The organism is Variovorax sp. 10L421 (assembly GCF_056395365.1).
This window is the reverse complement of sequence record NZ_JBFTJJ010000018.1, coordinates 1-57,671: the sequence shown is the minus strand read 5'-3', so window position 1 is coordinate 57,671 and position 57,671 is coordinate 1. Positions and strand designations below refer to the sequence as shown.

At 68.1% G+C, this 57,671-nt stretch carries 48 protein-coding genes (1 of these 48 running past the window's edge); 36 read left to right on the top strand and 12 right to left on the bottom strand.

From position 1 onward, the window contains the following. On the bottom strand, window positions 1-524 hold the beginning of the coding sequence (locus AC1DFC_RS21315) for an ATP-binding response regulator (protein ID WP_007829956.1). 1,366 nt of this gene lie to the left of the window's left edge; the window shows 524 of its 1,890 coding nt (coding positions 1-524); the start codon lies at window positions 522-524; its stop codon lies off the left edge, out of view. A 161-nt stretch (window positions 525-685) separates the two neighbouring features. Between AC1DFC_RS21315 and phnD (AC1DFC_RS21310) the strand changes: the two genes are divergently transcribed. The 34 genes from phnD (AC1DFC_RS21310) (at window position 686) to AC1DFC_RS21145 (ending at window position 46,395) form a co-directional block, all read left to right on the top strand. After that, window positions 686-1,720: a phosphate/phosphite/phosphonate ABC transporter substrate-binding protein gene (gene phnD, locus AC1DFC_RS21310; RefSeq protein WP_478179946.1), complete on the top strand. Its 1,035-nt coding sequence runs from the start codon at window positions 686-688 to the stop codon at window positions 1,718-1,720. Beyond that, the gene (phnD, locus tag AC1DFC_RS21305) at window positions 1,720-2,796 is read left to right on the top strand and encodes a phosphate/phosphite/phosphonate ABC transporter substrate-binding protein (RefSeq protein WP_478179962.1); all 1,077 of its coding nucleotides are present in this window, start codon (window positions 1,720-1,722) and stop codon (window positions 2,794-2,796) included. Before phnD (AC1DFC_RS21310) ends, phnD (AC1DFC_RS21305) begins: the two co-directional genes overlap by 1 nt. A gap of 112 nt (window positions 2,797-2,908) precedes the next feature. After that, entirely contained in the window at window positions 2,909-3,373 is a 465-nt protein-coding gene (locus AC1DFC_RS21300) for a hypothetical protein (RefSeq protein WP_478179945.1), read from the top strand. Beyond that, a complete protein-coding gene (locus AC1DFC_RS21295; protein WP_413334891.1) occupies window positions 3,370-3,675 on the top strand; it encodes a hypothetical protein in 306 nt (101 codons plus the stop codon). The genes AC1DFC_RS21300 and AC1DFC_RS21295 overlap by 4 nt, the downstream gene beginning before the upstream one ends. Window positions 3,676-3,833: 158 nt before the next feature. Then, a complete protein-coding gene (gene tssK / locus AC1DFC_RS21290) occupies window positions 3,834-5,165 on the top strand; it encodes a type VI secretion system baseplate subunit TssK (protein ID WP_056594645.1) in 1,332 nt (443 codons plus the stop codon). Window positions 5,166-5,195: 30 nt separating this feature from the next. After that, window positions 5,196-6,527 (top strand): DotU family type VI secretion system protein, encoded by a 1,332-nt coding sequence (locus AC1DFC_RS21285; RefSeq protein ID WP_478179944.1) that lies wholly within the window; start codon window positions 5,196-5,198, stop codon window positions 6,525-6,527. Further along, window positions 6,524-10,126, top strand: a complete 3,603-nt coding sequence (gene tssM, locus AC1DFC_RS21280; protein WP_413334895.1) for a type VI secretion system membrane subunit TssM — start codon at window positions 6,524-6,526, stop codon at window positions 10,124-10,126. Before AC1DFC_RS21285 ends, tssM begins: the two co-directional genes overlap by 4 nt. Next, a complete protein-coding gene (gene tagF / locus AC1DFC_RS21275; RefSeq protein WP_413334897.1) occupies window positions 10,123-10,770 on the top strand; it encodes a type VI secretion system-associated protein TagF in 648 nt (215 codons plus the stop codon). Before tssM ends, tagF begins: the two co-directional genes overlap by 4 nt. Window positions 10,771-11,379: 609 nt before the next feature. Then, complete coding sequence (locus AC1DFC_RS21270) at window positions 11,380-13,263, top strand: protein kinase domain-containing protein (protein ID WP_478179943.1); 1,884 nt, start codon at window positions 11,380-11,382, stop codon at window positions 13,261-13,263. A gap of 55 nt (window positions 13,264-13,318) precedes the next feature. Beyond that, complete coding sequence (mltA, locus tag AC1DFC_RS21265; protein WP_478179942.1) at window positions 13,319-14,917, top strand: murein transglycosylase A; 1,599 nt, start codon at window positions 13,319-13,321, stop codon at window positions 14,915-14,917. 174 nt (window positions 14,918-15,091) lie between these two features. Beyond that, window positions 15,092-15,841, top strand: coding sequence for a hypothetical protein (locus AC1DFC_RS21260; RefSeq protein ID WP_007833342.1), 750 nt, complete (start codon window positions 15,092-15,094; stop codon window positions 15,839-15,841). Between the two features lie 27 nt (window positions 15,842-15,868). After that, window positions 15,869-17,032 (top strand): hypothetical protein, encoded by a 1,164-nt coding sequence (locus AC1DFC_RS21255; protein WP_413336303.1) that lies wholly within the window; start codon window positions 15,869-15,871, stop codon window positions 17,030-17,032. 146 nt (window positions 17,033-17,178) lie between these two features. Further along, entirely contained in the window at window positions 17,179-19,161 is a 1,983-nt protein-coding gene (locus AC1DFC_RS21250; protein WP_478179941.1) for a caspase family protein, read from the top strand. 55 nt (window positions 19,162-19,216) lie between these two features. After that, a complete protein-coding gene (locus AC1DFC_RS21245) occupies window positions 19,217-19,774 on the top strand; it encodes a type VI secretion system tube protein Hcp (RefSeq protein WP_007833348.1) in 558 nt (185 codons plus the stop codon). A gap of 28 nt (window positions 19,775-19,802) precedes the next feature. Next, window positions 19,803-20,621 carry a type VI secretion system accessory protein TagJ gene (locus AC1DFC_RS21240; protein WP_007833350.1) on the top strand — a complete coding sequence of 273 codons (819 nt, stop codon included), beginning with the start codon at window positions 19,803-19,805 and terminating at the stop codon, window positions 20,619-20,621. Beyond that, window positions 20,614-21,126: a type VI secretion system baseplate subunit TssE gene (gene tssE / locus AC1DFC_RS21235; RefSeq protein ID WP_007833351.1), complete on the top strand. Its 513-nt coding sequence runs from the start codon at window positions 20,614-20,616 to the stop codon at window positions 21,124-21,126. The genes AC1DFC_RS21240 and tssE overlap by 8 nt, the downstream gene beginning before the upstream one ends. A gap of 111 nt (window positions 21,127-21,237) precedes the next feature. Further along, window positions 21,238-23,130, top strand: coding sequence for a type VI secretion system baseplate subunit TssF (gene tssF / locus AC1DFC_RS21230; RefSeq protein WP_478179940.1), 1,893 nt, complete (start codon window positions 21,238-21,240; stop codon window positions 23,128-23,130). Then, window positions 23,127-24,191 carry a type VI secretion system baseplate subunit TssG gene (tssG, locus tag AC1DFC_RS21225; RefSeq protein ID WP_478179939.1) on the top strand — a complete coding sequence of 355 codons (1,065 nt, stop codon included), beginning with the start codon at window positions 23,127-23,129 and terminating at the stop codon, window positions 24,189-24,191. The genes tssF and tssG overlap by 4 nt, the downstream gene beginning before the upstream one ends. Next, window positions 24,188-26,965, top strand: a complete 2,778-nt coding sequence (gene tssH / locus AC1DFC_RS21220) for a type VI secretion system ATPase TssH (protein WP_478179938.1) — start codon at window positions 24,188-24,190, stop codon at window positions 26,963-26,965. Before tssG ends, tssH begins: the two co-directional genes overlap by 4 nt. Before the next feature lie 321 nt (window positions 26,966-27,286). Continuing rightward, window positions 27,287-30,175 (top strand): type VI secretion system Vgr family protein, encoded by a 2,889-nt coding sequence (locus AC1DFC_RS21215; RefSeq protein WP_478179937.1) that lies wholly within the window; start codon window positions 27,287-27,289, stop codon window positions 30,173-30,175. Between the two features lie 17 nt (window positions 30,176-30,192). Beyond that, window positions 30,193-32,796, top strand: coding sequence for a DUF2169 family type VI secretion system accessory protein (locus AC1DFC_RS21210; protein WP_478179936.1), 2,604 nt, complete (start codon window positions 30,193-30,195; stop codon window positions 32,794-32,796). Window positions 32,797-32,818: 22 nt separating this feature from the next. Beyond that, window positions 32,819-33,868 carry a pentapeptide repeat-containing protein gene (locus AC1DFC_RS21205; protein ID WP_478179935.1) on the top strand — a complete coding sequence of 350 codons (1,050 nt, stop codon included), beginning with the start codon at window positions 32,819-32,821 and terminating at the stop codon, window positions 33,866-33,868. Between the two features lie 16 nt (window positions 33,869-33,884). Beyond that, window positions 33,885-34,538, top strand: a complete 654-nt coding sequence (locus tag AC1DFC_RS21200) for a DUF3540 domain-containing protein (protein ID WP_007830900.1) — start codon at window positions 33,885-33,887, stop codon at window positions 34,536-34,538. 11 nt (window positions 34,539-34,549) lie between these two features. Beyond that, entirely contained in the window at window positions 34,550-34,945 is a 396-nt protein-coding gene (locus AC1DFC_RS21195) for a DUF4150 domain-containing protein (RefSeq protein ID WP_007830901.1), read from the top strand. 74 nt (window positions 34,946-35,019) lie between these two features. Then, a complete protein-coding gene (locus tag AC1DFC_RS21190; RefSeq protein WP_478179934.1) occupies window positions 35,020-37,365 on the top strand; it encodes a type VI secretion system Vgr family protein in 2,346 nt (781 codons plus the stop codon). Between the two features lie 3 nt (window positions 37,366-37,368). Further along, window positions 37,369-37,842 (top strand): DUF6484 domain-containing protein, encoded by a 474-nt coding sequence (locus tag AC1DFC_RS21185; protein ID WP_478179933.1) that lies wholly within the window; start codon window positions 37,369-37,371, stop codon window positions 37,840-37,842. Window positions 37,843-37,853: 11 nt separating this feature from the next. Beyond that, window positions 37,854-38,903 carry a DUF2169 family type VI secretion system accessory protein gene (locus AC1DFC_RS21180; RefSeq protein ID WP_478179932.1) on the top strand — a complete coding sequence of 350 codons (1,050 nt, stop codon included), beginning with the start codon at window positions 37,854-37,856 and terminating at the stop codon, window positions 38,901-38,903. Then, complete coding sequence (locus AC1DFC_RS21175) at window positions 38,900-39,964, top strand: beta-ketoacyl synthase N-terminal-like domain-containing protein (protein WP_007830907.1); 1,065 nt, start codon at window positions 38,900-38,902, stop codon at window positions 39,962-39,964. Before AC1DFC_RS21180 ends, AC1DFC_RS21175 begins: the two co-directional genes overlap by 4 nt. Window positions 39,965-39,967: 3 nt before the next feature. Then, window positions 39,968-40,900 (top strand): PAAR-like domain-containing protein, encoded by a 933-nt coding sequence (locus tag AC1DFC_RS21170; RefSeq protein WP_007830908.1) that lies wholly within the window; start codon window positions 39,968-39,970, stop codon window positions 40,898-40,900. A gap of 30 nt (window positions 40,901-40,930) precedes the next feature. Further along, window positions 40,931-41,872 carry a type VI immunity family protein gene (locus AC1DFC_RS21165; protein ID WP_007830914.1) on the top strand — a complete coding sequence of 314 codons (942 nt, stop codon included), beginning with the start codon at window positions 40,931-40,933 and terminating at the stop codon, window positions 41,870-41,872. A 5-nt stretch (window positions 41,873-41,877) separates the two neighbouring features. After that, a complete protein-coding gene (locus AC1DFC_RS21160; RefSeq protein WP_007830916.1) occupies window positions 41,878-42,558 on the top strand; it encodes a hypothetical protein in 681 nt (226 codons plus the stop codon). Further along, a complete protein-coding gene (locus AC1DFC_RS21155; protein WP_007830918.1) occupies window positions 42,555-43,823 on the top strand; it encodes a TIGR02270 family protein in 1,269 nt (422 codons plus the stop codon). Before AC1DFC_RS21160 ends, AC1DFC_RS21155 begins: the two co-directional genes overlap by 4 nt. A 79-nt stretch (window positions 43,824-43,902) precedes the next feature. Beyond that, complete coding sequence (gene tagH, locus AC1DFC_RS21150) at window positions 43,903-45,567, top strand: type VI secretion system-associated FHA domain protein TagH (protein WP_478179931.1); 1,665 nt, start codon at window positions 43,903-43,905, stop codon at window positions 45,565-45,567. A gap of 36 nt (window positions 45,568-45,603) precedes the next feature. Then, window positions 45,604-46,395 carry a PP2C family protein-serine/threonine phosphatase gene (locus AC1DFC_RS21145; RefSeq protein ID WP_007830922.1) on the top strand — a complete coding sequence of 264 codons (792 nt, stop codon included), beginning with the start codon at window positions 45,604-45,606 and terminating at the stop codon, window positions 46,393-46,395. A gap of 97 nt (window positions 46,396-46,492) precedes the next feature. On the opposite strand, the gene AC1DFC_RS21140 is transcribed toward AC1DFC_RS21145, so the two are convergent. The 5 genes from AC1DFC_RS21140 to tssA all read right to left on the bottom strand — a co-directional run bounded on the left by AC1DFC_RS21140 (window position 46,493) and on the right by tssA (window position 50,882). Beyond that, window positions 46,493-47,032, bottom strand: coding sequence for a peptidoglycan-binding domain-containing protein (locus AC1DFC_RS21140; RefSeq protein ID WP_007830924.1), 540 nt, complete (start codon window positions 47,030-47,032; stop codon window positions 46,493-46,495). A gap of 87 nt (window positions 47,033-47,119) precedes the next feature. Further along, entirely contained in the window at window positions 47,120-47,599 is a 480-nt protein-coding gene (locus AC1DFC_RS21135; RefSeq protein ID WP_007830926.1) for an Hcp family type VI secretion system effector, read from the bottom strand. Between the two features lie 152 nt (window positions 47,600-47,751). Then, on the bottom strand, window positions 47,752-49,245 hold the full coding sequence (tssC, locus tag AC1DFC_RS21130; RefSeq protein WP_007830928.1) for a type VI secretion system contractile sheath large subunit: 1,494 nt from the start codon (window positions 49,243-49,245) through the stop codon (window positions 47,752-47,754). 32 nt (window positions 49,246-49,277) lie between these two features. Then, window positions 49,278-49,793, bottom strand: coding sequence for a type VI secretion system contractile sheath small subunit (gene tssB, locus AC1DFC_RS21125; protein ID WP_007830930.1), 516 nt, complete (start codon window positions 49,791-49,793; stop codon window positions 49,278-49,280). A 51-nt stretch (window positions 49,794-49,844) separates the two neighbouring features. Next, window positions 49,845-50,882: a type VI secretion system protein TssA gene (tssA, locus tag AC1DFC_RS21120; RefSeq protein WP_007830932.1), complete on the bottom strand. Its 1,038-nt coding sequence runs from the start codon at window positions 50,880-50,882 to the stop codon at window positions 49,845-49,847. Window positions 50,883-50,953: 71 nt separating this feature from the next. On the opposite strand from tssA, the gene tssJ reads away from it, so the two are divergent. Beyond that, complete coding sequence (tssJ, locus tag AC1DFC_RS21115) at window positions 50,954-51,466, top strand: type VI secretion system lipoprotein TssJ (protein WP_007830934.1); 513 nt, start codon at window positions 50,954-50,956, stop codon at window positions 51,464-51,466. Window positions 51,467-51,525: 59 nt separating this feature from the next. Here the strand turns inward: tssJ and AC1DFC_RS21110 are convergent, their stop codons facing one another. Further along, window positions 51,526-52,872: a DotU family type IV/VI secretion system protein gene (locus tag AC1DFC_RS21110; protein ID WP_478179930.1), complete on the bottom strand. Its 1,347-nt coding sequence runs from the start codon at window positions 52,870-52,872 to the stop codon at window positions 51,526-51,528. Window positions 52,873-53,114: 242 nt separating this feature from the next. On the opposite strand from AC1DFC_RS21110, the gene AC1DFC_RS21105 reads away from it, so the two are divergent. Next, a complete protein-coding gene (locus AC1DFC_RS21105) occupies window positions 53,115-53,810 on the top strand; it encodes a response regulator transcription factor (protein WP_007830939.1) in 696 nt (231 codons plus the stop codon). Window positions 53,811-53,829: 19 nt separating this feature from the next. Here the strand turns inward: AC1DFC_RS21105 and AC1DFC_RS21100 are convergent, their stop codons facing one another. The 5 genes from AC1DFC_RS21100 to AC1DFC_RS21080 all read right to left on the bottom strand — a co-directional run. Then, a complete protein-coding gene (locus tag AC1DFC_RS21100; protein WP_007830942.1) occupies window positions 53,830-54,366 on the bottom strand; it encodes an Rrf2 family transcriptional regulator in 537 nt (178 codons plus the stop codon). 213 nt (window positions 54,367-54,579) lie between these two features. After that, window positions 54,580-55,041, bottom strand: a complete 462-nt coding sequence (locus tag AC1DFC_RS21095) for a methyltransferase family protein (protein ID WP_478179929.1) — start codon at window positions 55,039-55,041, stop codon at window positions 54,580-54,582. Window positions 55,042-55,087: 46 nt separating this feature from the next. After that, window positions 55,088-55,894 carry an oxidoreductase gene (locus AC1DFC_RS21090; protein ID WP_007830949.1) on the bottom strand — a complete coding sequence of 269 codons (807 nt, stop codon included), beginning with the start codon at window positions 55,892-55,894 and terminating at the stop codon, window positions 55,088-55,090. Window positions 55,895-55,932: 38 nt separating this feature from the next. Beyond that, a complete protein-coding gene (locus AC1DFC_RS21085; RefSeq protein ID WP_007830951.1) occupies window positions 55,933-56,814 on the bottom strand; it encodes a class I SAM-dependent methyltransferase in 882 nt (293 codons plus the stop codon). Window positions 56,815-56,879: 65 nt separating this feature from the next. Then, window positions 56,880-57,671: alpha/beta fold hydrolase (locus AC1DFC_RS21080; RefSeq protein WP_478179928.1), on the bottom strand; the 792-nt coding region annotated here is incomplete at its 5' end.

The window sequence follows — 57,671 nt, the reverse complement described above, 5'->3', positions numbered from 1 at the left end:
CGCGCCGCCCACCAGCCCGCCAGGGCCACGCCGACCAGGCTGATCGCCAGCACCAGCCCCACGTTGAACCAGACCGAGCGCCGTGCGCTCTGCACCGCGGCCAGGCTCATCTCGACCATCACCTGGCCGGTGTGCCGGCCGTCGTCGCCCACGATGGGCACCACCACCTGCAGGCCGTCGCCGCGGACGCGGTCGACGGTTTCGGAATTGGCCACGATCTCGCCGTCCTCCGTCCAGATCTGCACCTGCTGCACGTTGGGCTGGTAGGTGCCCGACTGGGCGGTGCGCGCCAGCGCGCGGCGGTCCATGCGTGCCAGCGGCGCCTGCGCCACCGTGGCCACCTGCAGGGCCACCGTCTGCGCATTGGCGCGCATCAGCTCGGTGAGATTGCCCAGGTGCTGCCGCGTCAGCACGGTGATTGCCGCGAGCGTGGCCAGCGTTGCCGGCACCAGCGCCAGCAGGATCAGCTGCTGGGCGAAGGTCAGGCGGGCCAGGCCGCGCAGGACGCGGAAGTTCCAGTTCATGAGGGCATTGCAAGCATGGGCGCCGAGCTTAGAGGGGCAACCCGGAACTGGGAAGGCAGGAAAAACATCACGAACTTTGCATGTATTTGATATTTAATGGCGTCCGCGCTGCCCATGTTAGACCCGCCGCTGCGCAACGGCCCTTTGTCCCAGGCCCACAAATGCAGGCTTCCTTGCGCCGATTTGCCGATTTGCCAGGCGCCCTCCGTGCGGCGGCGCTGGCATTGTTCGTGGGGCTGCCGCTGTGGGCCTCGGCCCAGGCCGGCGCGCTGGACGGGCCGGTTCGCTTCGGCATCCTGCCGCTCGGAGGCGCCTTCGAGTCGCGCAACGACTGGGACCCGCTGCTGGCCGAGCTGAGCCGCGCCATCGACCGCCCGGTGAGCGTGCTGTCGGTCAACTCGTACGAGGCGCTGGAGCAGGCCATCCAGCGCGACGAGGTCGACATGGCCTTCCTGTCGGGAAAGATGGCGCTCGACGCCGTGACCCAGCGCCGCATGAAGGTGGTGGCGCAGGTGGTGCGGCACGACGGCCTGCCCGGCTACCGGGCGCTGCTGCTGGCGCGCAAGGCGCCGCCCTTCAATTCGCTGAAGAACATGCTGGAGCAGCCGGAGCGCTGGCGGCTGGCGCGTGGAGAGAAGCAGTCGGTGTCGGGCTTCATCGTGCCGCAGCTGCAGCTCTTCCTGCCGAACCACATCGCGATGGAGACGCGCTTTCTCAGCGAGACCGTGGGCACCCACCAGACCAATGCGCTGGCCGTGGCCAACAGCGAGGCCGACGTGGCCACCAACAACTCGGCCGACTTCGAGCGCTTCAAGCTGCGCTTTCCGGCCGAGACGGAGCGCCTGCAGGTGCTGTGGGAGTCGGAGCTGATCCCGCATGCCCAGATCGTGGTGCGCCGCGAATACCCGCCCGAACTGCGCAAGCGCGTGCAGGCCTTCCTGGTCGGCTACGGCCGCGCCAAGGGGCCGCGCGGCGACGCCGAGCGCGCGGTGCTCAAGTCGCTGCACGACCTGGCCGGCTTCGTGGCCGCCGACAACAGCTCGCTGCAGCCCGCGGCCAAGCTGGCCTACCAGCTCGCCAGGCAGAACGCCATGACCGCGCAATGGGTGAACGACGCCGCGCGCCAGGCCCGCCTGCAGCGCATCGAGAGCGGCTATGCGGACCAGGTCACCGTGCTCAGGGACACGACACCGTGATGAAGCCCTTGCGCGCGTTGGCCCCGCCATGGTGGCTGCTGGCTTTTCTGGCCGCCGTGCTTGCCGGGCCCTTGATGGCCATGGCGCAGGGTGCGGGCGCCGCCGCATCGACCGAGAAGACCGACAAGGCCGCCCCTGTGCCGCCGGCCGTCAGGATGATCCGCTTCGGCGTGCTGCCGCTGGGCGGCGCTGTCGAATCGCGCGCGCTGTGGACGCCGCTCATGGCCGACATGAGCCGCAGCCTCGGCATTCCGGTGAGCGCCTATTCGGTGCCGACGTACGAGGAGCTGGACCGTGCCATCGGCCGCGACGAGATCGACATGGCCTTCCTCTCGGCCAAGATGGCGCTCGATGCCGTGATGCAGCGGCGCATGAAGGTGGTGGCGCAGATCGCGCGGCACGCCAGCGTGCCCGAGCACCGCGCCGTGCTGCTGGTGCGCAAGGACGGGCCGCTCAACACGCTCGAAGGCGTGCTCGCGCAGCCCGAGAAATGGCGGCTCGCGCGCGGCGACAGCCGTTCGGTCACTGGCTTCATCGTGCCGCAGAGCCAGCTCTTCCTGCCGCACAACATCGAGATGGAGACGCGCTTTCGCAGCGAGTTCGTCGGCACCCATCAGGCCACCGCGCTGGCCGTGGCGAACGGCGATGCCGACGTGGCCACCAACAACACCACCGACTTCGAGCGCTTTCGCCAGCAGTTCCCGGTGGAAGCCGAGCGGCTGCAGGTGGTTTGGCAATCGGAGCAGCCGCCCGGCGCGCCGATGGTGGTGCGGCGCGACTACCCGCCGGAGTTCCAGGCGCGGCTGCAGAGCTTTCTGACCGGCTATGGCAAGGCCAAGGGCGCGCGCGGCGACGCCGAGCGAGAAGTGCTGAAGACCCTGCGCGCGGCCTACGGCTATGTCGCGGCCGATGACAGTGCGCTGCTGCCCGAGGCCGCGCTCGAATACCAGCTCGGCAAGCAGAACGCCATGGCCGCCGCCTGGGTCAACGACGCGGCGCGCGAGAAGCGCCTGCAGCGCCTCGAGAAGAACTACAGGGAACAGGTCGAGGCATTGCGTGCGGCCGCCGCGCGCTGAGCATCTACGGATGGCCTTTCAAGGCTGATCCCTGCTGGCGTGCTCCAGGGCCCGGACCCTGGCCCCAAGTGGGGACCTTGGCCAACCGGCAGCACCTGTCCAAGCCGATATCATGGATCTGGCCTGCCAGGGCAACTGGCCAATCAAGGGAGAGAACAATGTCAACGAACATGAATTCGGCTGCGCGTGCGCAGCATTCGGAGCCCAACATCACTCTGTACGGGCGCATCGCTGCAGATCCTGTCGGCTATGTCAGCTGGCCCACGCCCGACCTGCATTTTTCGTCATCGACGACGCCTGCAGCGGCATCACTGTGATCGATGGTCAGCCATCCTTCTTTGAAGCAGGTAGGCGAAATTTTGGTTTGATCCGATCGAACCGATACACGAACTCGCTTCCTGGCGAGGTGCGCACCAAGATTCCTTTGAATCCCCCGCACAACAGCAGTTCCTATGTTGCAGGCTTGCTCAAGAGCGTGACGGGCTACGTGCCTTTGGTGTCCGTACCTGGATATCAGACGCCAGGTTGGGAGAGCCCCATGCCGGCGCATTGCTACAAGGGCGAGGCGATCCGATGAAAACGCGGTGGCGGCTGCCGCTGAACATGCTGGCCTGGACCTTGGCGATGCCCTTGCTCAGCGTCGGCCTGCGCTTCCTGGAGCAGCATCGAATCCTGGCAATGTCGGGGAGTGTGGTGGCGGCGGGAGCGCTTGCGCTCGTGCTGTGGGCCGCGTTGATCTACGCGAGGTGCGTTCCGGCAGCACCCGGGCTTTCGCGCCGCATCGGGTACTTCGTGGCGTTCGTCGCCGCGATGCTTGCGCTGGGCGCGGGAGCCCTTTGGCTGACCTTCTGGGCGATCGTTGCGATCTACGGCCTGTAGCACCCGCCCGGAGGTGCCCGTTCCTTTGCCGGCGCATCTACTCCCTTCGCCGTAGCTCCAAAACCCCGCATCTAGGCCGTTAGGCGGATTTGCCCGCCGCCGCCCGCGCCGGAAACTTCGTGTTTCTTTCAGGCACCCTTGCCGTTGACGGAGTGCGGATGAGTTGGCGAACAAAAGTGGTCTGGAGCGAGGGGATGCTGTTGCAGCCTCAGCACCTGCAGCAGAGCGAGCGTCATGCCGATCATGCGCGGCATGTGCTGCTGCGTTCGACCACCCCCTACGCCTGGGGCTTTGCCGAGCTGGAGATCGACTCCGCTGCGCTCACGCTGGGCAAGCTGGCATTGGTGCGGGCGGTCGGCGTGTTCGGCGACGGCACGGTGTTCGACATGCCGGCGGTCGATCCGCTGCCGGAGCCCATCGACATTCCTTCTTCCATGCGCGACGAGGCCGTGGTGCTCGCGCTGCCGCTGCGCCGTGCCGGTGCGCGCGAGGCCGACGCCGAGGAATATGAAGAGCTGGTGCGCCACCGCGTGCTCGAGTCCGAAGTGCCCGACTCCAACACCGCCGGCGAACGCACCGCCATGCTGCAGCTGGGCCGGCTCCACACGCGCCTGATGCGCGCCGGCGAAGCCACCGACGCCTGGACCACCATCGGCGTGGCTCGCGTGGTCGAGCGCCGTGCCGACAACCAGGTGCAGCTCGACCGCGCCATGCTGCCGCCGCTGCTCGACGTGGCCGGCCATGCCGTCATCCGCGCCTGGCTCGACGAACTGCTGGGCCTGCTGCGCCAGCGCGGCGAGGCGCTGGCGGGCCGCATGACCCAGGGCGGCACCGGCGGCGTGGCCGAGATCGCGGACTTCATGCTGCTGCAGGCCGTGAACCGCAACGAAGCCGTCTTCGCGCACCTGGCGAAGAGCGCGGTGCTGCACCCGCAGCATTTCTTCGAGCATGCGCTGGGGCTGGCCGGCGACCTCGCGAGCTTTCGCGACTCGCGCCGCGTGGCCCACTTCGGCCCCTACGTCCACGACGATCTCGCGATGAGCTTCCGCCCGGTCATGGACGACCTGCGGCGCAGCCTCTCGATGGTGCTCGAACAGTCGGCCATCCGCATCGACCTGCACGACCGCAAGCACGGCGTGCGCGTGGCGATGGTGACGGACGTGGAACTGCAGCGCAAGGCGACCTTCGTGCTCGCGGTGAACGCGAGCATGCCGAGCGAGGCGCTGCGCGCGCGCTTTCCGACGCAGGTCAAGATCGGCCCGGTCGAGCGCATACGCGATCTCGTCAACCTCGCGCTGCCGGGCGTCACGCTGACGCCGATGCCGGTGGCGCCGCGCCAGATTCCGTTCCACACCGGCGCGAACTACTTCGAGCTCGAGACGCGCAACAGCGACCTGTGGCGCCAGCTCGAGCAGTCGGGTGGCATCGCCATGCACATCGCGGGCGACTTCCCCGGCCTCGATCTCGCGTTCTGGGCGATACGTTCCTAGCCAAGCGGCCGACGGAAACGGAACACCATCATGAGCACACCTCCCGATCCCTTCGCTGCCTTCGAGTCGGAGCGCACGGTCATCAAGCCCAAGCCGCGCACGCCGGCAGGAACGCCGCCGGCCGCATCGCCTGCGCCCTTCTTCGGCGGTGCTGACCCGACGCCGGTCGCCGACGTGGGCGAACTCGGCCTGCTCAACCCGCTGGTGTCGGCCGCCGGCAAGCTGCTGGTGCTGATCGGCAAACTGCGCAACCTCGCGCAGCCGCCCAACGTGCCGGCGCTGCGCGCCTCCACCGCCGACGCCGTCAACCAGTTCGATGCCGGCGCCCGCCGCGCCGGGGTCAGCAACGAATCGGTGCTCGCCGCGCGCTACGTGCTGTGCACCGCGCTCGACGAGGCCGTCGCCAACACGCCCTGGGGCGTGCAGGCCGGCTGGAACAAGCAGAGCCTGCTGGTGCAGTTCCACAACGAGACCTGGGGCGGCGAGAAGGTGTTCCAGCTGCTGGCCAAGCTCGCGCAGGACGTGCCCACGCACCGCCAGCTGCTGGAGCTGATCTACAGCGTGCTCGCGCTCGGCTTCGAGGGCCGCTACCGCGTGGTCGACAACGGCCGCGCGCAGCTCGACTCGGTGCGCCAACGCCTCGCGGACCTGATCGCGAAAGACCGCCCGGCCGTCGAGCCCGAACTCTCGCCGCACTGGCGCGGGCAGGGCCCGGGCACGGTGCGCTTGCGCGAGTCGCTGCCGCTGTGGGTGTTCGCGGCGGGCTTCGCGCTGCTGCTGGCGCTCGCATGGTTCGGCCTGCGGCTCACGCTCAACCACCGCTCCGACACCACCTACGCCGCGGTGTCCAGCCTGCGCGCGCCCAACATCCAGATCGCGCCACCCGCGCTGCCGGCGAAGGCGCCACGCCTCGCGCGCTTTCTCGAACCCGAGGTGAAGCAGGGCCTGGTCACGGTGACCGACGAGGCCGACCGCAGCGTGGTGCGGCTGCGCGGCGACTCCTTCTTCGGCTCCGGCAGCGCCGAGCCGATGGCGCAGTCGCTGCCGGTGCTGCGCCGCATCGGACAGGCGCTGGCGGAGGTGAAGGGCGAGGTGCTGATCACCGGCCATTCCGACAACCAGCCGATCCGCTCGCTGCGCTATCCGTCGAACTGGCACCTCTCGGCCGCGCGGGCCGATGCGGTGAAGGGCGCGCTGTCGACGCTGGTCGATCCGGCGCGCATGCGCTCCGATGGCAAGGCCGACGCCGAGCCCGTGGCCGCCAACGACACGCCGGCCAACCGCGCGAAGAACCGCCGCGTCGACATCGTGCTGCTCACGGAACCCGAGCGCGTCGCCGCGAACACGGGAGCCGCGAAATGATCAAGAAAATCTTCGGCTTCCTGTTCAGCCCGCTGCTGCTGACGCTGCTCGCGCTGCTCATCGTCGCGCTGCTGATCTGGTGGATCGGGCCGCTGGTGAAGATCGGCTCGCTCGCGCCGCTCGAAAGCGAAATGGTGCGCGCCATCGTCATCGGCGTGATCGTGCTGGCCGTGGTGCTGCGCGCGCTGTACCGCCGCTGGCGCGCACGCCGCGCGAGCCAGCACCTGACAGACGGCCTCATGAAGGCCCCGGCCGCCAAGGCCGATGCGCCGGTCAACGGCGAGCAGAAGATCCTCGACACGCGCTTCAGCGAAGCCGTCGCTACCCTGAAGCAGATGCGCCTGCACGCCGCCGGCAAGAAGCCGGGCTGGCGCGACTGGATGTCGATCTCGGGCGGCAGCTACCTGTACGACCTGCCGTGGTACGTGTTCATCGGCGCACCCGGCGCGGGCAAGACCACTGCACTGGTGAACTCGGGCCTGAGCTTTCCGCTCGCCGAGAAGTTCGGCCCCGGCGCCATTCGCGGCGTGGGCGGCACGCGCAACTGCGACTGGTGGTTCACCGACGAAGCCGTGCTCATCGACACGGCCGGGCGCTACACCACGCAGGACAGCCACCAGTCGGAAGACAAGAGCGCGTGGGAAGGCTTCCTGGGCCTGCTCAAGAAGGCGCGCCCGCGCCGGCCGCTCAATGGCGTGTTCCTTACCGTCAGCGTGGCCGACCTGCTGAGCCAGGGGCCGGAGGCGCGCACGCAGCTCGCGGCCTCGATCCGTGCACGCCTGCTCGAACTCGACGGCAAGCTCACCACGCGCCTGCCGGTGTACGTGCTCGTCACCAAGAGCGACCTGCTCTACGGCTTCACCGACTACTTCGACGACCTGGGCAAGGAGCAGCGTGCGCAGGTCTTCGGCTTCACGCTGCCGGTCGACGAGAACCTGCAGGTCGAGGAGAAGGGGCTTTCCACGGCCTTCCACCGCGAGTTCGCGCTGCTGCACAACCGCGTGAACGACGGCCTCATCGCGCGCATGCAGCGCGAGACCGACGGCACGCGCCGCGCGGCGATCTTCGGTTTTCCGGCGCAGTTCGGCTCCATCGGCTCGCTGCTGTCCGACTTGCTCGAACAGGTGTTCGCCGGCTCGCGCTTCGCGCAGCCGCCGTGGGTGCGCGGCGTGTACTTCACCAGCGGCACGCAGGAGGGCAGCCCGATCGACCGCGTGATGGGCAGCCTTGCGCGCAGCTTCGGCATCGAGCGCGCGATGCTTGCGACGCAGAAGTCCAGCGGTCGCAGCTACTTCCTCACCTCGCTGCTGCGCGAGGTGGTGTTCCCCGAGCAGCGCCTCGCGGGCGCCGACGTGAAGCTGGAGCGCCGCCGCCACACGATGCGCGTGATCGGCGTGACCGCGATGACGCTTGTCACCGTCGGCCTGCTCGCCGCCTGGGGCTACAGCACGCTGCAGAACATGAACTACCTGAAGTCGGTCGAGGCCCGTGTCGAGCCGGCTCGGCAGAACCTTGCGGCGCTGCCCGCGCGCGTGCAGAACCTGGTCGAGGTCGCCCCCGTGCTGCAGGGTCTGCGCGACATCTGGAAGACGCCCGACAACCGCCAGGGCGACGAGCCGCTGTCGATGACGCTGGGCCTCTACCAGGGCGACAAGCTCGACGCCGCCGCCATGCTCACGCACCAGCGCGCGCTCAACGACGCCTTCCTGCCGCAGATCGCCAAGCGCATCGAGGACCAGCTGCGCACCGCGCAGAAGGACAACCTCGAGTTCACGTACGAGGCGCTCAAGAGTTATTTGATGCTCTACCAGCCCGAGCACTTCGACGCCGAGGCGCTGAAGGCCTGGATCACGCTCGACTGGTCGCGCAACCTCGACCGCGGCATTCCCGAAGACCAGCGCAAGCAGCTCGAAGACCAGCTCGACGTGCTCATCGCCCAGGGCCCGCCGCGCTCGCCGCTCAAGATGGACGAGAACCTGGTGCGCAGCGTGCGCGCCGTGCTCGCGAGCTACCCGCTGGAGCAGCGCGTGTTCAGCCGCCTCAAGCGCCAGCGCGCCAGCAAGGACATTCCGGCCTTCAGCGTGGCCAACGCCACCGGCCCCTCGGGCCCGCTGGTGTTCGAGCGCATCAGCGGCAAGCCGCTGTCCGATGGCGTGCCGGGCATGTTCACCTACGACGGCTATCACAAGCGCTTCCAGAATGAAGTGACCGTGCTCACCGGCCTGCTCGCCAACGAAGACCCGTGGGTGCTGGGCCAGGACCGCAACGCCGCCGACCGGCTGCGCGACGTGGCCAACCTCGGCGCGCTGACCGACCGCGTGCGCCGCCTCTACCTGGAGGAATACGTCAAGCAGTGGGAAGCGCTGCTCGCCGACGTGCGCCTGATTCGCGTGAACGGCCTGGAGAAGAACATCGAGACCGCGCGCATCCTCTCGGGCGTCGATTCGCCGCTCGCGAACTTCCTGCGCGCCGTGGTCAAGCAGACCACGCTGATCCCCGCGGCCGACGCCAGCAAGGACGTGGTCAGCAAGGCCACCGAGACGGTGCGCAACACCCGCAAGGGCCTGGAGGACCTGTTCGGCAGCGACCCTGGCCGCCAGGTGGCGCCGGGCAAGCGCATCGAGAGCATCGTGGACGACCGCTTCGAGTCGCTGCGCCGCCTCGTCACCGCGGGCGGCCCCAACCAGCCCGCGCCCATCGACGACGCGCTCAAGCTCTTCAACGAGGTGTACGTGTACCTCAATGCGGTCGACACGGCGGTGAAGGGCCGCACGTCGCCGCCGCCCGGCGACGTGGCCGGCAAGCTCAAGTCCGATGCGGGCCGGCTGCCCGAGCCGGTGCGCTCGATGGTCGAGAACCTGAGCCAGGCCGGCGCCGCACAGGCCCAGGTGGCCGAGCGCGGCAACCTGAGCCAGGACCTGCGCCCGGTGGCCGAGTTCTGCGCGCGCGCCATCGCCGGCCGCTACCCCTTCGTGCAGAGCAGCAAGCGCGACGTGCTGCCCGAGGACTTCGGCCAGATGTTCGGCCCCGGCGGGTTGATGGACGACTTCTTCCAGAAGCGCCTGGCCGCCATCGTCGACACCAGCACGCGCCCGTGGCGCTACAAGCCCGTGGCCGAGCGCGGCGCCATCACCACCCAGGCGATCGCCCAGTTCGAGCGCGCCGCGCGCATCAAGGAAATCTTCTTCCGCGGCGGCGGCCGGGGCCCGTCGATGCGGCTGGACTTCAAGCCGGTGGAGATGGACGCGGGCATCACCCAGTTCATCCTCGACGTCGATGGCCAGCTCGTGAAATACGCGCATGGTCCCGTCGTGCCCATGGCCGTGCAATGGCCGGGACCGAAGGGCAGCAACCAGGTGCGCATCCAGGTGAGCCCGCCGTCGACCACCGGCAGCTCGGGCGCGGCGGTGGACGGGCCGTGGGCGCTGTTCCGCGCATTGGACGACGGGCAGCTCGAAGCGGGCGATGCGCCCGAGAAGTTCTTCATCACCTTCCAGATCGGCGCGCGCAAGACGCGCTTCGAAGTGACGACGAACAGCGTGCAGCATCCGATCCGACTGCGCGAGCTGCGTGAGTTTTCTTGTCCGGAGGGGTTGTGAGCGTTGAGTCTTCATCGCCGCTCTTTGCATCGACCGCGTTGCCGGGGTGGTTCGGCAAGCTGCCGGGCATGGGCGACTTCGCGCATCGCCGGCTGCCTGAGTCGTTCCGTGCGGTGTGGGACCAGTGGCTGCAGCGCGGCATGGCGCGGCTGCGGGATCGGCATGCGGACTGGACCGAGCGGTATCTGGAGGCGCCTATCTGGTGCTTTGCGCTGGGGCGGCAGGTGGCGGGGGAGCGGGCGTGGATCGGGGTGCTGATGCCTTCGGTGGATGGGGTGGGGCGCTACTTTCCGTTTGCTTTGGCGATGGAGCTTGATGAGGCGGTGCCTGAACAGCTTCAAGGGGCGGCGCTGGCTGCGGCGCTGCAGTGGTGGGCGCATGCGACTCAGGCTGCGCTCGAGGGGCTGGATGGGGATCTGGATGCGCTGCGGTTCGATGCTGTGCTGCAGAGGCTGTTTGCTGTTGCCGATGCTGCTGCGTCGGTTCGCGAGAACGCAGTGGAGTCGTTGATGTTGCCTGTTGCTGGGGCCTCGCTTTGGTTGGGGGATCCTGCTGCTGAGCATGGGGTTCGGATGTTGAGTACCGGGTTGCCTCGGGATGAGCAGTTTGAAGCGTTGTTTCTCGGCTTTGCGGAGGAGGGGTGAGATGAGTGCCTCTCTTCGTTATGTTTCCCGGGGCCGGGTCTCGCCCCGGCAGGCGACTTACTTTCTTTGCTTCGTCAAAGAAAGTAAGCAAAGAAAGGCGACCCCACTGTCTGCGACCCTTCGCTTCGCTTCGGGCAACCTGCGGTGCTCGCGTTTCGCGGGGTCCGCAGAACTCGCTTCGCTCAAACAGCTGCGGCCCTTATCCGCGAAACGCTGCGCTCCTCGGCGCAGCCAGAGGGGAGGGGAATCCTCCCGGGCCTTTGCTTCGCTCGGCCCTTACGCGGCTGCAGGCGCTGCGCGCCTGCAGCCGCCCCCCGCCGAGCGCAGCGATGGCGCGTTCGGTTTCCAAATCCCTTCTGGCTGCGCCGAGGAGCGCAGCGGTTCGCGGATCAGGGCCCGCCCTTGTTTGAGCGAAGCGAGTTTGGGCGGGACCCCGCGAACCGCGAGCACCGCAGGTTGCCCGAAGCGAAGCGTAGGGACGCAGACAGTAGGGTCGCCTTTCTTTTGCCTACGTTTCTTTGGCGAAGCAAAGAAAAGTAGGTCGCCCGCCGGGGCGAGACCCGGCCTCGGGAAGCAAACCAAAAGCACAGTTCAAACAGGAGCCAGTCGATGACCGACTCCAACGACGACCGCACCCAGGTCCTGCCCAAAGCCGCGCAGCCGCCGACGACCGGCGACATGACCGCCACCGTCATCACCGCCGGCGCGACCCCCGTCACCAGCCCTGCCACGGGCAGCACCGAAGCCGGCCTCCTCCCCGTAGGCAGCCGCCTCGCGGAATTCGAAGTCACCAGAGTCATAGGCCAGGGCGGCTTCGGCGTCGTCTACGAGGCCTGGGACCACACCCTCGAACGCGTGGTGGCCATCAAGGAATACCTGCCAACGTCGCTATCGACAAGACAGCAGGACGGCACAGTGGTCCCCCTGTCGGAACGACACCGCGAAACCTTCGACCTCGGCATGCGCAGCTTCATCAACGAAGCGCGATTGCTGGCCCAGTTCGACCATCCGTCGCTGCTCAAGGTCTACCGCTTCTGGCAGGAGAAGGGCACCACCTACATGGTCATGCCCTTCTACCGGGGCGACACGCTGAGAGAGGCCCTGGTGGCCATCCCCGCCGGTGTCGACGAGGCATGGCTGATCCGCATCATGGACGGCGTGACGCAGGCGCTCGCGGTGATGCACAACGCCAACTGCTACCACCGCGACATCGCCCCCGACAACATCATCCTGCTCGAAGGCTCCGGGCGTCCGGTGGTGCTCGACTTCGGCGCCGCGCGCCGCGTGATCACCGACAAGACGCAGGCGATCACCGTCATCCTCAAGCCCGGCTATGCGCCCATCGAGCAGTACGCCGAGATGCCCGACATGTCGCAGGGCGCGTGGACCGACGTCTACGCACTCGCAGCCGTGATGCACGTGGCCGTATGCGGCCGCGCGCCGCCGCCGTCGGTGGCGCGGCTGCTGTCCGACAGCTACGTGCCGCTCGCGGGCAACGAGATCCTGCGCCAGCGCTACAGCACGCGGCTGCTCGAAGCCATCGATGCGGGCCTGGGCGTGCGGCCCGAGCAGCGGCCGCAGTCGATGGCCGAGCTGCGCGCGGCGCTCGATCTCGAGGTGGGGCACAGCATCGCGCCGACGCCACGCACGCAGCCGCCATCGGGAGCGCGGGCCACCACGAATGCCGATGCGGCGACGGTCATCGCCAGCGGCAGCAAGACCGGCAGCGGCAAGGCGCCTGCACCCGCCCCCGCCAGCGGCGGAAAGGGCAGCAGCAAGACTGTCGCCGCACTCGCATCGGTCGCCGTCCTCGCGGCCGCGGCAGGTGGCGCCTGGTGGTGGTTCCAGGGCCGCGCAGGCGGTGAAGCGGGCAGCGGCGCCGGCAAGCAGACCGTCGCCGCCACGCCGGCCCCGCCGCCCGACACCAAGGTTGCAGAGGCACCACCTCCTGCGCCTCCACCGCCGCCGCCGCCTCCGGCCCCGCGCACCCCTGCCGAGTCGCTGCAATCGCTTGCGGCCGGTGCAGCCCCGGGCTTCGACGTGACGGCCACACCGAAGAAGGCCGAGGTCGCCATCGGCAAGGACCGCCTCGCTTTCGAGGTGCGCAGCAAGCGCGAGGGCTTCGTCTACGTTTTCCTTCTGTCCAGCGGCGGCGAGATGTTCCTGCTGTTCCCGAACCTGCTCGACAAGTACAACAAGATCACCGCCGGCGGCTCGCTCTCGCTGCCGCGCGCCTCGTGGCCGATGGACGCGGGCGGCCCGGCCGGCACCGACCAGTTCGCGGTGCTCGTGAGCGAGCGCGAGCGCGATTTCAGCGCCGCCGGCGTGCAGAACGACGGCGTGTTCCCGGTGTTCCCTCTGCCGGTGCTGGCCGCGCTCGAAGCCACGCGCGGTACCGGTCCGACGCCGCTGCTGGGCAAGCCCGTGTGCGCGCCCAACACCCCGTGCAACGACGTCTATGGCGTTGCGAATTTCAAAATCGTCGAGAAGTAATCGTCTGTAGGGCGTTGGCCCCTCGGGCCGCCACTTGCTGGACAAGGAGACTTTCATGACCGCTTCACAACCGCAACAGCAGCCCGAACAGCGCCTCGCCTGCGCGCTCCGATGGGCCGTTGCCGCCGCCATCGCGTCGCTGGCGGGCTGCGCCGCACCACCGCCGGCCGCCACGGGTACCGGCGCGGCCACGACCGACGCCGCGGGCAGCACGACCGCCTCGCGCCCGCCACCCGATGGCAGCAGCGTGGCCGGGCAGGCGCGCACTTTCTCTACGCAGCTCGCCACCTACACCTCGGTCGGTTTCGACTCGGTGCCGGGCTGGGCGCGCGACGATTTCTCCGAAAGCTGGCCCGCCTTCCTCGGCAGCTGCAAGGTGCTGACCGGGCGCGGCGCCGAGTGGAAAGAGGTGTGCGCCCGCGCGCTGAAGGTCGACGGCAAGAGCAACAACGCCATCCGGGGCTTCTTCGAGGGCGAGTTCTCGGCCTACCAGATCCGCGACGACGACCGCAGGCCCGACGGCGTGGTCACCGGTTACTTCGAGCCCGAGATCGCGGGCGCCCGCCAGTACGGCGCACCCTTCATCTACCCCGTCTACGGCCAGCCCGAGGACATGCTGTTCGCCGACGCGCGCAAGCTGCCCCCCGGCAGCGGCACGGTGGCGGCGCGGGTCGAGGGTCGCAACGTGGTGGTGCAGACCGGCCTCAGCACGCGCGACATGGGTGCACCGGGCCTCTATGCGCTCGACCTCTCGGCCATTTCGCGCGACACGCTCGACCGCAAGGTGCGCCTGCGGGTCGAGGGCAAGCAGCTGCTGCCGTACTACACGCGCGAAGAGATCGAGACCAAGGGCGCGCCCAACGCCAAGGTGCTGGCCTTCGTGAGCAGCGCCACCGCGCTGTACGAAATGCAGATCCAGGGCTCGGGCCGCATCAGGATGGCCAACGGCGACATCGTGCGCGTCGCCTACGCCGAGCAGAACGGCCAACCCTTCCGTCCGACGCTGGCGCAGGCCGCCAACGGCAAGCCGCGCAGCCCGGTGAAGGTGCGCGGCTCGTCCATCGAGCTGCAGTTGGACGACGGCGACGAGGACGACACCGGTGCCGTCGACAGCGGCACCATCCGCACGCGCGGCTTCACGCTCGTGCGGCCGGTGGCCAGCGGCCCGGTCGTCGTGCCGGGGCGGCGCGCGGCTGGCGCGGTGAGCGGCTCGGGCATCAAGGACCCGAGCTACGTGTTCTTCAAGGAATCGATCTCGCCGGTGGGCGGGCCGGTGGGCGCCTTCGGCGTGCCGCTGTCGGCGGGACGTTCGATTGCGGTCGATCCGCGCAGCACGCCGCTGGGCTATCCGGTGTTCGTGTCGACGCGCACGCCCGGCAGCGGCGCGCCGATGCAGCGCCTGACCATCGCGCAGGACACCGGCGGCGCCATCCGCGGCGCGGTGCGGGCCGACTATTTCTTCGGCAACGGCCAGCAGGCCGCGACCAACGCGCGCCGCATGAAGGAGCGCGGGCAGCTGTGGATTCTTCTGCCGCGCGGCCTCGCGGTGGCGCAGGCCGCGGTGTCGTCGGCTATCCGCACGCGCGGCGGGGCGGTGGGGGCGAACCTGCCGCAGTGCCTGGTGCCCTCGGAAGGCAGCTGCGTCGACGATTGAAGGATTGAAGGATTGAAGGATGCAAGCCCACGGGCCAATGGTCATCCCGCTGGCGGGCGAAGCGAGGCCCGTTCGTGGAACACCGCGGAACCGGCTTCGCCGGGCCGCCGGTGTTGCCCCCTGCAAGGGGGTGGGCGAAGCGACACGAAGTGCGCGCAGCCTGGGGGTGAGCCGATGATCGAGACGTTGTCGTCCGCGGAGAGCAGCGAACTCGTCCGCCTTTGGCGACGGCGCCAGACGCTGTCCCCCGGCGAGATGGGCGCCATGTACCGCATCGTCGGCGAGGCGCTGGTGGCCTGCAATCCGCCCGAGCTGCAGGTGCTGGGCGAGGGCCGGCAGGAGCTGGTGGCGCAGTTCATCTACGTGAAGGTGCTGCGGCTCGATGCCGACCCCGACGAGGCCGACGAGCGCGCGGGCCACAGCGCGCCGTCCACCGCCTTCGCGCTGTGCGCCTACTTCCGCCGCTACCTCATCGACTGCACGCGCGCCAGCTCGTTTCGCCGCAAGCTCTCCATCGGCGACCAGATCACCGAGGCGCAGCTCGAGGACGAGATCGGTGCCGGCGAAGACCTCGACGGTTGCCTGGCCGAACACGGCCTGAGCGCGCAGGCCGTGCAGCTTGCCGCGCGCGCCTTCATCGCCGAGCTGCCCGAGCCCGAGCGCCTGCTGCTGTGCGAGGGCTTCGGCAAGGAGGCCGAGGGCGGGCTGTCGGGCATCGCCTCGCGCCATGCCATTGCGTCGTACCACTACCGTGCGGGGCGGCTGGGCCTCGTGCACAAGCGCGAGGGGCTGACCGCGGACTACGCCAGGACCCGGCTCGGCGGCTGGCTCCAGCAGACGCTGGGCATCGCCATCGAGCCCGACAACATGGCCGTGATCCTGCAGGTTTTCAAAATCCTCGGTGCTGAAGCGTCTTATGCCTGAAGACATAGCCATTCAGGAACAGATGCCATGACCCCCGACCTCTGGCCCCCGCTCAGCGTGATCCGCCACGCGTTCGAAACGGGCGCGGCCGTGCCCGACGACGCGTCGCCGCCCGGCATGGCCACCGTGGCCATGCCGGGCTCGTCCCCCGGAACGGGCGCCGAACCCGTTGCTGCAGCCGCTGCATCCGACCTGCTGCTGCCCCTCACCGATCTGGCCCGGCGCCGCGAGGCTGTCGCCCAGCGTGCCTTCCCGGCGCGCTGGGCGCCGGGCCGCCTCGTCAGTGTGGTGCACGAGGGGCGGCTGCTCGGCGTGCTGCTCGACCGCCGCATCCACGGCGAACTCTGGCAAGGCTGGATGGCCGCTGGCGAGGCCGACTGGGCATCTGCCTTCGACGTGCTGCTGGAGCCCGAGGACGAGCCCTTCGAGCCGATGTTCGGCGTGATCCAGGCCTGGAACGTGCTCACGCTCGAGCCGAGCCCGCAGCTGTGCGCGCGCGTGCAGGGCGAGGTGTCGGCCACGCGTCTCGCCGCCATCCGCGCGGTGCACGACGAGTGGGCCGCGCACGCCTCGCTGGCCATTGCGCCCGAACCGGGGCGCATCGCGCTGCGCAGCGTGGGCGGGGTGTTCTCGGTGCTGTCGGGCACGCCGCTCGGTCCGCAGGACCCGCGTGCCGACTACCAGGTGCTGTACCGCGACGCGGGCCTGCGGCTTGGGGCGGCGCTGGCGCGGCCGCAGGGCGATGCATCGGCTTCCTCGCCTTCTTCTTCATCTTCGCGTGCGCAGCCGCAGTCCCGGCCGGAAGACGGCTGGTGGGGCAGCATCCGCCGCTGGTTCGGCGCGGAAGGCTGGGCGCGCCCGGCCTTCGCGGTGCTGGCGCTGTTCGTGGTGATCCAGAACATCGGGGTGCTGGGCGGCCGCGATGCGTCCGAGGAAGACGAGGTGCGATTCCGCGCCGTGCCTGCCGCACCTGCGCCGACGCGGGCCGACCTCGTGGTGCGTTGGAAATCCGGCATACGCATGGACGAGGTCGACCGGCTGCTGCAGTCGATCTCGGCCGATGTGGTGGGCGGGCCGGGCGGCGAGGGCGCGTGGCACCTCCGGGTGCCGGAGCCCGTCGATGCGCTGGCGGTGCTCGCGGCTTCGCCGCTGGTCGAGTCGGCCGGGCCGGCCACGGGGCAGCGGCCATGAGTCGCATCGTGCATTTCTCTTTCTCCCTCCCCCACTGGGGGAGGGCCGGGGTGGGGGCAGGCGGCGTATCCGATGGGCGCTCTGCCCGCCCCCATCCCAGCCTTCCCCCAAAGRGGGAAGGAGCAACACAACTTCGCGTTCTGCAGGTGCTGCTCGTGCTGTGGCTGCTCGCCTGCTGCACCCTTGCTTTCGCTACCCCGCGCGCGCTGCTCGTCGGCGTCTCCGAACTCGCCAACCAGCCGCAGGCGCTGTGGCTGCAAGCGCCGCGCAACGACGTGATGCTGATGCGCGATGCGCTGCTCAAGCAGGGCTTCGCGGCGTCCGACATCGCCATGCTCGCCGATGGCGTGAATGGCGCCGCATTGCCCGAATCGCAGGCCATCCACGAGGCTCTTGCCAAGTTGCTTGCGCAGTCGGGAAGCGGCGACTTCGTGCTGCTGTACTTCTCCGGCCACGGCACCCGGCTGCGCGACATCGCCAAGCGCTACCAGGAGCCCGATGGCCTCTCCGAGAACTTCCTCGCGCGCGACGTGCGCGGCACGCTGGGCAGCGACAACGTGCTCACGGGCGACCTGCGCGACGCCGACTTCGATGCATGGATCCAGTCCTTCCTCGCGAAGAACGTGTTCGTCGCCTCGGTGTTCGACACCTGCTCTGCCAACTCCATGACGCGCGGCACCGCCGATGCACCCGCCACCGCCGAGGGCCCGAGCGACGACGAGGTGCGCTGGCGCGGCCTGCGCGCGACCCAACTGACTGGCGGTGCAGCGCCGGTACGGCCCCTGACGCCGCCCATACCGGCCGAAGCCGTGCCGCGCGCCCGCTACGTCGCCTTCTTCGCCTCCGAGAGCCACCAGATCACGCCCGAGCTGCGCCTGCCCCGCAAGGCGCGCAACGCCCGGCCGCAGGGCCTGCTGACCTGGGCCATGGTCGAGGCGCTGTCGCGCAAGCCCGCCACCTGGCGCGACCTGTTCGACGGCGTGCTCGCGCTGTACCCGCCGGTCATCGACGAACTCGCACAGCGCTTTCCCACGCGCGAGCTGCCGTCCCCGGTGGCCGAAGGCAACCTCGATGCGCCGCTGTTCGCCAACAGCGGCGCGCCCGCGTCCACGCGCCCCGTGTGGCGCGCGCAGCGCAGCGGCGACAGCCTGGCCATCAAGGCCGGCCTGCTCGATGGCCTTGCACAACAGCAGGAGCTGCGTGTGATCGCGACGCTCGACGACGGCGCCGTGCGCAGCGCGCCGGCCACGGTGGCGCAGATCAAGCTCGGCGGCGCGTGGCTCGCTGTACCCGCGGCGTTGAAGGACGTGTCGGGCAGCGCGTTCTGGAGCGTCACGCCCATGACCGAGCCGGCCGCCACCGCCTTGCGCGTGCGCGCCGACAAGCCCTTGCCCGCCGGCCTCAGCCTCGACTATCCGGCGGCGATCCGCCGGGCCGACGACGCAGCCACCGCCGACGTGCGCTGGACCGACCTCGGCCCCCCGGGACAGCGCCTCGAGCTGCTCGCGCCGATGCTCGGCGCGACGGTCTCCACCGTGGTGCTGCCCGACACCGCTGCCCTGCGCCGCCGCCTGCAGGCCCTGGCGCAGCTCAAGTGGCTCGCGCAGCTGCAGGCCTATGGCAAGGACGGCCAGCTCGACGGCTTCGATGCGACGCTCGAGGTCTGGAGCGCCGATCGGCTGCTGCGCAGCGTGCCCGTCGTTCAGGCTGCAGCCATGCTGCCATCGCCGCGCGCCGGGGAGCGCGTGCGCCTGACCGTGCGCAACACCAGCGGCCGCTCGCTCGACCTCGTCATCGCCGGCATCGATGCGCGCGGCAACCTGCAGTCGGTCTACCCCGACGAGCTCGGCGAAACCAACCGATTCAAGCGCGGCACGACCGAGCAGCCCTCGGTCAAGCGCTTCGACCTGCCCTGGCTCGACGCCGCCGGCGATGCGCGCCTGCTGGTCATGGCCGTGCCCGCCACGCCCTACAGCGCGCCACGCCTGTTCGGCGTGGCTTACGCACAGGCCGATGTGTCGGAAGTGCGCGTGCGCGGCGGCCAGCCGCCGGCCGAGAGTGGCGAGCGGCAGGTGTTCGCGGCCTTGCTGCGCAGAAGCGGCGCTGCGGACGGCGGAGCCCGGCCATGAAGCCGGCGCATGCGATTTCGGTTCAACCTTTTTTCTTTCGCACCCCGGAGGTGATATGGCATTTCTCGACGACGGCTCCTGGAGCCCTGAAGACGCCCGGCAGTTCTACGACCTGATCGGCACCGGCTCCGCGGAAACCGACCTTGTCATGCTGATCGAGAACAAGGGCGCGCCCGTCGAAGCCGAGCTCGACCGCTCCTTCGACGACGGCAAGGCGCGGCTGAACATCGGCGGCTACTACTGGTCGGTGCAGGTGCCCGAGTCGTCCAGCCAGAACCAGGTCGTGCCCAACAACCTGATCGTCGCGCGCCGCAGCGACGCGGCCACCGCCACGCTCGCCAGCCTGCTGCGCACGCAGGAGAAAGACCTGAAGGTCGTCATCAGCGCCTTCAAGGCCGGCGGCGACGAGCGCTCGCCCGATGCGCAGTCGACTTTCGAGCTGGTGCTGGAGAACGCCCGCATCTGCCGGCTGGTGCTCAACTCCGGCGGCCACTGGGGCGTGCCCTCGGAGCTGGTCTCCATCAGCTACCGCACGGTGAAGGTCAAGTCGGCGCCGCAGAAGACCACCGGCTTGCGCGGCGCGGTGCGCGAATGCCAGTTCACCCGCGCCTGAACGCCGCCACATCCAGGAGCCGCACACCATGACGACCGCCGCCGAACTCCTCAAGGCCGCCGACCCGGCCGCCGCCCTCAAGGCCCTGAGCGACGACGTGCGCGCCAGGCCCGCAGACAGCAAGCACCGCGTCTTCATGGCGCAGCTGCTGTGCGTGCTCGGCCAATGGGAGCGCGCGCTGAACCAGCTCAGCGTGGCGGCCGAACTCGACGCGCTCGCCGTGCCCATGAAGCAGGTCTACGGCGAGGCCGTGCGCTGCGAGGGCCTGCGCGCCGAAGTGTTCGCCGGCACGCGCACGCCGATGATCTTCGGCCAGCCCGACGAGTGGCTGGCGCTGCTCATCGAGTCGCTGCTGCGCCAGGGCCGCGGAGAAAGCGAGCTGGCCGAGGACCTGCGCCAGCGCGCCTTCGACGGTGCGCCCGCCATCAGCGGCACCATCGACGGCGCGCCCTTCGAGTGGCTCGCCGATGCCGACATGCGCCTGGGGCCGGTGCTCGAAGCCTTCGTCAACGGCAAGTACTACTGGATTCCGTACGCGCGCCTCGCGCACATCAAGATCGAGCCGCCCGAGGACCTGCGCGACTGCGTGTGGATGCCCGCGCACCTGCAGTTCGAGAACGGCGGCGAAACGCTTGCGCTGATTCCCACGCGCTACGAAGGCACCGAGAAGACCGAGGACGGCGAGCTGCTTCTTGCGCGCAAGACCGAGTGGCGCGAACTGCGCCCCGAGGTCTGGGCCGGCCATGGCCAGCGCGTGCTCGGCAGCGACGCGGGCGAGTACGCGCTGATGGACGTGCGCGAGATCCTGTTCACGCCCGAGGGCGGCGAAAGCAGCGCCGGTGGCTGAACTCACCGCGCAGGAGCGGCTGCAGCCTTCGCTGCTCGACCGCCTCGTCGACAACGCGCCCGACGAGAAGCGCGAGAGCGACGAGAAGCGCACGCTGACCAAGCAGGCGCTGCGCCAGGCCGTGCTGCGCGACCTCGGCTGGCTGTTCAACGCCACCGGCTACGGCCTTGCGATGGACGACAGGCAGTACCCGAATGCCGCACGCTCGGTCATCAACTACGGATTGCCTATGCTGTCTGGCCAGTTCACCTCGTCGGTGCAGCGTGTCAGCATGGAACAGGCTTTGAAGAACGCAATCCTGCAGTTCGAGCCGCGCATTTTGTCCCGCACACTCGAAGTGGAACTCGTCATGGAAGGCCCGGCACTGGACTCCCACAACAGCATCGGCCTGCAGATCCGCGGCATGCTGTGGGCGCAGCCGGTACCGCTCGAGTTCCTGATGCGAAGCCGCGTAGACCTGGAAGAAGGACGCATCGAGATCGTGGACATGGCGCAGAAGTTATGAGCCCCCCGGCTTTTCACTGCGCTGCGCTTCGTGTAATTCGCCACCCCCCGAGGGGGAGGCGCGGCCCGCCTTGGGGCGGCCCGGCGGCGGCCGCCTTCCTGGAGTGAAGAGATGGACCCCAGGCTGCTGAGTCTGTACGAACAGGAACTGCGCTACTTCCGCGAAAGCTCTGCCGAGTTTGCGCGCGCGTTCCCGAAGATCGCGCACCGACTTGGCATCGAGGGCCAGGAGGTGGCCGACCCTTACGTGGAGCGGCTCATCGAGGCCACTGCGTTCCTGTCGGCGCGCGTGGGCCTGAAGCTCGACGCCGAGTACCCGCGCTTCACGGGCCACTTGCTCGACATCGTCTATCCGCACTTCCTCGCGCCGACGCCGGCGATGGTGATCGTGTCCTTCGTGCCCGACCCCGACGACGCGAACCTCGCGACCGGCCCGAGCCTGCCGCGCGGCAGCGGCCTGCGTGCGCGGCAGGCCGTGGGGCAGAACACGCATTGCGAGTTCCGCACGGCCAGCGCGCTGCGCGTGTGGCCCATCGAGATACAGCGTGCGCAGTACTTCACCTACGCCCCCGACCTGCCGCTCAACACGCACCCGCAGTCGCGCGCCATCCGCGGCGGCCTGCGCATCGCGCTGCGCGCCACGGCCGGCCTGAACTTCAGCCAGATCGCGCTCGACGACCTCGTGCTGCACTTCGGAGGCGCCGAAGACGTGGCCTGGCAGCTGCACGAATGCGCGCTGGGCCAGCCCGTCGGCGTGCTGGTGCGGCCGCTGGCACCGAGCGGTGCCTTGCAGGGCGCGGCACAGAGCCTGCCCGCCAGCGCCATCGGCGCGGTCGGCTTCGAGGACGACGAGGCGCTGCTGCCCGCCACTGCCACCGGTTTCTCGGGCTTTCGCCTGCTGCAGGAGTACTTCGCGTTTGCGCAGCGCTTCCAGTTCGTGCGCATCGGCGGGCTCGAGGCGCTGCTGGCCACGATGCCGGTGACCGATGTCGAGATCGTGCTGCTGTTCTCGCGCGGCGACGCGGCGCTCGAAAAGCTCGTGAGCGCCGACAACGTGCAGCTGCATTGCGTGCCCGCCGTCAACCTTTTCACCAAGCGGCTCGACCGCGTGGCCATGACCGAGGGCGTGAGCCAGTTCCACCTCGTGCCCGACCGCACGCGGCCGCAGGACTTCGAGGTGCACACCGTCACCGAGGTCATCGGCCATGGCGCGCCCGGTGCCGATGCGGCGGCGGTCGAGCAGCCGTTCAGGCCCTTCTACTCGGCCTTTCACGGCAGCCGCACGAGCCACCCGGCCTACTTCACCACCACGCGCGAGCCGCGCATGCTGTCGGTGCGCCAGCGCACCGAGGGCAACCGCAGCAGCCACATTGGCTCCGAGGTCTACATGCAGATCGTCGATCCGCAGCAGGCGCCGTATGCGGCCACGCTGCGGCAGCTGGCGGTGACCGCGCTGTGCACCAACCGCGACCTGCCGCTGCTCATGCCGCTGGGCCGCGAGAACGACTTCGACTGCGTCGATTCCTTCCCCGTGCAGCGCGTGCGCATGGTGCGCGGGCCGTCGCGGCCGGTGTCGCCGGTGGTGAGCCAGGGGCTGGGGTGGCGCGTGGTCGACCACCTCGCGCTCAACTACCTGTCGCTGTCCGACAGCACGCCGGAGCAGGGCGCCGCCGCATTGCGCGAGACGCTGATGCTCTATGCCGTGCATGCCGACGAGATGCGCCAGGGCCAGGTGCGCGGGCTGCTGTCGGTGAAGTGCAAGCCCGTCGCGCGCAGGCTGCCGCTCAAGGGGCCGATCGCCTTCGGGCGCGGGCTCGAAGTAACGCTCGAAGTCGACAAGGACGCCTTCCACGGCCACAGCGCGTTCCTGTTCGGCGCTGTGCTCGCGCGCTTCCTGTCGCGCCATGTAGAGGTGAATCATTTCGTCGAAACCGTGCTGCGCATCGCAGGCAAGGGCGAGACCATGCGCTGGAGGCCGCTGTGCGGGACGCGCCAGATTCTGTGAATGCGCGGGTCGACGCCGCACTGCGCGAGTGGTCGGCGCAGCCGTGGGCCTTCGACTATTTCGCGGTGATGCGGCGGCTCGAATCGGTCGCGAAGACCACGCCGCGCTGGGGCCGTGCCCTGTTGCCGAACGCCGAACCGGTGCGTGTGGGGCAGGAGCCTTCGCTGTCGTTCGCTCCCGCGAGCTTCAGCCGCTTCGAGCCCGCCACTGCGCATTCACCGCCACGCTTGCGCCAGCAGTTCTTCGGCTACATCGGCCCCAACGGCCCGCTGCCGGTGCACCTGAGCGACTTCATCCGCGAGCGCAGCCTGAACCACGGCGACCCGACGTGGCTGGCCTTTCTCGACAGCTTCTCGCACCGCTTCTCGCTGCACTTCTATCGCGCCTGGGCACAGTCACGGCCGGCCGTGGCGCTCGACCGGCCGGGCGAGGACCGCTTCCGCCTGCAGATCGGCGCGCTGATCGGCATCGGCACGCCGGGCCGTGTGGACCGCGACGAGATCCATGACGACGCGCGCCTGCATTTCTCGGGCTGGCTCGCGCGCCGCGTGCACAACGTGGAGGGCGTGGAGTCGGTGCTGTGCAGCTACTTCGGCGTGCCCGTGAAACTGGAGCGCTGGGTCGGCCACTGGATGAGCCTGCCGGCCGGAGAGCTCACGCGGCTGGGGCGGGGCGAGAGTTCGCGCTCGATGGGCATGGGCGCCATGCTCGGCACCCGCGCCTGGGACCGCCAGCACCGCGTGCGGCTGCACCTGGGGCCGCTCACGCTCGACCAGTACCGCATGTTCCTGCCGATCGGCAACGCACGGCCCGTGCTGCAGCGCTGGATGCAACAGCTGCTGGGCGACGAGCTGGAGTGGGACGCCGAACTCGTGCTCGAAAAGACGCAGGTGCCGCTCACGCGCCTCGGCGATGCGAAGGGCAACGGGCCGCGCCTGGGCTGGGTCTCATGGCTCGGGCAGCGCACACGTTCGCGCGACGCGGCCGACGTGCGCATCGGCAGCCAGCCTTTCAATCAACCCATCTTCATTCGTTCAGAAGAGATACGGAGTCCCTCATGAGTGAAATCAGCCGCACCGCCCTTTTCGGCAAGCTCAACGCGCTGGCCTACAAGGCCATCGAGGGCGCCACCGTGTTCTGCAAGATGAGGGGCAATCCGTACGTGGAGCTGGAGCACTGGTTCGCCCAGCTGCTGCAGGCGCAGGACTCCGACCTGCACCGCGTGATCCAGCACTACGGGCTCGACGTGTCGGTCATCGCGAAAGACATGACCGCCGCGCTCGACCGCCTGCCGCGCGGCGCCACCGCCATCAGCGACTTTTCGCCGCACATCGAGAACGCCATCGAGCGCGCCTGGACCTACGCCACGCTGCAGTTCGGCGAGGCACAGGTGCGCACCGGCTACCTGCTGGTGGGCATGCTGAAGACGCAGAGCCTGCGCAACCCGCTGTTCGGCCTGTCGAAGCAGTTCGAGAAGGTCAAGGTCGAGGACCTGGCGGACAACTTCGCCAAGATCTGCGATGCCTCGCCCGAAGCGCAGATGCGCGCGCAGGACGGCACCGGCATGGGCAGCGGCGCACCCGGCGAAGACTCGGGCGCGATGGCGCCGGCCGCCATGGGCAAGGGCGATGCGCTGAAGAAGTTCGCGGTCGACCTCACCGAGAAGGCGAAGAAGGGCGAGATGGATCCGGTGACCGGGCGCGACGAGGAGATCCGCCAGATCGTCGACATCCTCATGCGCCGCCGCCAGAACAACCCGCTGCTGACCGGCGAGGCGGGCGTCGGCAAGACGGCCGTGGTCGAGGGCTTCGCGCAGAGGCTCGCGCGTGGCGACGTGCCGCCGCAGCTGAAGGACGTGAAGCTGCTCACGCTCGACATCGGCCTGCTGCAGGCCGGCGCGAGCATGAAGGGCGAGTTCGAGCAGCGGTTGCGGCAGGTGATCGACGAGGTGCAGAGCTCGCCCACGCCCATCATCCTGTTCATCGACGAGATCCACACGCTGGTGGGCGCGGGCGGCGCGGCCGGCACCGGCGACGCGGCCAACCTGCTGAAGCCCGCGCTCGCGCGCGGCAACCTGCGCACCATCGGTGCCACGACGTGGGCCGAGTACAAGAAGTACATCGAGAAAGACCCGGCGCTCACCCGCCGCTTCCAGGTGGTGCAGGTGCCCGAGCCCGACGAGACCAAGGCGATCCTGATGCTGCGCGGCGTGGCCAGCGTGCTCGAGAAGCACCACCGCGTGCAGCTGCTCGACGAGGCCATCGAGGCGGCTGTGAAGCTGAGCCACCGCTACATTCCCGCGCGCCAGCTGCCCGACAAGGCCGTGAGCCTGCTCGACACCGCCTGCGCGCGCGTGGCCGTGTCGCAGCACGCGACGCCGCCCGAGGTGGAAGACTGCATGCGGCGCATCGAGGGGCTCACGGTCGAGCAGGAAATCATCGGCCGCGAGGAAGCCATCGGCATCGATGTGACCAAGCGCGCGGCGCAGGTGGCGGCGCTGCTCGACGAATCGAGGACCCAGCTCGAAGGGCTCGATGCGCGGTGGAAGGAAGAGAAGGGGCTGGTCGACCGGCTGCTGGAGCTGCGCAGCAAGCTGCGCGCGGGCAACAAGCCGGTGGACTTTTCACTCCCTCCCCCGCTGGGGGAGGGTGGGGGTGGGGGCATCGGCGCATCGAAGGTCGACGGCCATGCAAAGGCCGACGTGCCCCCACCCCAACCCYCCCCCAGCGGGGGAGGGCGCGAAGACAGGGCGGCGCTGCTGGAAGAACTGCACACGCTGCAGGCCAAGATCCACGCGGTGCAGGGCGAGTCGCCGCTCATCCTGCCCTCGGTCGACGAGCAGGCGGTGGCCTCGGTCGTCGCCGACTGGACCGGCATTCCCGTCGGCCGCATGGTCAAGAACGAAGTCGAAGCCGTGCTCAAGCTCGCCGACACGCTCAACCAGCGCGTCATCGGCCAGAAGCACGGCCTGGAGATGATCGCGCGCCGTATCCAGACCTCGCGCGCGCGGCTGGACAACCCGCAGAAGCCCATCGGCGTGTTCATGCTGTGCGGCACCTCGGGCGTCGGCAAGACCGAGACCGCGCTCGCGCTGGCCGAGGCGCTCTACGGCGGCGAGCAGAACATCATCACCATCAACATGAGCGAGTTCCAGGAGGCGCACACCGTCTCCACGCTCAAGGGCGCGCCGCCGGGCTACGTGGGCTACGGCGAGGGCGGCATCCTGACCGAGGCGGTGCGCCGCCGTCCGTACAGCGTGGTGCTGCTCGACGAAGTGGAGAAGGCCCACCCCGACGTGCACGAGATCTTCTTCCAGGTGTTCGACAAGGGATGGATGGAAGACGGCGAGGGCCGCATGATCGATTTCAAGAACACGATCATCCTGCTGACCACCAACGCCGGCAGCGAGCTGGTCATGAGCATGTGCCGCGACCCCGAGCTGCTGCCCGATTCCAATGCGTTGGCCGATGCGCTCAAGGCGCCGCTGATGAAGGTGTTCCCGCCCGCGCTGCTGGGCCGCATCGTCACCATTCCCTATTACCCGCTGTCGCCCGAGATGATGAAGAAGATCGTGCGGCTGCAGCTGGGCCGTATCAAGAAGCGCGTGGAAACGAACCACGGCGTGCCCTTCGAGTACAGCGAGGCGGTGGTCGAGCAGGTGGTCGCGCGCTGCCAGGACCCGGAGTCGGGCGGGCGCGTGATCGACGCGATCCTGACGAACACCGTGCTGCCGACGATCTCGGTCGAGTACCTGCAACGGCTGGCGTCGGGTGGGGAGATCCGCCGGGTGGCACTCGACGTGAAGGATGCCGACTTCACTTATGCCTTCGACTGAAATGAAAGTCTGCTCTTCAGTTTGCGTTGTGCATTGGTCGCGGTGGGATCACGCCGACGGGGTACCTTGCTCCGCGAATGTCCCCCGGCCTGCGGCCTCCTCCCTTATTTCGCTGCGCAAGGCACCCCATCGGCGTGATCGTTCAGAGCACTTGTTGATCGAGCGAAACAACGGCAGCGCCCATCGTGCACAGGGCATCGGGTGCTCCCCGCAGCGAAATAAAGGAGGAGGGCGAAGCCCGGGGGACATTCGCGCAGGGGAGTACCCGGTGGCCTGTGCACGCACCCCGAACAAGCGCCCATAAGTTCCAAAGAGAAAAAAATGGCCGACAACGAGTTCCGCATAGAGACCGACTCCCCAGCCAAGGACGACCTGATGTTCTGGCGCATCGTCGGCCATGAAGCGCTCGCACGCCCGTCGTTCTACGAGCTCACGGTTCTCTCGAAGAACCGGGCCATCGATGCGAAGGACATCCTCGGGCGTGCCTTCGACGTGGTGATCGAATTCCTGGATTCGGATGGCGGCACGCACGAGCGGCATTGCCAGGGACATGCGGTGCGCTTCACGCGCGTGCAGGCGGCCGGCCGCTACTTCGAGTACCGCATCGCGCTGCGCTCGTGGTTCTGGCTGCTGACCAAGCGCAGCAACTCTCGCATCCTGCAGGACAAGAAGGTGCTCGAGGTGCTCGACGCCGTCTTCGAGGACAGCCCGATCAAGCGCTTCAAGAAGACCAAGCCGGGCAAGGTGATCGGCGCCCACAAGCCGCGCCGCTATTGCGTGCAGCACCTCGAGAGCGACTATCGCTACCTGTCGCGCCTGCTCGAGGACGAGGGCATCTACTACTGGTTCGATGCGCACGACGCGCCCGGCACGATGCATCTGTCCGACGCCAGCGACATCGCGCACGACAAACTGCCCGTGGCCGACACGCTGAACCACATGGCCGGCAATGCGAGCGAGGCGCGCTTCAACGAGATTTCCCAATGGGTCAGCGCGCGCCAGTTCGACACCGGCAAGCATGCGAGCCGCGACAGCGACTTCAAGGCCATCAACAAGACGCTGGGTGCCAACGTCGACGCGGCCGACGATCACGAACTGGCGGATTTCGAGGCCTTCGATTTTCCGGGCGGCTACTTCAGCGGCGAGGATGCCGAGAGCAGCGCCAAGGTGCGCGCCGAGGAGCTGGGTGCACGGCGCGACCGGCACTGGGCGTTCACCGCATGGCCCGACGTGACCGCCGGCCGCAGCTTCGCCTACAAGGGCGACCCCGACGGCACGCGCGACGGCGACTATTTCATCGCCGCCTGCACCTTCGTCGCGAGCCATCCGGGCTACGAGGGCCTGCACATCGGCGACGCTCCCGAGCCCTTGGCGCTCACGTTGCGCGAGGCGCTGGACGACGACGCCGTCGGTGCCGACACGCGCGCCGTCCTCGAGGCGCTGATTGCGCGCATGCCCGACGCGCGCGGCGGCTGCGCCTTCCTGCTCACGGTGCTGCCCATGGACATGCCGTTCCGTCCACCGCGCCTCACGCCGCGCGTGGTCATGCCGGGGCCGCAGACCGCCATCGTGGTCGGTGCCAAGGGCAAGGAGCACGACGTGGACGAGTTCGGCCGCGTCAAGGTGCATTTCTTCTGGGACCGCTACGACGAGAGCGACGAGAAGTCCACCTGCTGGGTGCGGGTCTCGCAGCCCTGGGCCGGCAAGGGATGGGGCGGCTACTTCGCGCCGCGCATCGGCCAGGAAGTGATCGTCGACTTCATCAACGGCAACCCCGACCGGCCGATCATCGTGGGCCGCGTCTACAACGACGAGCAAGGCATTCCCTACAAGTCGGCCACGCAGAGCGGCTTCAGGACGCGCTCGACGCCGGGCGGCAGCCCCTCGAACTACAACGAGATCATGTTCGAGGACCAGAAGGGCTCCGAGCTGGTCAACATCCATGCCGAGCGCAACATGTCGACCTCGGTCGAGGTGGACGATTCCACCAGCGTCGGCCACGACCAGAGCCTCACGGTGGAAAACGACCGCCACGTCACGGTCAAGAAATTCGAGACGCACGTGGTGGGCAAGAATCAGGACGTGGAGATCCACGGCTACAACACCAGCAAGATCGGCAAGGACTATGCGCTGCTGGTGACCGGCAACCTGCTCACCCAGACCAAGGGTTTCCGTACCGACGTGTCGGTGCTCGGCGAACTCCGCACCGTCGGCGTCGGCCAGACCATCGGCGTGTCGGGCCCGGTAGTGCACGGCTCGGCCTCGCTGGCCGTCACCACGGGCGAAATGAGCGTCACCACTTCGGCGACCAAGCTCGGCGCATCAGGCGACATCAGCGTGACGGCGGGGGGCGCACGCAAGGACGTCGCAACCGGCTCGCACACCATCGCATCGAGCGCCGGCATCAAGCTGGTGGCGGGCGCCGACATCGACCTGATGGCCTACGCGAACATCAATGCGACCTCGATGGGCTCCAACACCACGGTGCTGGGCTCCAACTCGAGCGGCTACATCGGGTCGTCCAGCGAAGCCAACATGGGCATGGCGCGCAGCACCTTCATGGGGCTGCAAATGAGCAACTTCCTCGGCGTGAGCATCGACAACGCGCTGGCGATCCAGATGGAGAACTGCGCCGCGCTGCAGATGCACAACGTGGCCGCGCTTGACCTCACCAACACGCCGGCCGACATCGAGTGCACGGCCGTCAAGATCATCCAGCCCGGCGCCGGCGCGGGCGGGGCCGCCGGCGCGGCCGTGGTCGGTGCGCTGGGCGGATTGGTGGCGGGCGTGCTCGGCCTCGGCGATGCCGCGGCGACCATGAAGCAGTACGCCGATGCGGCGCAGGCGCTGCGCGATGCCGCCAAGGACATTCCCGAACTGCCGGGGCTGCAGACCAAGCTCAATGCCCTGGCCGACAGCGCGGACCGCCGGCAGCGGCAAGTCGGCACGGCCGTCGGGGCTGGCGTGGGTGCGGCGGTGGGATTCGTGGCGGGTGGGCCGCTCGGCGCCGCGGCGGGTGCCGCGGTTGGCTCGCAACTGGGAGGCAACTACCTGCCGGGTGCGGCGACCAAGGCCGCCGGGTTCGTGGACGACCACACCAAGGGCGTCGGCGAAGCCGCGGACAAGGCGTGGGATGCCGCCATGCCGGCTGCGGGCAAGTCTCCCGGTCCCCAGGGCGGCAGCGGTGGCTCCAATCCGGTGGGCAGCTGATGCGGGTCTGCAAGCCCATGTCGCTCGGCTTCTCGAGCCGCGCGATCGAATACCGCAAACGCTACGGCCTGTGCGTCACGCACTGCCTGTACCTGCCGTTCGAGCAAGGCGCCAGCGGACGGCTCTGGGGCGAACAGTCGATGTGGAACTTCGTGGGCCGCGAGATGGCGCTGCCGCTGCTCGACGAAGGCGTGGCGAAGCTCACGCCCGAGTTCCTGGTGCACGGCCATGCCTGGCCCGACCCGGCCGGCTCGTCGCCGGACTGCGCCGTGCGGGTCCGGCTCGCTGGAACGCAGAAGACCGTGCTCGCCTTCGGCGACCGGTGGTGGGACGGTGACGAGCCGCGCGCCGCACCGGCGGCAGTGCCCGGGAAGATCGACCTCGACTGGGCCAATGCCTATGGCGGCAGCGACTTCGCGCCGAACCCGTTGGGCAAGGGGCGCGCGGCTGGCGCAGGCGTGCGCTTCCTGCCGAACCTCGAACTGCCGGGCTCGCGCGTTCTGTCGCCACGGTCCGAGGTGGTGCCGGCCGGCTATGGACCGCTCGATGCGACGCATCCGCAGCGCATCGCGTACCGCGGAAGCTACGACGCGGACTACCTCAAGACGCATGCGCCGGGCTTTCCGCCGGACCTCGACTGGAAGCACTTCAACATGGCGCCGAAGGACCAGTGGCTCGGCGAAGCGCTGCGCGGGGACGAGCCCTACGCGCTCGACAACCTGCATCCGACGCAGCGCCACATCGAGGGCCGGTTGCCGGGCCTGCGCGTGCGCACCTTCGTCAACTACGCGCGGGGCGCGTCCGGCGACCACAAGTTGCGCGAGGTGCCGATGCGGCTCACCACCGTGTGGTTCTTCCCGCATGCGGAGCGTCTGGTGCTGGTGTTCCATGGGATGGCCGAATGCGCGGAGGACGATGGCGCCGACATCGTGCACCTGCTCGGCGCGGTCGAGCGGCTGGGTGCCCCCAAATCCGACGCGCACTACATCGACGTGCTGGCCCGGCGCAGCGATCCGAAGCACGGCGGCCTCGAGGCGCTGAACGACACGGACCTGCTGCCCGAAGGCATCGACACCCGCGACCCGGAGGCCGAGCAGGCCGAACAGGCCTTCGCGATGGAGGGACTGCAGGGCCAGGCGCAACGCCAGCGCGCAGAGGTCGACATCGCCCTTGCGCGCGAGGCCCTGCGCGCGCAGGGCAAGGACCCGGACGCGCTGGGCATGGTGCTGCCGCCGCCCGAGAAGAAACGCAGCATGGCCGAGCTCCCGGCCTACCTCAAGGCCAGGCAGCAGGAGGCCGAGGCCTCGCGCTGGGCCGCGATCGAGGAGATGGTCGGGCAGGTCCAGCGCGTGCTCGACATGGAAGAGGCGGGCCAGGTCGACATGGCGAAGCTCGCGCACCGCGGGCCGCCACGCTACAACGCCGAAGCCCATCTGGCCGAGCTCGACGCGCAGCGCGCGGAGGGCCTGGCCTTCGACCAGCGCGTCGTCGCCCGGCAACTGGCCCAGCGCGAAGGCGCCGAGCGCCTGGGCTACCTGCAGGCGGCCCACCTCCAGCCGCCGGCCTATGCGCAGCAAGGCGAGGTGGCGGCCGGCGGGCGCTCCCTGATGCAATGGATGCTGGGCAAGGGGCTGCGCAGCTTTCCCGGCATCGACCTCACCGGTGCCGACCTGTCGGCGCTGGATCTGCGCGACGTCGACTTCACCGACGCCTGGCTCGAGAGCGCGAACCTGCAGGGTTCGAACGTGTCCGGTGCGAACTTCACGCGGGCCGTGCTCGCGCATGCCGGACTGCAGGGCACGATCGCCATCGGTGCCACCTTCACCCATGCCAACCTGGGCCGTGCCCGGATGGCGGGCGCGGTGTTCGACCAGGCCCAACTCCAGGGCGCCGTCCTGATGCACTGCCAACTCGCGCAGACCAGCCTGCGGCGCGCGGACATCGCTGGCGCGAACCTGCTCGAGACCACGTGGGGCCCGGCCGACTGGAGCGGTGTCGAAGCCGGCAACAACCTGTTCTACAAGCTCGACATGCGGGGGCTGCAGGCCGGCGAGGCGAACCTTGCGGGCGCCACGCTGGTCGAGTGCGACCTGAGCGAGACCGACCTGCGCGGTGCGCGGCTGGCCGGCGCCAGCTTCGTCACCTGCCGGCTCGACCGCACACGGCTGGCCGGCGCCCAACTCGATGGCGCGGTCTTCACCAAGGACTGCTCGCTCACCGAAGCCGACCTGTCGCGGGCCAGCCTGCGCGGCGCCAACCTGGGCGAGGTCGAGATGCGCGGGTGCACGCTGGTCAGGGCGCAGTTGAACGGCGCGAACCTCGGTGCGGCGCGCCTTGCGGGTTGCGACGCGCGCCTGGCCGTTGCCGAAGGCACGCTGCTGCGCAAGGCGGTGCTGACCGGGGCTCGCCTCGCGGGCGTGAACTTCAAGGACGCCATGCTGCAGCATGCCGACCTGCGCAGCGCCGATCTGCGCAACGCCAACTTCTTCGGCGCCGACATCTCCCGCACGAAGCTGGACGGCGGCGTGCGATTCGATGGCGCGCTGCTGGAGCGGGTGCGCACCTGGCCGCGGCTCACGCCCGAGCAGCAGGCGCGCCATGCAGCGGCCCACCCGATCTGAACGGGGCGACGGAGGACACCCAGTGAAAGCCGAACACCTCACGCTCGCCATCGGCATGGGAGAGACCATCGACGGGCTCGACCTGCGCAAGGGCCGCTTCGCGAAAACCTTCATCGGCGGTGGCGTGTTCACGAAGGCGCAGCTCGACGAAGTCGACCTCCGTGAAGCCGATGGCCGCGAGACCGTGTTCGACCGCTGCAACCTCACAGGCGCGATGTTTAACGGCGCCAATCTGCGTCGCGCGGTGTTCCACCAGTGTGAGCTGGCCCACGCGGATTTCCGCAACGCACACCTGCATGGCGCGACCTTCAGCGAATGCAGCCTGAGCCATGCCCAGTTCGCGCAGGCCTGGATGGGCATGGCGACGTTCTCGCGCTGCCGGCTCGACCATGCGAGCCTGTCGGAAGCCGCGCTCGAGTCTGCGGTGTTCACGGATTGTTCCCTGATCGACGTCAACGCCGACGGCAGCGAATGGAAACATACCTGCGTGCTGCAGTGCGACCTGTCGCTGCTCACCTGGGCGGGCGCGCGCATGACCCGCGCGACGTTCAGCAAGACCGCGCTGCGCCGGAAGTCCTTCGAGGGACTGGCGCTCGACGGCTGCCAGTTTTCCTTTGCCGATCTCAGCGAGGCGAATTTTTCGGGCGTCTCGCTGCGGCAATGCAACTTCCAGGGCGCGACCCTCGACCGGGCCGACTTCAGCCATGCGGTCGGCCCCAACGCGCTGTTCTGCGACGCGCAGGGCGAGCAGGCGAACTTCTCGCAGGCCCGGCTGCGCCAGGCGCTCTTCACGGGCGGCCGCTTTCCGGCGGCGCGCTTCGATGGCGCCGACCTCTACCAATGCCATTTCGCCCATGCGCAACTGGCGGGTGCCAGCCTGGCGGGCGCCGAACTCACCTACGCAGATTTCCGGCACGCAGACCTCGTCAACGCCGACCTGCGCCAGGCCACGATGCTGCGAACCTGCCTGCATGGCGCGAAGGCGGCCGGCGCCCAGATGACCGACCGCGCCCGCGCGCTCGAAACCGACCCCGAGCTGGACCGCGCCGAGCGCTGGACAGCCACCGCCTGATCTTCCGGAGACGACCATGACCACCATCACTCCCTCTGCCCGCCGCCGCGCATCCGCGCGCGACACCTCGCCGGCCACGCCGGCGCAAAGCTGCGTCGGCCTGATCACCGGCAGCGACGCGCAAGGCTTCAGCGTGGCCAGTGGCGGCTTGCGTGCGCGCGGCCGGCGCGCCGCGAGCTGCCTGCTCGAGCCGGCCGCCGGCGACACCGTCGCCTGCCTGCTGGTGGCGCCCGACGAGGTCTGGGTGCTGGCGGTGCTGCAGCGCGAAGAGGGCGTAGCCAACGTGCTGAGCTGCCATGGCGATACCCGGTTCGCGGTCGAGGGCGGCGCGCTGAGCCTGGCCGCGCCGACGCTGTCGCTGGAGGCGGCTGCGTTCTCGCTGAAGACGGACAAGGCCAGCGTCTGCGCCGAGGACGCCGAGCTCATGGGCCGGAACCTGCGCGTCATCGGTACCGCGATCAAGCTGGTGGGGGCGGTGCTGTCGACCGTGTTCGACCGGGTCACTCACTTCAGCCGCCATCACCTGCGCACGACAGAAGGTATCGACCGCGTGCAGGCCACGCACGTGGAATGCGAGGCGCAGCAGTTGCTGCGCCTGTCGGGCGAGCATGCGCTGGTGAACGGCGAGAAGCTCGTCAAGGCGCGCGGCGGCCAGATCCACTTCGGTTGAAGGAGCGCGCCATGTTCGCCAACTGCCAGATGATGGGGATGGACATGGGCTTCCCCGACGTCTGCATCACGCCGGCCGCGCCGTCGCCCATTCCCGTGCCCTATCCCAACATCGCGATGGGTCCGATGGCGATCCCGAACTGCCCGACCATCCTGATCATGGGCATGCCGGCGCACAACCTTGGCACCACCATCCCGATGACGAACGGCGACAACGCCGGCGTGTTGATGGGCGTGGCCTCGGGCACGGTGATGGGGCCGAGCCGGCACCTGACGGCGGCGTTCACCGTGCTCTTCTGCGGCATGCCGGCCACGCGGCTGACCAGCGTGTCGCTGCAGAACAGCACGAACTGCCCGGGTGTGCGCACGGTGCCGAGCCAGGCGCTGGTGCTGTTGCTGGCGCCATAGGCCACACGGCTGCTTCACGGCGAGGCCGCGAAGCGGCATCGTTCGCAAAGAAGCACGAAGAGGGAGTGCATGGCATGGCCGATCACAAGTTCAGCATCCAGGGCGATTCGCCCGTCGTCGACAAGCTCATGTTCTGGCGCATCGCGGGCCATGAGGTGCTCGCGCGCCCCTCGGCCTACGAACTCACCGTGCTGACCGACAACGAAAGCATCGATGCCGCGGACATACTGGGCCGCTCCTTCGATGTCGTGATCGAGTTCGCCGATGCCGACGGCGACACTCATAAGCGGCACTGCCAGGGGCATGCCGTGCGCTTCACGCGCGTGTCGCAGAGCGGGCGCTTTCTCGAGTACCGCATCAGCCTGCGCTCGTGGTTCTGGCTGCTGAGCAAGCGCGTCAACGCGCGCATCCTGCAGAACAAGCCGGTACTGGATGTGATCGACGCCGTGCTGGACGACGGCCCCATCGGCAGCCTCAAGAAAATCAAGGCCGGCGGCGTGGTCGGGCGCCATGAACCCCACGTCTACTGCGTGCAATACCGGGAGAGCGACTACCAGTTCCTTTCGCGCCTTCTGGAAGAAGAGGGCATCTACTACTGGTTCGACGCGCACGACGCGCCCGGCACCCTGCATCTGTCGGACGCCAGCACACTGGCGCACGAGAAACTGCCGGTTGCCGACACGCTGAACCATGTCGAGCGCGGCGCGTCGGAGGGGCGTTTCAACGAAATCACGCGCTGGGTCAGCTCGCGGCAGTTCGATTCGGGCAAATTCGCGTCGCGCGATCGCGACTTCAAGGTCATCAGCAAGCAGCTGGACGCGGACAAGGGCGACCCCGACACGCATGAGCTGTCCGACCTGGAAGTGTTCGAGTTCCCGGGCGGCTATCAGTCGGGCGACGACACCGACAACCTCGCGCAGCTGCGGCTCGACGAGCTGGTCGGCCGGCGGCAACGCCACTGGGCACTGACCGGCTGGCCCGACGTGACCGCCGGGCGCAGCTTCTCGTTCAAGGGCGACCCCGACGGCAAGCGCGACGGCGACTACCTGATCGCGGCCTGTACCTTCGTCGCGAGCCACCCCGGCTACGAGGGCGCGAACTTTCCCGAGGGCCAGCGGCCGATCGACAGCGTGCTGCACGAGGTGCTGGCCGACGACCCCGTCAACGCCGGGCTGGGCGAGCTGGTGAGCGACCTGATCGCCGAGACGCCGGCGCTGCGCACCGGCCAGCGCGCGAGCAGCAGCTTTCTGCTCACGCTCATTCCGTTGAACACGCCCTGGCGCCCGCCGCGCCTGACGCCGCGCGTGACCATGCCCGGACCCCAGAGCGCCATCGTCACGGGCCGCAGCGGCGAGCAGATCTGGACCGAGGAGCACGGCCGCGTGAAGGTGCAGTTCCACTGGGACCGCTACGGCAAGAACGACGAGAACAGCTCGTGCTGGGTGCGCGTGTCGCATCCCTGGGCCGGCAAGAGCTGGGGCGCGATCAGCATTCCGCGCATCGGCCAGGAAGTGATCGTCGACTTTCTCGACGGCGACCCCGACCAGCCCATCGTCATCGGGCGCTTCTACAACGGCGAGTCGATGGCGCCCTTCGGCCTGCCGGCAGGTGCCGTGGTGAGCGGCATCAAGTCGAATACACACAAGGGCAAGGGCTACAACGAGCTGTCGATGGACGACACCGCCGGCAAGGAGAAGGTGACCATCCACGGCCAGTACGACATGAACACCACGGTCGAGAACAACCAGACGACCACTGTGCACAACAGCCGCACCGACACCATCGACGTGGACGACTCGGAAAGCGTGGGCAACAACCAGAAGCAGCACGTGGGAGTCAATCAGACCGTGTCGATCGGCGCCAACCGAAGCGAGACCGTGGGCGGCACCGAGACCATCGTCATCACGGGCCACCGCACCGAAACGGTCAACGGCGGCGAGACCGTGACGGTCAACGGCGGGCGCAGCCACACAGTCAACGGCATGCAGACCACCACCATCTCGGTGGCCGAGGCGCACACCGTGGGGGCGGGCCGCATGCACAGCGTGGGTGCGGGCGAAGCCATCAACGTGGGGGGCGTGCAGACCGTGAGCGTTGGCGGTGCGCAGATGGTGAGCGTGGGCGGCGTGCAGAAAGTGAACGTGGGCGCGCTGCAGTCGATCAGCGTGGGCGGCCCGCACAAGCTGTCGGCGGCGGTGATCGCCGAGACATCGAAGGGGCCGATCAAGATCAAGGCAGGCGCGATCTGCATGGTCGAGGCGCCCACCATCATGCTCAAGGCGGGCGGCAGCAAGATCGTCATGAATGCCAGCGGCATCACCATCAAGGGCGCCAAGATCACCATCAAGGCCGACGGCACTGCATCGTTCAAGGCCGGGGGCTCGATCAAGATCAAGGGCTCCAACCTGGGGGAGGACTGAGCCGTGGAAGACCACACCGATCTCCAGAGCGCGCGCAGCGTGCTGCACAGCGTGGCGGCCTGGTCGAAGCTGTCGGGCCAGGGCGTGGCCGTGGCCGCCTTCGCGGGCTTCGATGCCGAAGGGCGCTTCCTGGTCACGCTGGGCGACGGCATGGCGCCGGTGCAGGCGCTGTCGACCGTGGGGCTGGCGCCCGGCGATGCGGGCGCAGCCATCGTCGTGGCCTTCGAGCAGGGCGAGGTGCGGCGTCCTGTCATCGTCGGGCGCTTGCAGCCGCCACGCACCGGAACACCGGCGCTCGATGCACGCGTGGACGGCGAACGCGTCGTGCTGCAGGCGCGCGAGCGCATCGAGCTGCGCTGCGGGGAGGCCAGCATCGTGCTCACGCGCGCGGGCAAGGTGCTGATCAACGGCAACTACGTGCTCTCTCGCTCGCGCGGCGCCAACCGCGTCAAGGGCGCGTACGTCGGCATCAACTGAAGAGGCGTGCCATGTGGCAGCTCGACAACCGCACGCCCTACGCCGCCGAACGCACCTGGGTGCGCGACCGCGACGGGGCGGAGATCTGGCTCGTGGCTGTGAAGTGCAGCTTCGACATTTCGCCCGATGGCGAGACGAGCATCGCGCCCCAACAGCCGCCCGTCGCGCAGGCACCCGTCTTCATCGACGAGTCCGCGCTCCAGCCGAGCCTGCTCTACGAGATGGACCTGGTGCGCACCAAGCAGACGACCGACGTGCTGCTGATCGGCCATGCGCATGCGCCCGGTGGCGTGCCGGTGACGCAGATCGACGTGGGCATGCGCGTCGGTCCTGTCGCCAAGCGGCTGCGCGTGACGGGCGACCGCGTGTGGCTGGGCGGCTCACCGTCGGAGCCCGAACCCTTCAGCACCATGCCGCTGGTGTGGGAGCGCGCATACGGCGGTGTCGATCCATGGACGCGCGATGCGCCGAATCCGCAGTTCGACGTGCGCAACCCCGTGGGCACCGGCTTCGCGCTCGAGGCCGCGCATGCGGAGGGCATGCGGCTGCCGAACATCGAGTACCCGGATCAATGCGTGCGGACGTGGAATGACCGGCCGGAGCCCGCGGGGTTTGGGCCGCTGTGCAACCACTGGCAGCCGCGGGCGGGGTTCGCGGGGACGTATGACGAAGCGTGGCAGCGAGATCGGTTGCCGCTGCTGCCGGTGGACTTAGATGATCGGCATTACCAGAGTGCGCCTGTGGACCAGCAGGCGCCGCAGTTTCTGCGGGGTGGCGAGCCGGTAGTGCTGATTCATTTGTCGCCGCATGCGGCGCAGCTGAGCTTCGAACTGCCGAGGGTGGTGCTGGGACTGGAAACTTTCTTTTCGAATGGCGCGCGCCAGCGGCACGAGCCGCCGCGCCTGCACACGGTGATTGTTGAGCCCGATGCGGCGCGTGTGTCGCTGGTGTGGCATAGCGCGTTGCCCTGTCACCCCAAGGTCCACAAGCTGGAGAAGACGCGCGTTTACGAAAAGCAGCTAGTTCGCCTGGGCGAGACACCTTCAGAGGATTTCGCATGAGCGGCGACGGATTGCGCATCGTAGGCTTGGGCGGTTGCACGCCGGTGGGGCGCGATGTTTTCGCGAGCGCTGCCGCGGTACGCGCAGGAGTCTGCGGTTTCGGCGAGCATCCGTTCGTGATCGATACCGCCGGTGAACCGATGCGCGTGGCCCGCGCAGCCTGGATCGATGCATCGGCTGGCGTTGCAGACCGTTGTGCCGCGCTGCTGCTGCCGGCTATCGACGGTGCGCTGCGAGTGCTATCCACGGCCGACGACGTATCGGTGCGATGCGGTCTCGCGCTGGCGCTGCCGCCCACGCGTCCGGGCCGGCCCCACGACCTGGCCGGTTCTTTGTTGGCGTGGGTGTCGCGCCGATATCCCGGGCGCTTCGGTACCGCGCGGGCCTTTGAAGCGGGCCACGCTGGCGGACATCTCGCGCTCGAGGCGGCCGTGCAAGACTGCTTTGCTGGTGCCGTCGACGTGTGCCTCGTCTGCGGCGTCGATTCCACCCTGGCACCAGAGACGCTCGAATGGATTGAGGCATGCGGGCAACTCCACGGCGGAGGTGCCGACAACAATGCATGGGGCTTCGTGCCTGGCGAGGCGGCTGGCGCGCTGCTGCTGGCTTCGCGGGACTTCGCGCGAGCGCGGCAGCTCGACGCCTGGGGTGAAGTGGTGGGGATTGGCGTCGCCCAGGAAGCCCATCTCATCGGGACCGGTGAGGTGTGCGTGGGCGATGGCCTGAGCGAGGCCTTCGAACGGGCGCTCGGGCGATTGCCCCCGGAGGAATGCGTACACAACGTTTTCTGCGACCTCAACGGCGAACCCTATCGTGCCGACGAGTACGGCTTCACGGTGCTGCGAAAGGGTGATCGCTTCCGAGCGGCCAGCGATTTCGTCGCCCCGGCCGACTGCTGGGGTGATATCGGCGCAGCAGGCGTTCCGTTGCACATTGCCATCGCCGCGATCTGCCATCGCAAGCGCTACGGCAAGGGGCGATGGTCGATGGTGTGGGCCAGTTCCGCGTCGGGCGAGCGGGGTGCCGCATTGATCTGCGCGATGGACTTCGGCGAGGAATGAATCATGCCGGTCTCCATCAGGGTCAACGGCACGAGCCTGTCGCTAGTTCACAAGTTCAGCACAGGTGTCAGCATCGCGACCATTCCCGATGTCTGCAAGACCCCGAGCCCAGGCGGGCCGGTGCCGGTACCCTACCCCAACATCGCGAACTCGATCACGCTAAGCAACGGCACCTCCACCGTCAAAGGCGACAAGGCGATGGCCGCCAACAAGGGCTCGAAATTCGCGCTCTCGAACGGCGACAACGCGGGCGTGGCCGGTGGCGTGAAGTCCAGCACCTTCATGAAGGAGGCGACATGGATTCTCTATTCCTTCGACGTGAAGATGGACGGCAAGAACGCTACCCGCCTTACGGACAAGATGTTCCACAACGCGGAGAACGCCGCCAACCTAGGCGGTGTGCTGCAGAACCCAGTGATCGTCGCAGCATTGGGGCAGGAACTCGGGGATCAAATCTGCACTGCCATCTGCGATACGCGTGACGAAGCGGACGAGGGCACGATCCCGTCGAAGAAATACCCAACCCTCCAGTCCCGCGTGGCGAGCAAGCTCAGTAGCGGATTTCCACTCTACAAGCCGAAGAAGCTCGACCTGTTCGTCGAGATGACCTGGAAGATCGCCAAGCGAGTCGGCGGCACTTTCGTCGGCATCATGTCGGAAGGGCGGGCGTTGTCGAATGGCTTGCCGGCACCGGGTTCGTTGTTTCGCGGGCTGGCGGCTGGACGCGGTGCGCCGGGCACTACTTTTCGGCCTGATTTCACGGTCTTGAAGGATGCGGCCAAGCCGGCGAATTTCGACAACGTCAAGAGTTTCGTCGAAGTCAAGTTCAAGGGCGACACGCCCACGGCCAATCAACAACTGGCCAAGGAGCGGCTGGGGGCGAAGAATGCGGGCAAATACCAGCAGATCGAAGAATCGGACTGCGCTTGCGATTGAATGCGGTCCACCTATGCAAGGAAGCAAAGAATGAACGACACGATCCTTGGCGACGGCGCCAGCACGGCCATGCATTTTCGACCGTGTCTTGAAATCCTGGTGTTCTGCACCGTCCCTCGCGCCGCGTTGGCGCCTCAGTTCATAGAGTTTCACCGTGCCTTCTGCGAACATCACGGTCAGGCACTCGGCTGGTACAAGACCAACGTAATGAAGACTGCGAAGCGTCTCGTCGGTCCCGCCAATGATCAGGTGGCACAGATGTTGGGTGACAGGAAGGCGCTCGCGAGCTACCTGCTCGGGGTGGAGCAGCACTCCGGTGCGAGCGCGGCCGACTATGCGTTGCCGTCGTTTCAGTTTTTTTCCGAGGAAGACCTGAGCGACCCTGACGACCGCGTGGTGCGGCACATGCTGCGCATATGCCTCCCGCTCGACGAAGCCAATGTGCCCGATCGAACAGTCGAACGAGTGCTGGGCCTGCTGGCACTGGTTGATTTCGACTCCGGTTATGGCGGATTCTCCTACTACTGGAACACCGGTGATGGCGAGGCAGAGCGCGAGCTCGAACGCGCCAACCGGGGATGGCTTACGCGTTATCCGGGGCTCGCCTACGGCAAGCCACTCGGTCTTTTCAGCTTTGCCGACCTGGGCATTCTCGGAGTGAGCTGGTTGACCTTTCTCGGCAAGGCCCGCGCTGCGGAAATGGGGGGCATCAACGCGCTGGCCTCGGCATTGCCGCCTCCGATCAATGTGCAGGCCATTGCAAACGATCGCGGCTTGCTGATCCGTGCCAGCACGCAACCTGAGCTGGGTGATGTCAATCGGGGGCACGCGTTGCCGGCGTATCAAGCGGTCGGCAAGGTGCTCGCGCCGCTGCGCGTGCCGGATGACTGGATCGATAACCTGCTCGTCACTGGCATGACGCCCGAAGAATCACAAGCGTGGTACGCGCGATTCTTCGGCGAAGAGGATTGAGCCGCATGCTGACCTTCTCCGTGGCTACCCGCGCCGATGCTGCCGTCGTCGTGCTCGACTTCGTGCGCGTCGTCGCGCGCGACTTCGCCCGCGCGATGCAGTTGGGCTTCTTCGGCCCCGGTGTCGCGGCGGTGCCGGTAGTTGTGCAGCTGGCGTCGCCCACGCTGGTGCTGGTGCACATGCATACCGATGCAATTCATCCGGCGGTGCTGCGAATTTTGCGCGGCATGTGCGAATGGGGACGGCTTGCGCGCGATTTGCCGTTGCGATGGCTCGGCCCAGCCGGGCAACAGGCCGGGGCAACGGCGATCGGTGAAGCTGCCTCGGCTCTCGCAGCCAAACCGCAGCAAGCGTTCATGCTGCAACGTCCCGACTTCGTGGGTTTCGGCGAACAACTGGTGGTCGTGCTTAACCTGGATGCGCCACCCGATGAGCAGCAATCAGACCTGCTCGATGCAGGCTTCGAATGCTGGATCGCGCTTATGCAAGGCGGCCTGCCGCCGGAACCGTACCTGCCGGGTGAATCCACCGTTGGCGCCACGCAGACGATGCGGATCGGCAGTACCACCTGCCAATGGTTTCTCGAAGGCGTGATAGCTCATGAGGCCTGCCTCGACCTGCTTACCCACTTCCTCGTGGCGCATGCCGACGCATTGCGGATTCGCGACGTGGAGATCGAAGTATGAGCGGCGCCGCGCCTGTGATCGAATCCATCCTCGCCGAGCACGCCGACGAAGCCTCCTTTCTCTGGCTCCAGCGCACCAGCGCAGTCCACGCCCCCAACTACTCGCCCCAGCAATTCGCCGACCTCGACGAACGCCTCGCCGCCCACATCGACGGCCTGCGCGTCGCCGGCGAAGAAGGCTGGCAGCATGCACTGGCCCTCATCGACAACGAAGGCCCCGAGGACTTCTTCGTTGCCGCCGTGCTCGCCATAGAAGCGGTCGACAGCCGTTTCGACGATCTGGTTGAGCGTGCAAGAGAAGACCTGCCCGAGGTCGTGCCCGGCCTGATCTCCGCGCTCGGCTGGGTCGAGCCGAAGCATCTGGGCGGCCGCGTCAAGGCCTTGCTCGACGATGCCTCGCCGTTGCGGCAGAAGCTCGGCGTGGCGGCCTGCGCGCTGCATCGGCGCGACCCGGGCGCGCTGCTCGGCGAACTGCTCGCGAGTGCGCCCGACAGCGTGCGCATCCGCGCGCTGCGCGCAGCCGGCGAACTGGGCCGTGCCGACCTGTTGCCGCAAGCACAGTCGCTGCTGGGCGAGGCCAAGCCCGAACTGCGCTTCTGGGCCGCGTGGGCGGCGGTACTGCTCGGCGACCGGGCGCAGGCGCTCGATGCGCTCGCCGCCTTCGCGCTGAAGAGCGGGCCGCGCCAGCCGCGCGCATTCCAGCTCGCGCTGCAGGCGATGGAGATCGCCCCCGGCCATGCGCTGCTGCTCGACAGCGCCACGCTGCCCGGGGCGCAGCGTCTGCGCATCATCGGCTCGGGCTTCATCGGCGACGCGCGCTACGTGCCCTGGCTTATCGAGCAGATGACGCAGCCGGCCACGGCGCGCATCGCGGCCGAGGCCTTCGTCACCATCACGGGCGTGGACTTCAACCTCGCGCAGATGGAGGTCCCGCCGCCCGACGGCTTCGAGGACGGCCCGACCGAGGACCCCGACGACGACAACGTGGAACTGCCCGAGGACATCGCGTTGCCGTGGCCCGACGTCGACAAGATTCGCGCGTGGTGGCAGAAGAACGGCGCGCGCTTCACCCCCGGGACGCGGCTCTTCATGGGGCAGCCGCTCTCGCCCGACAGCTGCACGGGCGTGCTGCGCCAGGGCTTCCAGCGCCAACGCGTGGCGGCCGCACTGCAACTCGCGTTGCTCGACGCGCGTGCGCCGCTGTTCGCGACCAGCGCGCCGGCGTGGCGGCAGCAGCGCAGGCTCGGCGACGGCATACCTCTTTAGGCGAGATTGCCAAGGTGCCGGCCGGAATGAATACTTCCCTCGAGTTGTTTCGCTCGCGACGGGCGACAGGGGCCGATTCATGATCCATATCGCTGTCATCACCCGGCAAGGCGCTCCGGCGGGGCAGTCTATCGCCGCGGACTTCGGACCCAATGGCGGCACCATCGGCCGTGCCGACACCAACACGCTCGTGCTCGTCGACCCCGACCGCACGGTTTCGCGGGTGCACGCCCAGGTGCTGTGCCGCGACGGGCTGTACTTTCTCATCGACCGCGGCAGCAACCCGATGCAGTGCAACGGCGTGTCGCTGGGCTCGGGCAAGGAGGTCGCGCTGGCCGATGGCGCACGGCTGGTGGTCGGCAGCTTCGAGCTCGCGGTGCGCGTGACGGCCGACGCCGCGCCGCCGTCGCTGGCCATCCCGAACACGGTGCTGGGCGGTCCTTCCGCCGCCGCGGCGGCAGCAACTGCGGCACCGTCGAGCGACGACCCCTTCGCCGACCTGCTGGCGGGCCTCGCGCCGCCGGCCGCGCCGGCTGCATCTGCGCCGGCGTCCGCTCCCGCTGCAGCACTGCCCGATTCGCTGCTGTTCCCCGACCCGATGGAAAGCGGCTCGCGCAACGCGCAGGCCGCGCAGATCGATCCCTTCGCAAACCTGCTCGGACCCACGCCGTCGTCCGCGCCCGCGGCCGGCCTCGGCGCGCTCGACGATTTCTCCGACCTCGGCGCACCGCCCCCGCACGGCAAGGCCGCGGGCATCGACGAGCTGTTCGGCGGCATGGGCGGCGGTGGCGGCATCGGAGGCGATCCGCTCGCGCTGTCGCCGCTGGCCGATCCGCTGCTGCAGCCGAACACCGCATCCAATGTCGATCCGCTGGCGGCCCTGCAGCAAGCGGCGCCTCCCACGCCCACGCCGCGCTCCGACCATCTTCCGATCGACCAGTTCGGTTTCATGCCGCCGAAGGCGATCACGCCGCCTTCGTCGCCATCGCCGCAGCCCCAACCGATGGCGCAGTTCGACGACGTCACGGGCCAGCCGATCCGCATCAGCGGCCCCGAGGGCTCCGCCAGGCCGTTCGAGCCGCCCGCGCCCGTGGCCCCTGCCGCGTCGCCGCGGCCGGCCCCGCGCCCCGCAGCGCCCGCGCGCACCGCCACCGACGACGAACTGCTCGCCGCCTTCCTGCGCGGCCTCGCCAGCACGCACCAGCCGCCCGAGATGCTCACACCCGGCCTGATGGAGCGCATCGGCGCGATGCTGCGCAGTGCCACCGAGGGCACGCTGCAGCTGCTGCTCACGCGCCAGGAGTTCAAGCGCGAGGTGCGCGCCGAGGTCACGATGATCGCGTCGCAGGCCAACAATCCGCTGAAGTTCTCGCCCACGGTCGAAGTGGCGCTGGCCCATCTGCTGGGCCCTGGCGTGCGCGGCTTCATGCCGCCCGAGGCCGCGATGCGCGATGCCTACAACGACCTGCGCGCACACCAGTTCGGCGTGATGGTGGGCATGCGCGCGGCGCTGGCCCATGTCATCGCGCGCTTCGAGCCGGCGGAGCTGGAGAAGAAGATCAGCGCGAAGTCGGCGCTCGACGCGCTCTTCAGCGCCAACCGCAAGGCCAAGCTCTGGGACCAGTTCGTGTCGCTCTACGGTGGCATCGCGAGCGAGGCGGAAGACGACTTCCACAGCCTCTTCGGCAAGGCCTTCCTCGAAGCCTACGAAGAGCAGATGGCGCGCCTCAAGTCCGAAGCCTGACGACAACTACCACCGCATCACCAGCGAGGCACCCGCTTGGAAATCGAAATCGTCACGCTCTCCCGCCAGGGCGGCCGCACCTACAACGAAGACGTCCACGGCCACTGGCACGACGAGCGCTATGTCGCCTGCCTGGTGGCCGACGGCGCAGGCGGCCATGGCGGGGGCGACGTGGCCGCGGCCACCGCGCGCAGCAGCGTGCTGGGCGGCTTCTCGGCCGCGCCGGGGCTCGACGAGCCCACGCTGCGCCGGCTGGTGGAGCAGGCCAACGTCGACGTGGTGGCGCGGCAGGCCGAGGGCGGCAAGCTCGCGGGCATGCGCTCGACCATCGTGTTCGCGGCCATCGACCTCGAGGACCACGCGCTGGCCTGGGTGCACAGCGGCGACAGCCGGGCATACCTGTTCCGCGGCGGTGCCATCGTGGCGCGTACCACCGACCACAGCCTGGTGCAGCAGATGGTGGCCGGCGGCATGCTCGACGAGGAGGGCGCGCGGCTGCATCCGCAGCGCAACATGCTGCTGTCGGCGCTGGGCTCGATCGAGGAGGCCCCCGACATCGCCGTGTCCGACCGCATGCGCCTGCTGCCAGGCGACGTGCTGCTGCTGTGCAGCGACGGCGTGTGGGAGCCGCTGGGCGACGAGCGCCTGATCGACACGCTGCATGCCTCGCGCACGCCCAGCCAGTGGACCGAGCTGATCGACGCGCAGGTGAAGGCCAACGCCAAGCCGGGCCACGACAACTACACGGCGCTCACGCTGTGGGTGATCGAGGATGAGAGCGACGATGCGACGCGGCTGCTGCCAGAGAGCATTGCGTCGGCCGACTGACTCTTGAATTGCTTCGAACAAAAGACAAGGGCCTGAAGCGCCGTCCATCGGACGATCGCTCCAGGCCCTTGGTTGCTGCCGAGGGCGGGGCGGAGACTCAGATGCCGCCCGTGACCGGAACCCTCGCGGGTGCGCCGTAGGCGTACTTGCTGGCCGTCTTCTTGACCCGCTTCAATGCGCTGCGCAGCAACAGCGGCATGTCTTCCCGGTTGGGCAGGTTGGTGTAGTTGTCGATCCCCTGCTCCTTGCAGAAATTGGCGCAGCCGTTGTTGAGCAGGTCGAGCGCGTAGCGCGACTGGCTGATCGTGCTGGATGTGCCGGGGTCCCGGAACGGGTCGAAGATGCCGTCCGCCAGGACCTTGCGCCCGGTCGCAACCATCTGCTGCTGGAAGTGCGTGATGTGCTTCTGCGTGACCGGTCCGTAGTAGCCGTCCACGGCGATCACTTCGGTCTGGCCGGGCGGCGGGTCGAAGTCGTGGTTGAAGCCCATCAGCTCGTAGTAGAAGATCTTGAACAGCGCCTGTACCAGCATCACGTCTTCACGCGTGTTGGAGCCGATCCGGCCGACCGACCAGTCGATGTTGTAGGTGGTGAGCAGCGCGCCGCTGTCGCCAATGGTGGGGGTGCTGAATGCCATCGCATTGCTCCGGTGGAGGACACGCAAAGGAAGCGGACCGGGCGCGGCAGCCGCGCCTGATTCCGCACTCGACGAATCCGCCGTCCGTCAGCGCGTTTCGGTGGTCGGCACGTTCCAGCCGAACTTCACTTCGCCGCCCGCTGCACCCTTGTCGTCCTGCGCCTTGTAGGCGAACTCGATGTCCTTGAACGAGCACGACACCTGTTCCTGCACGTCGCCGCCCTGCGCGCCGCCGGGGGCCACGCTGGAGATGAAGACTTCCTTCAGCGTGACCTTGAGGTACTCCTGTTGGCCTTCGCCCGACTTGCGGCAGGTCATGATCATGTCCTTGAAGTGCTTGCCGCCCACGCAGTTCTTGGCCAGCACCGGGGAGGCCTTGTCGTAGGCGTGCACGAAGTGGAAGTCGCCAGGTGTGGCCTTGCCCTTGCCGGAGCCGCCGCCCGAGCCCGCGCCCGAGGCGTTGCTCACGTTCCACGACCACGACGAGATCTCGATCTCGTCCTTGTGGTCCTTGTGGGAAGACTCGCCCTTGACGCCGTCGAGCTTGATGTGAAAGTCAGATGACATGTTCCTACTCCTTGGAACCCGATTTGCGTTCGGGCGGTTGATGACTGGGTTGAAGACGAAGGCTGCCGGCGGTTTGAAGACACGACCGATACGCGGCAGCTACAGAGAGAACGAAACGGAATCGGGAATTTCAAGAAAACCCGCGGGACTTTTCAGGTGCCGCCCTTGGCCGAAGGCAGCTTCGACACCAGGCGCAGCGAGACCGTGAGGCCCTCGAGCTGGTAGTGCGGGCGCAGGAAGAACTTGGACGTGTAGTAGCCCGGGTTGCCTTCCACTTCCTCGACGATCACCTCGGCGGCGGCCAGCGGCTTCTGGGCCTTGGTGGTTTCCGACGAGTTGGCGGGGTCGCCGTCCACGTAGTTCATGATCCATTTGTTGAGCCAGCGCTGCATGTCCTCGCGCTCCTTGAAGCTGCCCACCTTGTCGCGCACGATGCACTTGAGGTAGTGCGCGAAGCGGTTGCAGGCAAAGAGGTAGGGCAGGCGCGCCGCGAGGTTGGCGTTGGCCGTGGCGTCGGGGTCGTCGTACTCGGCCGGCTTGTTCAGCGACTGGGCGCCGATGAAGGCCGCGAAGTCGGAGTTCTTGCGATGGATCATCGACAGCAGCCCGGCCTTCGACAATTCGGCCTCGCGCCGGTCGCTGATGGCGATCTCGGTCGGGCACTTCTGGTCCACGCCGCCGTCGTCGCTCGGAAACGTGTGCAGCGGCAGGTTCTCCACCGCGCCGCCCGACTCGATGCCGCGAATGCGCGAGCCCCAGCCGTAGAGCTTGTACGAGCGGTTGATGTTGGTCGCCATCGCGTAGGCGGCATTGGCCCAGGCGTACTTGCTGTGGTCGGCGCCGGCGGTGTCTTCCTCGAAGTCGAACTCTTCCACCGGGTTGGTGTTGGCGCCGTAGGGCGTGCGCGCCAGAAAGCGCGGCATGCACATGCCGAGGTACTTGGAGTCGTCCGATTCGCGCAGGCTGCGCCAGCCGGCGTACTCAGGGGTGGAGAAGATCTTGGTCAGGTCGCGCGGATTCGCGAGTTCCTGCCACGACTCCATCTGCATCAGGTTGGGACTGGCGCCGGTGATGAAGGGAGCATGCGCCGAGGCCGCGATCTTGGCCATCTCGCCGAGCAGCTCCACGTCCGGCGGGCTCTGGTCGAAGTGATAGTCGCCCACCAGCGCGCCGAAGGGCTCGCCGCCGAACTGGCCGTACTCCTGCTCGTAGATCTTCTTGAACATCGGGCTCTGGTCCCAGGCCGCGCCCTTGAACTTCTTGAGGTTCTTGGCCAGCTCCTGCTTGGAGATGTCCATCACGCGGATCTTGAGGTTCTCGTCGGTCTCGGTGTTGTTCACCATGTAGTGCAGGCCGCGCCATGCACTCTCGAGCTTCTGGTAGTCGGGGTGATGGATGATCTTGTTCACCTGGTCGGTGAGCTTGGCGTCGATCGCGGCGATCATGGCCTGGATCGACCGGGTCACGTCCTTGCCGATGACGGTGCTGTTGGCCAGCGCCTGCTGCGCCAGCGTGAGCACCGCGGCTTCGACGGCGCTCTTGGCTTCGTCGCTGCGCGGCTTGAATTCCTTCTGCAGCAGCGAAGAAAAGTCGCTGCCTGCATACGCGACATCTTTCAGCGCGCTCTGTTCGAGTGCTTCGGCCATGGTGGTTTACTCCTCGTGTGCTCGGATGGGTGTCAGGTGGCGGACGCGCTGCCGTCTTCGGGTTTCTTGCTCGCGGCCAGCGTCTGCAGCAGCGCCGGGTCTTCGAGCACCTTGGCCAGCAGGTCCTCGGCGCCGCCCTTGCCGTCCATGTAGGTGACGAGGTTCGACAGCTGGGTGCGCGCCTCGAGCAGTTTGTTGAGCGCACCGACCTTGCGCGCCACGGCGGCGGGCGAAAAATCTTCCATGTTCTCGAAGGTGAGTTCCACCTTGAGGTCGCCTTCGCCGGTGAGCGAGTTCTCCACCGCGAACGCCGCGCGCGGTTTCATGGCCTTCATGCGCGAGTCGAAGTTGTCGACATCAATCTCGAGGAACTTTCGGTCGACCACCGGCGCGAGCGGGTCGGCCGGCTTGCCCGACAGGTCGGCCAGCACGCCCATCACGAAGGGCAGCTGCACCTTCTTCTCGGCCCCGTAGAGCTCCACGTCGTACTCGATCTGGACCCGGGGCGCCCGGTTGCGGGCGATGAATTTCTGACTGCTCTTGGCCATGGAGATGCTCCTTGCGGGTGTGAATGAGTGCGGGTGTCGGGAAGGGCGGGCTTATTCGGACGGGCGGCGGCCCGTGACCGTTTCGATGGTGTCCATCGCGTTCGGCGCGAGGTTGGCCATGATCTCGAGAAAGCTCACGCCGATGAGCTTCTTGGCACGCTCGATCAGCAGCGGCGCAGGGTTGCCGGGCTCGGCCTGCTCGAGGTAGCGGATCACGCGGTCGAGCATCTGCAGCGCGTCCTGCCGGTTCTGGATCTCGCCGCGCATCGCGGTGGGACGGGCGGTGGTGCCGGCCGCCTGCGATTCGTCGGCTTCGGCATCCGCACTCGCTGGCGCTTCGTCAGGCGTGCCAGCGGCGGCGCCGCACGCTTTCTTCAGCACCAGGGCAACGGTGCGAAGCGGGGTCAGGTCGATGGCGTCGGCGCGGCCGGTGCGATCGACCAGCAAGGCCCGCAGTTTCTCGAGGAGGGCGGGCACGTCCATCGCGGTTCGCAACGGCTCGGGTTGGGACGCGTGGATGGCCTCGAGGCCGCCTTTGACCTGCGAGGCCGAGTAGGTGGCTTCGCCGCTCACGGCGCCCAGTGCGTTGTGGGCGACGGCGATGTCGCGCACGCGTATCGGCCCCACGCCGGGTGCCACGCCCACCTGTGCGTCGTACAGCTCTCGCAGCATCGTCTGGCTCTCGTCGCAGAAAGGCGCGAGCGCGTTCAGGCGCATCGTCGGGTCGTTGCCGTCGTCGGCATCCAGCTTTGGATGTATGCCTTCCCAGAAGGTGTCGAGCAGACCCGTCAGCAGTTGCAGTCCGGCAACGAAGCCGGGCACGCCTTGCAGGTGCGTCGATGCGCGCAGCAGCAGCACTGCGGCGCGCACGTCCTTGCTGCGGCGCAGGATGATTCCGGCCTGTTCGCCCACTTCGCGCCACTCGGGTTCGACCGCGGGGATCACGGTGTCGCCGAACTGCTGCTCGGGCTTGCCTTGCGCGGCCGCCACCAGCGCCATGAAGTCCGCGTCGTACTCGAGATCGTCGCCGCATGGCGAGGCCTCGCCGATGGGCGCGAGCAGTGTGGCTGCAAGTTCGTTGGTCAGCATGTTGCCTGTTGGAGTTCGCTGGTGATAATCAAAGATGCGTCTTGACCGGTCAATGCAACGAAGGGAATAGCATGCGCACGCTGGGTACACACCATTCGTCCTATGAAGGCTTCCTTGCCGCTGCAACGCGGCGCCGCATTGCGGTCCTTGGCCTTGCTGCAGCGGGTCTTTTGATCTCGGGCTGCGCAAGCAAGCCGGTCGTCACCACGGTGGCCGTTACGCTCACGGCGGGTGCCGACGCCAACCCCGATGCGCGCGGCCGCGCCTCGCCGCTCACCGTGCGCGTGTATGCATTGAAGTCGCCGGGCCCCTTCGAGGGCGCCGACTTCTTCTCGCTGTTCGAGAAGGACCAGGCCACGCTCGGCGCGGAGCTGGTGCAGCGCGAAGAGGTGCTGCTGCGGCCCGGCGAGACGAAGAAGCTCGACTTCAACCTGCCGCCCGATGCGAAGTCCATCGGCGTGATGGCGGCGTTCCGCGATCTCGACCGCGCGCGCTGGCGCGAAGTGCGGCCCGTCACTACCGGCAAGGCGCAGGCGCTTGACGTGAACTTCAGCGCCCGCGCGATCCGCGTCGACGCGAAGTGAGCGCCGCGCCGCATGCCGGCGAGCCGCCAGAAGCGGGGGGGCGGGGAACGGCAACGTGTTCAACGCGCAACGGTTTCGAGGAACACGAAGTCCGCGATCAGCCGCTCGCCGTTCTTGCTCGCCGCCAGCGCCTCGCGCAGCCGCAGCAGGTAGGCCGAGGCCAGCTCGAAAGGCGGCCGGCCGGATGTTTCTGTAAAGGGCGTCGGCGACGAGAGCACCGTGATCAGCACGCTGCCGAAGGGCGGGCTCACCAGCCAGCTCGAAGGGACGTCGCGGCCCAGCTCCAGCGTCTCGCCGGCCCGCAGCCGCGTGGGCGCCTGTCCGGCGTTGAGGTGCATGACCGAGCCGTCGGCGGTGTAGTAGTCGACCCAGATGTAGCTGTCGTGGCGCGGCGCCACCACCCGCACGCGCACGCCGTCGCCCTCGCGCAGGTCGCCTTCGCGGGCCGAAGGTGCATCCACCTCCAGCCCGTAGGCCTTCTCGCGGTTGCGCGCCTGGTAGGGCTTGAGGATGGCGAACACCTCGCAGTGGGGCCACACGCGCAGGCCGACGTCGAAGCGCGGCGCCTGCACGCCGGGAATCGCGCTCACTTCGCTCTCGACGCGCGGCAGGTCGCCGGGCACCGAGACGAAGCCGGTGACGTGCGTGCGGCCCTCGGGGTCGATGCCGGCCGTGAGGTCGGCGCAGGCGAAAGTCTGCAGATGCTGCTCCACGCGCTGGCCCGGGCCCGCGGCGGTGGCCGGCGGCCCGGTGGACCACAGCCACAGCAGGTAGAGCAGCGGCAGCATCAGCGCCAGCGCGGCACTGCTGTGCAACAGCGTGCGGTCGCGCCGGCGCGTGTCGCCGGGGCCGCGCGGGTCGGGCACGTCATGGGGTTGCGGCGCGACGCGGTCCTGCACCGGGCTGCCGGTGGACAGCGGGCGCAGCTGAAGCTGCCGGCCGTGCAGTTCCTTGAGCTTGCCGAGCTCGCCGTGGTCGCCATCCTCGAAGTAGTACTGGCCCTTGAAGCCGAGCACCAGCGCATGCCAGTACACCTCGCGCACGGGGTCGTCCTGTGGGGTCAGGGCAGACAGGTGATGGAAGAACTCGCTGTGCGCGTTGTTGGAGTTGAAGAGCTGCACCTGCAGCGGGGCTGCGCCAGCCGTGTTGACCGCAGCGGTTGCGCCGGGATGGCGCGCGAGGATTTCGTCGATCCAGGCCACCATTGCGAAGGTTGCCGATTCGATCTGCGCTGCGGGCGTGCCGAAGGCCTCGGCGGCGGCGCGGGCCGCATCGAGCAGCTGGCGGGCCTGCTGCTGTGCGGTCTCGTGCGGCGGCAGCAGCGGCGGCGCGCCGGCCGCGATCGATGCATCCAGCGCGAGACCGAACGAGATGAAGCTGGAGAAGCAGTCGAGAAGGCGAGCCATGCGTGGGCTCGCTCAGCCATGCGTTGCGAAGGATGCCTTGCGCCGGAGTCTGCTGCGATGGCACATGCCCATGTCCCCGGTTTCTTCGAGTAGGCGTTCATTCTTTCAAATGGCTCTCGCCCCGCGCCATACCGCTTGGGGTCTATGCCGTTGGTGGGGCCGCCGCCCTTGCTGCACGGGGCATTCGCCGGTATCTTCAGCGCCTGCAATTCACTGCACGCTGGGACACGGGAAAAAGCATCATGAAAATCCTGATCGCCGACGACCACCGGCTCGTCATCGAGGCGGTCAAAGCCAAGTTGTCGGAGCTGGAGCCTGGCATCGAATTCGTTTTGGCGATGAGCGTCGACGAATTGCTTGCCGGAGCCACCGATGATCTCGACCTGGCCCTGATCGACCTCAACATGCCCGGCGCCGACGGCCAGGCCCACATCGACGAAATCCGCCGCCGCCATCCGGCCGTGCCGCTGATCGTTCTGTCGGGCTACGAAGACCCGGCCATCATGCGCAGCGCGCTCGAGCGCGGCGTGCTCGGCTTCATTCCGAAGGCCTACTCGCCCGAGGTCATGCTCTCGGCCGTGCGGCTGGTGCTGGCCGGCGGCGTGTACGTGCCGCCGATGATGCTGGCTGCGCTGCCGCCCGGCATCGTGGCCGGCGTGGCGCCGCAGGCCGGCGCCGAGGCGCTGGTGCGCAGCGGCAATGGCGGCGCTGGCAGCCAGACGCTGGAGCACCTGCGCAACGTGCTGACGGAGCGGCAGGTCGAGGTGCTGCAGTTGCTGTCGCAAGGCAAGCCCAACAAGCTGATCGGGCGCAGCCTCGGCATCAGCGAGGGCACCGTGAAGATCCACCTTGCGGCGATCTTCCGCGCGCTGAATGTGCGCAACCGCACCGAGGCAGTGGTGGCGGCGCAGGCGCTGACCGAAGCGCAGCAGGCCTGAGCCCGCACGCGCGTGGCGTTCAGCGCTTGGCGAACACGCCGTTCCAGGCGAACACGGAGTTCGGCGCATTCACGCGCATTGGCGTGACGGCGGAGATTTGCGGGGGCTGTCTCTTCGTCGGCGCTTCGTGCTCGACGCGCACGCCCTTGGCGAGTTGCTCTTCGACCAGGCTCTGCAGCGTGACGGAGCCCAGAAACTCCATGACATGGTGCTTGGCGGAGGCCCACAGCGCGTCGGTCGAATAGCAGCCCTTGCCAGCGGTGTCCTTCCTTGGCGAGGCCTCGGTGTCCGCCACGGGCTGGCCATCGACCGAGGCAAGGATGTCAGCCACGGTGATTTCGGAAGCCCTGCGCGTCAATGTGTAGCCGCCTCCAGGGCCGCGCGTTGCCTTGATCAGCGCATGCTGGCGCAGCTTGCTGAAGAGCAACTCCAGCGAAGAACGGGCAATGTGTTGCCGCTGGCTGATCGACGCCAATGGCACGGGGCCGTCCCGCTCGCGCATCGCGACATCGATCATGGCCGTCAAGGCGAAGCCGCCCTTCGTCGTGAGACGCATGGAGTGTTCCTCGGTGGTGAGTTTTGCAAACGATGGACGGTAGGTGTGCAAAAGACCGGGAAAAGTTTCCGACGCGTGGCGGCGGCATTTTTTGAAACAATATGCAGAACGCCGTGGGCTCTCGCCGTTGAGGGGGCGGCCGCTTCCGATTTTCTTGTTGCGCTGGGATGTGTTGATGACTTAGGGGGGAAGTCCTTGCAGACCCGTTAGACCTCATGCCCATCTGCGTACCCGCTCTTTGTAAGCCTCGTACTCTGCCCCAAATAGAGACGCCAGCACGCGTTCTTCCGGGATGATTTGGAACCGGGTGATGTAAAGCACGTACACGACAACCCACAGTGCAGCAAACGGATTCGCCAGAAACACTGCCCACGCCAACAGGGTAAGCAAGAGTCCGACATACATGGGGTTGCGCGTATACCGGTACACGCCTTGGATGACCAACGAGGACGCCAAGCTTGCCTTGATGGGGTTCGCGGTGGTCTTGGCGCGCCGAAACGCAACCATTCCGGCGATGCTGATGCCTTGGCCAATGCACACCAAAATGACGGCGCAGAGCACGCGGGCCGGATAGGGAATCTGCACAAGGCCCGCGATGGCTGGCGTCAGCCACATAAGAAGCGCCAGGACAAGCGCCACGATGGGGGGAGGAACCTTCAGTTCAAGCACGCTCATATTACTCCATGAGGTCTAGCACCCGGCCGTGAACACAGCTGTGATTTCAGCCCAGTCCGAACGTCTTGCGCAGGCCCTTTTCGACCGGGCCAGCGGGCATGAAACGGCGCAACTTGGCCAGGAGGGACGCTTCGCCCTTGGGCGTGTGGCGCATCTTCCACGGACCAAGTGCCGCGCTGACCATCGTCGCCACAACGCCTTCAGGCGTGGGCGCCTTTTGCACGTTGTTCTGGAAGGCTTTGGTGACGATGGCAAGCTCTTTGCTGTAGTCCGGGATTCTGGCAGCAGTCTGAGGCGCGTTGAGATCAAGGTTGGTTTTGGTGAAGGAGGGTTCGACCAGCGACACGCGGATGCCGAATTGGCGTACTTCATGATCCAGTGACTCGGACAGCCCTTCAACAGCGTATTTGGAGGCCGCATACAAGGCCATGTACGGCGAACATAGAAAGCCCACCACCGAGCTGACATTGACGATACGACCGGAACGCTGCTGACGCATGTGCGGCAGCACGGCCTTGATCACGCGCAAGAGGCCGAAAAGGTTGGTTTCGAACAGCGTCTGGGCTTCGGCAATCGAGGTTTCTTCAGTCGCGCCCAGCAGGGTCACACCCGCATTGTTGACCAGCACATCGATGCGCTTGGCCTGCGCGATGATGGCCTGAATGCCTCGATCAACGGAAACATCGTCGCGGATGTCCATCTCAATGAGCGTGACGCCAGGTATGGCTTGGGCCTTTGCCGTGTTGCGCACGGTGCCGAAGACCCGGCAGCCTTGTTCGGCAAACTTTGTGGCGGCGGCGCACCCGATGCCTGACGACACGCCGGTGACGAGGACAACTTTGGAATTCGACATGGCAGTTCCGTTGTGTAGAGGCAGTGGAGTGAGGAGGATCAGTTGTGTAAGGAGGCAGGTCTGATCGGATTGCGTGCCATGACGATCCACGCTGCGCCGTCGATCATCACCGAACGCTCGCCGGGGAGGCCTGCGAAGACGGCACGAACCGCGGCCGAGGCGCGGGCGCGGATGTCGTCGGGCTGATCAGCGAGCGCGCGCGAAAGCGGGCCGACCTCGAGCGCCATCTTCACCGCGTCGTCGATCGCAGCGTCCCGCGTCCCGCCCTCGCCGAACGGGACGGAAGCATCGAAGGGCGCGATAGCGATATCGGTGAAGCCGGCTGCCGTCAGGATGCGCGCCACTCGTCCCTGGTCGCCGAACGAAAATGGGCCGGGCGCTTCGGGATCGGGCAGCGCGGTCAACGGGACGATGCTCTTGAGCGCGCCAATCGGCAGGCGCACCCAATCGTTCTCGGCCACGCCGCGCCAGCAGACGAAAGCGACCCGCCCGCCCGGCCGGAGCGCGCGTCGCAAGTGGGCGAACGCCCCTGTCGGATCGTCGAAGAACATCACCCCGAAACGCGAGAACAGGATGTCGAACGCGCCCTCGGGCAGCTCGGCGCTGCTGGCGTCGGCCACCCGGAACAGGGCCGGCGTATCCTGTGGCGCAAGCGCGCGCGCTCGGTCGATCAGCGCTTCGGATATGTCCACTCCCAGCACTTGGCCCCCCGGGCCAACGCGGGCGGCCAGAGCCAGACTCGACGCGCCCGCGCCGCAGCCGACGTCCAGCACGCGCTCGCCCGTCGCAGGCGCGACGGCTTCGATCGCGGCCTGGCCGAACACCGCCACCATGGCGTCGAGCCGGGCCTGGTTGGCGACCCAGCGCTCTCCGCTTTGGCCATTCCAGTCGGCGACCTGATAGGCATTTTTCTCTGTCATGCTATCTCCTTGTTCTGATTCGCTCTTAACTAGCTACCCTTTTATCGAGGCAGGGGGAAATGACGCTACTCGGCCCATGCCGCGATCCGTTTCGCGATCGCCTCGGGGGCCTCGATGTGCAGGAAGTGACCGACCCCGGGGATGACTTCCAGCGCGTGCGGAGCGGCGAACCGATGTCGGTCGTCGACCTGCTGGGGGAGGATGCAGCCGTCGTCGGCACCGTGAAGCTGCAACAGGGGCACCGCGATCGGCCGAGACAGGCGGCGCGTCGCTCCAAGCATGCCGGGGCGCAGCATCGCCCGGTAGTACTTGAGAGGCGCGGGCATGCTCGCCCGCAGGTGCTCGTGCAGCTCTGCCTGGAGAGCAGGAGCTAGCGAGAGGCCGGGCGACCACTGACGCCAGAGGTGGTCGATGAGGGCGAGATCGCGGGCGGTGGCCATCCAGCCGCTTCCCGGCAGTTGAAAGAGTCCCATGTACCAGCTCCGGCGTAGCTGAGCGGGGCGCGCAAGCTGGCGCATGAACGTGAGTGGATGAGGGATTGCGAGCGTGACCGCGCGTTCGATCCGCTCCGGCGCGGTGACGCAGGTATCGTAGGTGACCAGGGCGCCCCAGTCATGGCCAATCAACTCCACGGGCCGCCCCGGAGACCAGCGGTCGATCAGGGCGATCACGTCGCCGGTGAGGGCAGCGAAGTCGAACGGCCCCGCAGTCGGGGACGGGGCGTAACCGCGAAGCCATGGGGCGACGACGTGACGCCCACGGCGACCGAGCTCGGCAAGGAAGGGCTTCGCCGTCGGCGGATGGTCCGGGAAACCGTGCAAGACAAGCGTCGGCTGAGCTTCGGGATCACCACCCTG

What these genes read in the sequence shown, in the direction of transcription:
- tagH (WP_478179931.1), top strand. Translation starts at nt 43,903, where the DNA reads ATGATCCATATCGCTGTCATCACCCGGCAAGGCGCTCCGGCGGGGCAG.
- AC1DFC_RS21165 (WP_007830914.1), top strand. Translation starts at nt 40,931, where the DNA reads ATGAACGACACGATCCTTGGCGACGGCGCCAGCACGGCCATGCATTTT.
- AC1DFC_RS21180 (WP_478179932.1), top strand. Translation starts at nt 37,854, where the DNA reads ATGTGGCAGCTCGACAACCGCACGCCCTACGCCGCCGAACGCACCTGG.
- AC1DFC_RS21260 (WP_007833342.1), top strand. Translation starts at nt 15,092, where the DNA reads ATGATCGAGACGTTGTCGTCCGCGGAGAGCAGCGAACTCGTCCGCCTT.
- AC1DFC_RS21190 (WP_478179934.1), top strand. Translation starts at nt 35,020, where the DNA reads ATGGCCGATCACAAGTTCAGCATCCAGGGCGATTCGCCCGTCGTCGAC.
- AC1DFC_RS21100 (WP_007830942.1), bottom strand. Translation starts at nt 54,366, where the DNA reads ATGCGTCTCACGACGAAGGGCGGCTTCGCCTTGACGGCCATGATCGAT.
- tssJ (WP_007830934.1), top strand. Translation starts at nt 50,954, where the DNA reads ATGCGCACGCTGGGTACACACCATTCGTCCTATGAAGGCTTCCTTGCC.
- AC1DFC_RS21090 (WP_007830949.1), bottom strand. Translation starts at nt 55,894, where the DNA reads ATGTCGAATTCCAAAGTTGTCCTCGTCACCGGCGTGTCGTCAGGCATC.
- AC1DFC_RS21140 (WP_007830924.1), bottom strand. Translation starts at nt 47,032, where the DNA reads ATGGCATTCAGCACCCCCACCATTGGCGACAGCGGCGCGCTGCTCACC.
- AC1DFC_RS21105 (WP_007830939.1), top strand. Translation starts at nt 53,115, where the DNA reads ATGAAAATCCTGATCGCCGACGACCACCGGCTCGTCATCGAGGCGGTC.
- phnD (WP_478179946.1), top strand. Translation starts at nt 686, where the DNA reads ATGCAGGCTTCCTTGCGCCGATTTGCCGATTTGCCAGGCGCCCTCCGT.
- AC1DFC_RS21175 (WP_007830907.1), top strand. Translation starts at nt 38,900, where the DNA reads ATGAGCGGCGACGGATTGCGCATCGTAGGCTTGGGCGGTTGCACGCCG.
- AC1DFC_RS21160 (WP_007830916.1), top strand. Translation starts at nt 41,878, where the DNA reads ATGCTGACCTTCTCCGTGGCTACCCGCGCCGATGCTGCCGTCGTCGTG.
- AC1DFC_RS21210 (WP_478179936.1), top strand. Translation starts at nt 30,193, where the DNA reads ATGTCGCTCGGCTTCTCGAGCCGCGCGATCGAATACCGCAAACGCTAC.
- AC1DFC_RS21240 (WP_007833350.1), top strand. Translation starts at nt 19,803, where the DNA reads ATGACGACCGCCGCCGAACTCCTCAAGGCCGCCGACCCGGCCGCCGCC.
- AC1DFC_RS21200 (WP_007830900.1), top strand. Translation starts at nt 33,885, where the DNA reads ATGACCACCATCACTCCCTCTGCCCGCCGCCGCGCATCCGCGCGCGAC.
- tssF (WP_478179940.1), top strand. Translation starts at nt 21,238, where the DNA reads ATGGACCCCAGGCTGCTGAGTCTGTACGAACAGGAACTGCGCTACTTC.
- tssC (WP_007830928.1), bottom strand. Translation starts at nt 49,245, where the DNA reads ATGGCCGAAGCACTCGAACAGAGCGCGCTGAAAGATGTCGCGTATGCA.
- AC1DFC_RS21270 (WP_478179943.1), top strand. Translation starts at nt 11,380, where the DNA reads ATGACCGACTCCAACGACGACCGCACCCAGGTCCTGCCCAAAGCCGCG.
- AC1DFC_RS21095 (WP_478179929.1), bottom strand. Translation starts at nt 55,041, where the DNA reads ATGAGCGTGCTTGAACTGAAGGTTCCTCCCCCCATCGTGGCGCTTGTC.
- tssM (WP_413334895.1), top strand. Translation starts at nt 6,524, where the DNA reads ATGATCAAGAAAATCTTCGGCTTCCTGTTCAGCCCGCTGCTGCTGACG.
- AC1DFC_RS21215 (WP_478179937.1), top strand. Translation starts at nt 27,287, where the DNA reads ATGGCCGACAACGAGTTCCGCATAGAGACCGACTCCCCAGCCAAGGAC.
- AC1DFC_RS21255 (WP_413336303.1), top strand. Translation starts at nt 15,869, where the DNA reads ATGACCCCCGACCTCTGGCCCCCGCTCAGCGTGATCCGCCACGCGTTC.
- AC1DFC_RS21285 (WP_478179944.1), top strand. Translation starts at nt 5,196, where the DNA reads ATGAGCACACCTCCCGATCCCTTCGCTGCCTTCGAGTCGGAGCGCACG.
- AC1DFC_RS21110 (WP_478179930.1), bottom strand. Translation starts at nt 52,872, where the DNA reads ATGGCTCGCCTTCTCGACTGCTTCTCCAGCTTCATCTCGTTCGGTCTC.
- AC1DFC_RS21195 (WP_007830901.1), top strand. Translation starts at nt 34,550, where the DNA reads ATGTTCGCCAACTGCCAGATGATGGGGATGGACATGGGCTTCCCCGAC.
- AC1DFC_RS21300 (WP_478179945.1), top strand. Translation starts at nt 2,909, where the DNA reads ATGGATCTGGCCTGCCAGGGCAACTGGCCAATCAAGGGAGAGAACAAT.
- tssB (WP_007830930.1), bottom strand. Translation starts at nt 49,793, where the DNA reads ATGGCCAAGAGCAGTCAGAAATTCATCGCCCGCAACCGGGCGCCCCGG.
- tssK (WP_056594645.1), top strand. Translation starts at nt 3,834, where the DNA reads ATGAGTTGGCGAACAAAAGTGGTCTGGAGCGAGGGGATGCTGTTGCAG.
- AC1DFC_RS21135 (WP_007830926.1), bottom strand. Translation starts at nt 47,599, where the DNA reads ATGTCATCTGACTTTCACATCAAGCTCGACGGCGTCAAGGGCGAGTCT.
- AC1DFC_RS21085 (WP_007830951.1), bottom strand. Translation starts at nt 56,814, where the DNA reads ATGACAGAGAAAAATGCCTATCAGGTCGCCGACTGGAATGGCCAAAGC.
- mltA (WP_478179942.1), top strand. Translation starts at nt 13,319, where the DNA reads ATGACCGCTTCACAACCGCAACAGCAGCCCGAACAGCGCCTCGCCTGC.
- phnD (WP_478179962.1), top strand. Translation starts at nt 1,720, where the DNA reads ATGAAGCCCTTGCGCGCGTTGGCCCCGCCATGGTGGCTGCTGGCTTTT.
- AC1DFC_RS21155 (WP_007830918.1), top strand. Translation starts at nt 42,555, where the DNA reads ATGAGCGGCGCCGCGCCTGTGATCGAATCCATCCTCGCCGAGCACGCC.
- tssA (WP_007830932.1), bottom strand. Translation starts at nt 50,882, where the DNA reads ATGCTGACCAACGAACTTGCAGCCACACTGCTCGCGCCCATCGGCGAG.
- AC1DFC_RS21170 (WP_007830908.1), top strand. Translation starts at nt 39,968, where the DNA reads ATGCCGGTCTCCATCAGGGTCAACGGCACGAGCCTGTCGCTAGTTCAC.
- AC1DFC_RS21245 (WP_007833348.1), top strand. Translation starts at nt 19,217, where the DNA reads ATGGCATTTCTCGACGACGGCTCCTGGAGCCCTGAAGACGCCCGGCAG.
- AC1DFC_RS21295 (WP_413334891.1), top strand. Translation starts at nt 3,370, where the DNA reads ATGAAAACGCGGTGGCGGCTGCCGCTGAACATGCTGGCCTGGACCTTG.